Origin of the sequence: Alteromonas portus, assembly GCF_005117025.1 — a bacterium.
GTDB classification, from domain to species: Bacteria; Pseudomonadota; Gammaproteobacteria; order Enterobacterales; family Alteromonadaceae; genus Alteromonas; species Alteromonas portus.
Genome location: NZ_SWCO01000007.1, coordinates 288,358 through 346,028 on the forward strand (window position 1 = coordinate 288,358; position 57,671 = coordinate 346,028).

Sequence of the window (57,671 nt, forward strand, 5' to 3'; positions counted from 1 at the left end):
GCAGAAACAGCAGCAGGCAGTATCTTATCGAGCACGGCAGACAGCACGGCTTCAGGCGCCGCTGAAAATGCGGTAAACAGCGGTGTAGCCAATACAGTAGTAAGCTCAGTAGCAGCTTCTGTAACCGGGACGGTTGGCACCGCTGTGGAAGGGACTGTTACTGACATGGTAGCAAGCTCTGTTGAAGGTGCAGTGTCAGGTGCTGTCGAACAAACTGTATCTGCGACGGTGGCTAATACAGTAGAAAGTACGGTTGCAAATACGGTAGAGAACACGGTAAATAATACAGTGGCAAGTACCGTCGAGAGCACCGTTACCGGTACGGTTAACGACAGTGTAGCTTCAAGTATCTCAGGTGCACTTGGCCTTTAATTTAACGGCCTAAACCACTAGGTGGGATTGGAGCAATCTTGAGCTAGCGCTGTAAACAGCCACCTTAAAATCTGAGTTCGGCTTGTCTAACTAGAAGGCAAGCCGCTCATTAAGGCCTAGACTGAAAACGCGAACATATGACTTCGCTATTGTGCACTTTTGGAGTCTGTTGACCTTTAATGTACAAAAAGGTTGTCAGGCACCAATTAAAGCCAGCCGCTCAACTCAAAACTCACATCCCCCATGCTTATAAAGCATAAACGCCCTCGCTAAGTTTCACTTTCTCTGTGATAGGTATCGACAATGAAAACGCAAACAATCCAATATTCATCAGCAAAAACCAACGTTACTCTTGGCGGCCGCATACGCCTTTCACTTGCAGCAACTGCCGTCTTACTTGGTTGTAGTGCAGCCTATGCGGGCGCTGATAATCAGCCCCATGACGATAAAAGTGCGGATCATGCTGAAGCAAAGCATCAAACGATTTCATTTTCAGGCTCTGGGTATATAGGGTACCGTTCTGATAGCAACGTAAGTGTAAGCGAACTCGATACAAATTCAGATGCGGCAGACGGCGCTTTACAGGCAGAGGCGCAGCTAAAGGTATCGTTGATGCCTACAGCTAAGTGGGAAAACGTACTGTCGGTTAGTCAGGCGAATACCAACTATCAAACCTTAAGTGAGTTTGATCTAGGCCTTACCACATTGTCTGCAAGCACCAGCTATACGTTTGACGTTGCTAAGCTAGGTGCGCACTACTATCACGCTAGTGCCAAGCTCGACGGGCGAGACTTTTTAACCTACCAGCAGTATGGGCTATCTGCCGGAAAATTATTGGGGCAGCACATTTATTTGCGCCTTAGTAGCGACATTATCGATAAACAATTCGAGAACACGCCAGAGGGGGCATCTATTCGAGATAGTGAAGCAGTTGCCGTGCGTAGTGACCTTTTTTACTTCTTCGAAGGGGAAGACTTTTTCCAAATCGCACTTAAGTATCAAAATGAAGATGCTCAAGATAATGTGTTCGATTACATAGGTAAGGGGGTGGATCTTGCCTACACCTATCCTATTGCGATGTTTAATAAACCGCTTAAGCTGAAAGTTGGCTACCAGCTAGACTTGAGAGACTACGCCTCAGAGCAAGATGGAGGTATAGGCAGGGAAGACGACAGGCATGTTGTTGAAATGAGTGCAGACTATGCCATTCACAACAATGTCGATATAAAACTGTCTACCCAATATGGCGACTATGCCTCGAGTGTCGATGGCGCAAATTATAAAGAAACCATCGCCGAGTTAGGTGTTAACGTTCATTTCTAGTGAACGTTAATGCAAACCTTACAATTAACGATGTTTTTGAATTTAAGGCAGCACGCCAAAGCCAAATACGCTGTCTCGCCCGGGAGTTCCCGCATCTAAAGCTAGTTTCTGCAGTTTCAGTAAAGCAGCGTTTCTTTCTCGCTCTGCACGTAAGAAGCATGCATACAAGGCGGTAGCGCGCGGTGAAGCCATAGAGGTGCCCGTTTGCCTCACCGTTTTTCCATTGGGGTGTGCAGCATCTACCGACACGCCAAACGCAGCAAAATCAACGTAATCTCCTTGATTCGCCCATCGGTAAATGACATTAGATTTATCAACGGCAGTAATACCTAATGTTTCTGGATAAGCGGCGGGGTACAAAGGTAAAGAGGCCGGCCCCTCGTTGCCCACCGCAGCTATTATTTGAATACCGTTATTATCCAATTGTTCTATTACCCGCGCTAAAATAGGGTTGTCGGGGCCTGCAAGGCTCATATTGATGGCATCTACCTGTTGTGATGCGAGATAGTTGAGGCCCTCAATTAGCGACATTAACGTAGCCCCTTGGCTAACGCTGTTTCGAGAATAAAAAACGCCAGCATTAAAAACTTGGCTTGATTCTGGTAGCGATAATGCTAATAAACTCGCTACAGCCGTGCCATGATCATAAGAAATGGGTACGTCTCCCACTCGACCATTCACCAGGCTTTTTTTTGTTTTTGTGTCTGTTGGATTTGTAGCTGTGTTGGTGTTTTGGCCAACAATAAAAGAGGCTTGCGTAAGGTTTATGTGTGACAGCATGGGGTGAGTAGGCACAACATGCGTATCAACCATTCCAATACGCAGCGGTGTGGCACATGCTTCAAACTTTTGTAATGGTGATACTTTTTTGGAGTCAGCTTCTGGTTTGTTTTCAGTCTTTGTTGCGTTGTTTTGCGATAAGTAAATATGGTTTCGACCAATTTGAGACTGAAGCTTTTTCGGTAAACTGTTGCGAATAGACGACACCTCATCTTTATCACCTGTGACTTTTACTTTAAAAAGCCACTGAGAGAGAGCGGGTAAAAATTGGGCCTTTTTTATTTCAATGTTGTTATTTTGAAAATGTATGCTGTCTGCTTCTTCCCCTAAAAAAAGCCATTCATTTTCGACAGCAAGAAAACCATTTTCAACCATAACTTCATTGACAATTACTTGACCTGATGAAGATAGAATAGTGGCTGTTTCAGGGGCGACAAATTGAGGTGAAGGAATACTGTTCACTACGCCCGAAACCAACGTCGTTGCGCTGTCTACTCCCTCAATAGATGATTGCACCCGTCGTTTTGCTTCTTCGCGAATGGCTTTTAAATCTGAAGGTGTTCTATCAATTATCGGGCGCACTGGAGACACAACTTGATTCAAAGTTCCAGCGAGTTGGGCCTGGGAGATTGATGCCATTAACAAGCTTGCTACCCCCACAATAAGTGCGTACTTCATTTTGCTACCTTTCCATTAACCTTGGTGCAGTTCGGCGCTAATAGAAGGAATGGCATAAATTGTGCCATGGTCCTTACTATGTATTACCACTGCCTTATATTGTAGTGACGAATAGATAGAAAAAAAATTCCAATGAAAAACGCTAGGTGCTCCACGTTAACGAAAAAAAGATGTAATACCGTGGAATAAAAATACTAGTGGCTCGTTAACAGAGCATAGATAACGGAAATCTTCACGAAGGTACATGAAAATGAAAGATGAGTTAACAGAACTCGTCCCGTCATTGCGAAAATTCGCATATTCATTGACGGGAAGCATACATGATGCTGATGATTTACTTCAAAACACGCTTGAGCGTTTACTAAGTAAACCTATCCCTGAGCAAGTGACGCTAATGGCATGGGCATTTAGAGTGTGTCGTAATTGCTGGATTGATGAATACAGAGCAAAGAAAGTACGGGCTAATGCCAGCGATGCCCTTGCTTACGAAGCGCAGTCAGCAAGTCAACTAAATATGGATGAGGCAGTGACACAATCGATAACCTTAAAACAGGTTTCAAGTGCAATGGACGAACTACCATATGAGCAAAGAGAAACCCTTTCGTTAATAGCAGTTCAAGGTATGAGTTACGCCGACGCCTCTGAAGTATTACAAGTACCTGCGGGCACCATAATGAGTCGCCTGGCCAGAGCAAGGACGAAGATTTCAAACTTATTAAATGGGCAAAAAGAGGTGCTATCGTGAGCTTAACTGATGAAAAACTCTCTGCGTTTTTAGATGGAGAGTTAGACAATGCAGAGATGGACAGCGTGCGTGAGGCGATAGCACAAGACGTAACCATTTCTGACCGACTCGCCGCACTTGCAGAGGTTGATAGAGTGGTAAAAGTGGCTGCTGAGAAAGCGACAGCAGTGGCGCTGCCTAAAGAAATTGTGGCCCTTTTGAGTAATGAACAACAGCTGAGTCAAGAAAGCGAAGTACAGGCCTCTGGGGTGAGCTTAGATAGCGAAAGCTCGTCAAAACAGAGTTTTGCGGAAAATGTTAAGCCGTTTCCAAAGAATGTAGACGTGACTAATCGTGGGCAAAGTGGACAAACAAATTGGAAAGGGCCTTTCGCAATAGCCGCAAGTGTAGCGGTACTCGCGGGGCTGGTATTCTTTAACCAACAAGGTACTGAAACAGTGCAGCCATCCCACTGGGCTAACGTGTCATCTGTACTCGACAAAAACCTTGCGGGAGAGGCTACCTCATTTGTATCCGGCATTACGGTGACTCCCCAGTTGTCCTTTTTGAACACTGACTTTAACTATTGCAGACAGGCTGAAGTAGCCTCTCAAGATGAACTAAACGTAATGATCGCTTGTAAAGATAAACAAGGCGCATGGCAGCTTGCCGCTAGCAAACTGGATGAGTTAGGTGAAAAGGCAGGTAACTATCAAACCGCCACTAGCGCTAAATTACTGGAAGATGAACTTGATAAAATGATGGCATCGGCGCCATTAAATCGAGAGCAAGAGAAAAACGCAATTGAAGCAACTTGGCTATCTGACATGGCCGAAGGAGTAAATGATGAAAACTAAAATTTTGTTAGCACTTGCGGTAATTATTATGGCGGGTTGTGCGAGTCAACCTGACTACAGACAAGCTCAAAAGGGCGGCTTTGGCTATACTGAAAGCAAGTTGAGTGACACACAGTATCGCGTGCATTTTAAAGCAAAAGGGACGGATAAAGCTAAGGCAATGGATTACGCGATGCTGCGTGCGGCCGAGCTTACGCTCTTAGAAGGTTATGATTGGTTTGTCGTGACTGACCGCGAAACATTAGTAGATAAAGAGACGGTTCAGACCACACCTACCGCTGGATTTAGTCAGCGTTATGCAAGGGTTACCGATTGTGGCGTTCTTACTTGCCGTACTTCTTATCACCCTACCACTCAATTTGAGACTGGTGTATTTGTTGGCGGCTCTCAAAAAAGTGAGATTGAGAGTATTTTAAATATTGAATTGGGTAAAGGAACTCGCCCTACATCTGCAACCAGTTTTGATGCAAGAGAAGTTCGCGAAAACCTACAGCCGAACGTAGAAGAGTAATATTTTTCTCGCTGATTTCCTCGAATACTAGGTATTGTGAGGTGAATTTAGCCTTCAATGGCAACAGCGTTAAATATTAGCATGCTATACAAACAAGAAGGGCCGCAACGGAAAGTTGCGGCCCTTCTTACTTCGGTATTAGCTAAAATTTACGCTAACTGGAAAAGCGCATTGCATCAGCGCTCTTAGGACAACCTAAAATACTAATTGAAGTACTCATTCACTTCTTTTTCAGCTTCGTCACGGGTTTTACCGTACTCTTGCTGAATTTTGCCCACTAATTCTTCGCGGCGACCGTCAATTACATCTAGGTCGTCGTCGGTAAGTTTGCCCCACTTCTGCTGCACCTTACCTTTCATTTCTTTCCAATTACCTTCAATACGATCACTGTTCATAACTTGCTCTCCTTATCCAAACAATTGGTTGAGAAAACTGGCAACAATGTTCACCAGTTACAATATGTGAAGCAAGCGATATTCCATGACCTATGCTGTTGATAACTATAGAGTTTTATCAAATTAAAGTATTGGTAAAGTTATGTTTTTCATGCAGTTTTTACAAATTGTTGAAAACACTACAGGCTATTTGTCATCCCTTAAAGTTAAAGCTTTGGCAAAGGCTTCACTGTCTTGTCTCTTTTCTATTTTGTGTTGATCTTCGCTGCGACCTTTCTTCCAATAGCTGCTAATGTAAATATTTTCATGTGCCACGGCTTTTTCATCTTTTAACCATGTTCTAATGGTCCGCATATCTGAAAATTCGCAGGCCACCCAGACAGCAGGTGTGCCCGTTAACCAGTCAAGCTGAGCAAGACGATAGGGTAAAGAGGATTCGTACTCCCATATCACTTTCATGCCCTTAGGTTTTTTTAGTGAGACCGCGTCTTTTTCGTCTTCAATTCGAATTACTGCAAAACCTTTGGCATGGGAAGGAAGTGCCGCAAGATGATTTCGAATTGTGGGAAGGGCGGTCATATCGCCTGCTAACAATACCCAATCATAATGTTCATTTAATCCTTTGCTAGAACCTGGGCCCGCGAGCGTGATGACGTCACCGGGCTTAGCACTTGTCGCCCAGGCCGAAGCTGGCCCTGTTTTTCCATTACTAGAGTGAATAACCATATCTAGCACTATCTCTGGTTTATTTGCGTCGAAATGGGCCACGGTATATGTGCGCATAGCGATCTGGCTCATTTCAGTGGGTTTGGAAAGCGGATTTCCGTTTTTATCGAACATAAGCTTCACGTAAGCGCCTGCGGTCACAGCGGGAAAAGTGCGAAGCTCTTCACCACCTAAATAAACGCGCTGCATAGTCGGAGTTATTTGAACAGACTGCTTAACAACAGCTCGACGGGACTGAGATTTAGTCATTGGCTTCTCCTAGGTAATTCAAGGAGTATTTTATTTGATAATGATTATCATTTCCATTTTTTAAGGTGAAACGACAGGCTTTGTTTAATTCTATTTTTTAGATTAAATGGGAACGGAATAGAGAGCAGCAATGAGTACAGAAAACGCTATAGGGAGTGATGAGAGTTGAGTGGCGCGTTAAGCAAAAAAATAGCACACAAAAGAAAAGGGGCTAATAAGCCCCTTAAAAAACCACAACATAACTTGGAAAACACATTTACACACCACAAAGACGCACACTCAACGACTTCATGTACTATTTAAGATACCCGAATTCTAAAAAGGTTCCGCTTGTTTAAAAATAAAAGGTAAAAAAATTAATACCATTTAAAAAGCGGTGTTAAAACCTAAGGTCAATTACTTAAGGTTTCGTCTTAAACTTATTTTGGTGACGATGAGTTTTCTGCAGAGTTATGTAGACAATACAGGTAGTAATAGCAATTAATGCTGACGCTACAGCAAATGGTAGCGCGATGTCTAATTGATAAATAAGGGCGGCAAGAGGCGGGCCTAATACGTATCCCATGGCCGTTGTGGCGGTAATTAATCCTGTGATAGTTGCTTGCTGAGACGGAGCGCAATAAGTGGTCGCCGCTGCTGCTAACGATGGGTAAGCCATTCCCATACCTAAACCCATAAGCGCCATCGCCACATATAGCAGATATAAAGCATGTTGAAGAAAGAGTAACAAGTACGCTACCCCCAAAAGAGGAAGTGCAAGCATGATCATTGTCTCTTTACTTATGCGCCCCTTTTGCACCCAGCCAAATTGGGCAGTAAGAGATGCAGCGGCGCTGACCATCATAGCGACCCCCACTTGCCTAGCGGCCTCTATAGGTGAATAGTGGTAAAAATCGATGAAAAAGAACCCCAATGATTGCTGCATCATTGCCATTGCGCAAAATACACAAATACATGCAGCGACGAAGACATAAGGGACTTTGCTAGGCGCTTGGTCATTGTCGCTAGTCTGCTGAGCGCTTTTTTGCTGAGACAAAGGTGGAAGAACAGGTAGCTTGAAATACACCAATGTTAGCGCCAGCAAGGTTAGTAAAACGATGCTGTACAATGGTGCTAATAGGCCAAAACCGACTAAAAGCCCTGCATAGGCGGGTCCAACAATTTGTCCTACATTGCTTGCTGAAGTTACTTTGCTAATAGCGCTAACCCTAGCTTGCGGCGAACTTATAGCTACAGCGTAACCTACGGCAGAGGGAGGTGTTGCAGACATAATCGTTGATTGCAAACTGCGACTTATTAATAACGCCAGAAACAAATTAGTGCCGCTAATAAAGCCTGAGAATCCTGCCATCCAAGCGCTGGCAAAGGCAAACGTTCCCAAACTATATCCAGTTAATCCGACCATCAGAATTCGTTTAAACCCAGCGCGCTTAGCAACTTTGCTCCAAACATTGGTACCAAATGCGAAAATGAGCGCAGAACTAGACATGATTGTTGCTATGTGAAACTCAGACAAATTTGCTTCACGGCCCATAGAGGGGAGCGTGGTCAGCATAACGCTTTGGCCAATAGACGTAGCAAGCAAAGCACAAAAAAGAACTTTAAAAACAACAGTAGATGCAGAAGGCGATATCACGCGGGTAGCTCGTTATATAAGCGGCGAAAGTCTTAGTGATGTTACCATAGTTGAGTGTAAAAAAATGCCCGCCAAAGGCGGGCCAAAATCAGAGGTATGTAAAGGCCGGGATGGGCCTTTGAGGGGAGAGGGTAGTCGTCGGATGACAACTCACTAATAACATCGACGACATTACCAGTGTCCTCACTATGGTCTCGCTGAAGCAACACACACGTACGTTCAACGAATCCAAATTGGGTCAACAGTCCCTTGCTGCACGAGACATCACTGTCAGTGCTTGCGATGTAGGTACTCAGAGCTTGTTTGCATTCCTTATGAAACAAGAGCCGTGCGTCCTGCGAGTTTATTTAGGTTTTCTATTACCTAACCTCATCATCGACCAGCAGTTTAACGAATCTTCTACAGTCGTCCCTTAATGCCAAATACTGTCTCGTCCATTTGTCCTTGGCGACCACTCCATTTACTTCCTATGTCGTCACCTTCAGTATTTATCATCTACGCAGTTTGGCCTCTCCGTCGCTAAAGCTTTCCTAGCTACAAAATGCGCTCTGTGCTTATCCGTTAGTCTAATGTATGCGTGATCTGTGCCAAGCTTTAAAAACCTTCCATAGAAGTTGTAAGTATATGATTTTATAAGGTTAATTTGGTTTCATTCTTGTCTGGTATTTTAAGGTGTGAAGAGATGGTCCTAAAGCTATGTAGAATTTTCTCAGTAGTGTGTAGCGTTTTACAAACACTTCTATAGACGTTTAAGTAACATTTAGAAAAGATAAACGTTTATCGCAATACCGCACCTTGTGATATGTTATAACGTGTTTGTTTAATAGTTTATTGGGCCATCTTTGTGAAATTTTCTGTCACGCTTTCTAGCGTTAAATTCGGTTTAATTGCGGCACTATTGGTTTTATTTAGCGCGTTAAACCCAACCCTAGCCGCTAATTACGAAGAAATTGACTGGGTAGCCCTAATGCCCGAAGACGATTTAAGCGCACTTCTAAATAGACCTGAGTTTTTAAACGATATTGCTGATGGGTCTGCTGCAGACTCTATCGACGACTTTGCCTCGAAGCAGTTAGAAGATGAGCAAGCACAGCGATATCAGCAAGCGTTAGTGTCGACGCGAGTAATAGAAGCGTTTGACGGGAAGGCGATCCGTATTCCGGGTTTTATTGTGCCTTTAGAGCAAAACGAAGAGCAAAAAGCGACGGCTTTTTTTGTTGTTCCATATTTCGGTGCTTGCTTACACATGCCGCCGCCACCACCAAATCAAATTTTGTATGTTGAATACAAAGAAGGCATTGCAGTTGAAAACTTATACGACCCTTATTGGTTTGAAGGCACAGTGAAAATAGACAATCACGAAAGCGCACTAGGTACATCTGCTTATTCATTAGAGCTAGATGGCTTTGCGCTTTATGAGGAGTAACTGAGATGAAAAATACAGTAGTCACAGCCATAGTTTTATCAAGTGTGGTTGCATTTCACAGCACTGCATGCGAGCTACACGCTGGAATGGGAAACATGCAGTTTGGCTTTCAGCACCCTATGATGCAACAGCATTTAGCGGCAGCTAAAGAGCCACTCATTTCGCTTAATATTGATAGACAACGGGAAGTGACTAAGCTTGAAGCGTCCGCGGTCCCGCTGCGATTTACCATTCCTGCGAACTACAAAGAAGTGAGCGTAGACGTGATGGCAAGTGATGGGGTAACGCTACTCTCGCCGCAGCGTTTTTCTTTGCCTTCTGCAAGGGGCGAGCAAGCTATTAGTTTTCAGGCACAAGAAGAAGGCACCCATGAACTCGTGCTAAAAGTCTACGCGCTTAAAAAGAACGTGCCGGTGACCTATACCCGTAAAGTTAAAATTTTAGCGAGTTAAGTGCCGGGAGCAATTATGAAGCGCGTCACGTATGGTTTACTCGCTTCTCTTATTGGTTTCACTGTATTGGGCGCGCTGGTGGGGCTGGGGCTGAGCGGTAAACTGAATAGTGTTATTGAGCGTTTATTTGAGAATGATTCTGCGATTTATCAAGACAGCGCCAGATTACACACGGTTCAACAGGTCATAACCCTATCTTGGGACGCACTGTTGCCCGACGCCGAAAAAGCACTGTTGGGCACGGCCCAATCTGCTCAAAATCCTCTGCAGAATTTACCCCTTCATGAGCAAGTATTTCAGTCTATTCAACGCACGTTCGACGATGAATACCAGCAAGCGCTTATTTCAGTGAATACGGTTGATAAATTTAACGGAGAGTACGTCAAGCTTAGCGGGTTTATTGTGCCTGTTGAGGCCAATGCGCAGAGAGAAATAACAGCGTTCTTTATTGTGCCTTACTTCGGCGCGTGCATTCATTATCCACCACCGCCACCAAATCAAATTGTGTTTGTTTCGCTGAACAATGCCCATGAAAAAGGTGGTATTAGCGGAATAGATATCCAGCAGGCTTATACGTTCTCAGGTGAGTTTACTACCGGGCTGTATGAAGACCCTCAGGGCACATCCGCTTATTTACTGGATGTGGTAGAAATAAAACCCTATTCAGGGCTGGGAAATGGCATTAACAATGACAAAGCTGATTTGACGAACGGGGCGTTTCATATAGAAAGCGCCGTTCGTTAATTCTACTTTATGGATGCTCTACCAAGAACCGTACATGGGGTTTGGCAGAATAAAAATCTCTGTGCCCACTCGCGGCATAAGTAACTCAACGTTGGCAGATTCTTGGGTCACGCCACCAACATCTTCGATGTTGTCGCCAATTTGCATGATAATTGCGTGAGGTACGGCCCAGGTTGATGCTGTGTCGTTAGATGTATTTGAACATGCGATTTTACCTTGGGTAAGCTGCATTCTTCGCAAGTCTTTGTCATTAATCATACCTTCTTGGCCTACCGCTTCTTTGTCTTTAGACGTGCGGCCAACAACGCAGGTATTGCTGGTGTTAAGCGGTAAACCTTGTGCCAAAAGGTTATTCCAGGTGTGCTTATCAAGTGTTTTATCGCGATTGGTAATAAGCGCCACCTTGCCATTTCGCTTAACAACCTCGTCGATAAAATCAGCGACGCCAGGCACTAATGTGGCTTCTTCGCGTTTTACCCAATCAGCCCAGCTTTGTGAAGAATACCCCAAGCCAACACTTTCACGTTCTTTTTGATAGGTGCTATTGTCTAGCACGGTTTCATCAACGTCCATCACCACAACATCGCCATTAGCAAAACGTGCAGGTAACGCCGCAATAGCTTGGTTATACACAAAGCTAGAAAGAACAGGGTACTCTTTGCTGCTGGTTTGATATATAACGGCATTTGAAAGAGTGTGCGATTTTACACCAGCAAGTGGGGTTGATGGCGTAGATGAGCACGCCGCTATGCCTGATATGGCAGCGCTAATGCATACAACTTTGCTGATATCAGCGAGTTTGTTAAAAGATAACAATGTTATTTTCCTTTTATCATTTCTTTTGTCTACCCGTTGCAACACCCAAATGATGCCTGAATTTATCGGTGAATGGAGCCTGATATTTCAGCTATGGCGTCGTGTGCATGTAGACTTTCTTGATGTTCTACTTTTACACGAAAATAGGTTGCTTGGTAATACTTACTCAACGCGGCATGTAGACGTCTTACCGAATCTTCAACGAACATTAGGTTTTCGGCATTGCGTTTGGCAAACGCCTGCTCATCTTCTCGTTTCACGGCGGTTTGAAGTGGCGTGCCTAGCGCGGTTTCAACTAAGTCGATAATGCCTACGAAGTCGGGAATATCGTTATTAGCCAAATCCAAGGTTATATCGGCAAAAGAGCGCTGGGCATGCGCTGTGGCTATGCTGGCTTGTTTGGAAGCGAGCCAAGCGCCCATGTCTTCTACGGACAAATCTTTTCCTTCGAATTGCTGCACAAACACTTCTGATAACGCCTTGCGAGAGAGTGAGGCTGAACAAGGGCAGGTACTAGAATACGGTACTCTTAACTTGAGCTGTGCCACATAACGTTCAGGTGAACGCTTAATGCAAAGTGTAGCGGGGTACGATTGATACCCTGACATCCTACTTATGAGTGCCGGACGTGACACCGTTAGATCAAAATGTAAATTAAGCTGGGCGCTCTTACTCAGCCCATCTTGCGACTCGATAAGCGAGTTCATTAACGACAAGAGCGCTGACTTATGCAAGTCTTTGTTGCTCAAATACTGCTGTAGAAGATTGTACAAACGAGACATGTGAATGCCTTTGGCGTTGGGATGATCTAAACTTACTGTTACATCCACCTTTGCCTGACTGGCTAAACGCTCTCCGCGTTTACCTAATACGTGTAGCGGTATTGCAATACCCTGCATACCAACATTATCAATAACAGGAACTTGAGCAGAAGATTGCTCAGTAGTGACATCGGGTAGTACCGTGTCGCGATGATTGAAACTAGACAAAATTACCTCTGAATAAAATCTTAAAAAACGGCTACATCGCAAAATTTGAAAGCGTCGCTCAAAAGAACACGCGCATTTGAGTAAGTGATGAAACTAATAGGTGTGCGATTGTGCTCTCTCTCGCCCTTCGCAAGGCAAATCCTGAGTAGTTTCTCTAAGGCGGAAATTGGCAATATGAGCACTAACAATAATAAGTGAAGCGATTACAGTGATAACCACTTCCCCATATTCGCCAAGCACCTCATGCCCTAAACCTACCCATTCAACCAGCAGTGGGCTGCCTAGTAACGTAAGACCAGTAGCGCCTGCTAGTACCACCCATTTATTTCTGTGATGCAGATAGCCTACTGAGAGCGCAAAGGCGCCAATAGGCAGCACAAAGAACAGCAGTATTTGATGAAAGGTTTCATCATTGAGAATCGATACGCTTGCGAGTGCGGGTATGGAAATCAATAGAATAGGCGTTAATAAACAATGGATGACGCAAAGCGATGAAAGGATCATAGCGATTCTGTCTGAAATGAGCTGCACTTTTGGCATTGCGCTGCTTCCTTGAGTTATAGAATTCATAGTATTTCCGAATATTGCTATGGCGCATGCGTCTTTAATGCAACTTGCGCCTAAGAATATAAAAATAATTAGTTATTAATGGATAACGTTGGCTGACTTGGCGTTATTTCCATAGCGCCTTGCCCTTCGTTTGTTACCCAAATGGCATTGACATGCTGCAGGCTGGGCCAATGGCTAAAGCCCGTCATTTCAATACGCGTTAAGGGGCTTTTGCAACTAAGTAAATATGCGACACGAAAATCAGAATGGGTGTTGCGATGGTCGTGATCTTCGTGTTTGCTTTCATGCTCGTCATGCTCGTCATGCTCGTCATGCTCGTCATGCTCGTCATGCTCGTCATGCTCGTCATGCTCGTCATGCTCGTCATGCTCGTCATGCTCGTCGGCGATCTCCCATGGGCTTTCAAGTGTGGTATCGAGTAATTCACACGTATTGCTTAGGGTAAAAATGTCTTCAAAACGCAGAAAAACCTTTTGCGTTTCTTCATAACGCTTTTTCTCGCTAGCCGTGGATGGCGCGTATTCAAACCCCAGAACATCAGCAGCAGGCAGCTGCAGCACAAACTGCCACTCACTTCCCGCTTGTAGGATTTGTAGTTTGCCTTCGCCGTGAGTATGAGGCGCAGCATGAACAGCGTTGATACCCATCCCAGCCAAGTTCAATCCGACAAAAGTACCTACCTTAAGAAAAGTTGAAGAGGCGCGTAGCGCTTTTTGTGAATTCTTCCACGTAATAGAAATGGTTTTCATTTTTACCTCTTGCGTAAACGTTACAATATAACATACCATAAAAATAAATATGATACATTATCACATTACACAAATTCAGAGGTTCGAATAATGAAACTGTCTCGATTGGCGTTAGGCTTATCGCTTTTAGCGCCCGCGTCACTTTTGGCGTCTCCGTCAGTGCTAGCACAAACACTTTCAGGCACGGTAACGAATGCAGCAGGGAAGCCCCTCGCCAACGCAACTGTTGAAATTGAGGCGTTAAAGCGTGTTACCAGCACCAACGAGTTGGGTGAGTTTACTTTCTCTGACGTTAAGGAAGGCGAATACACGCTGCATATATTCGCTTCTGGCTTTGCTCATTTGCATCAAGATGCAACCGTTCAATCGAATACTTCGGGTAGCACTAACTTTGTCTTAGCGCGAAGTGCTATTGAAGTGATTGATGTGCACGCCACGCCTATGCATTTGTCTGTCATGGAGTCGGCTACGCCGGTGAGCGTGTTATCAGGTGATACCTTACGACGTCAGCAAGCGGCCACGTTGGGCGATACGCTAGAGAAACTGCCAGGCGTACAATCTAACTTTCATGGCAACGTGGCAAGCACGCCAATAATTCGAGGCCTCAGCGGTCCACGGGTACTTATAACGCAAAACGGTTTGGATGTGAGCGATGTTTCTCGGGTTGGCCCAGACCATGCGGTAGCGAGTGAAGCCTCAACCGCTAACCAAATTGAAGTGCTGCGAGGGCCTGCCACCCTGTTCTTTGGAAGCGGTGCAATAGGCGGTGTGGTTAACGTAGTTGACCAACGCGTGCCGACCTCCACTGAAACACGCGGGGAATTTTTACTAGAAACCCAAACCGTTAACGACCAGAAGCTTGCATCGTTTAACGTGACCACTGGCGTTGACAACATGGCCTTCTATGCTGACGGCTTTTACCGCGACTCAAATGACTATGAAACCCCAATGGCGCCAGATATTGATGATCCGGATGGCGAGCATGTGGTTGAGAACAGTAATGAAGAGTCCCACGGGTTTACGTTAGGTACCAGTTACTTATTTGACCAAGGTTATGTTGGTGTGGCGGTAGAAAGGTTCGAACGAGAGTACGGCGTGCCTGGGCATAGCCATGGTGATGACTCATCAGTATTTGCTGATCTTGAGCAGACTAAGTACCAACTTCTTGGCGAATACAACTTTACTAATGACTTTTTGCAAAGTGTTCACTTTAGAGCGGGCTATACCGATTACGAACACGCTGAAGTAGAAAGTGGTTTAGTCGGTACTACGTTCAGCAATGAAACAGAAGAACTTCGCGTAGAGTTATTGCATAAGCCCATGGCCGGCTGGCGTGGCGGTGTAAGTCTTCACTACAAAGGCGCGGACGTTTCGGCGCAAGGTGAAGAAGCCTTCACACCTCCTTCAGAGATGGAGATGTTTGCTATAGCTTTGATGGAAGAACGCCATTTTGGTGACTTCTTAGTTCAGTTAGGGGCCCGTGCAGAAAGAGTAACACTGGACGCTTCGAGTGTGTTGCTGCCCGAGCTAGATGCTCACGACCATGATGAAGAGCACGAAGAAGACGAGCATGATCATGAGGAACACGACCATGACGACGGTGAGCTAGTTCGCCAGTTCGCGGTAGACCAAGAGTTTACCCCTATATCACTGTCGGCAGGTGTGGTTTACACCATTAATGAAAGCTATAACGTAGGCGTTTCACTTTCCCGTTCAGAGCGGGCGCCTTCAGCGTCTGAGCTCCTTTCGTTTGGCCCGCATATTGGCACCCGTACCTATGAGATAGGCGCCTTGTTTAATTTGTCAGAAGAAGGCGAGTTTGTGCTTTCTCAAACGCCTATCGATCTTGAAACAGCCAACAATATCGACCTAACGTTCAGAAAAACACAGGGCGATGTTGGCTTTGTGTTTAATGCTTTTTACAACCAGGTAGATAACTACTACTTCCAAGAAGAAACCGGCTTATTCGCTGAAAGTGGCCATGACCATGATCATGGAGAAGAGGAGCACAGCGAAGACGAACACAGCGATGAATTGCCTGTTTACTTGTTTGGTTCTGCTGATGCCATTCTTCATGGTTTTGAGCTACAAGTTGCGTGGCAAACCACAGATAATTTAAAACTCGATTTCTTTGCCGACTACGTTAAAGCCCGACTTAAAGATGGTGGCGCACTGCCGCGTACTTCGCCTATGCGCGTGGGGACACATGTTGCTTACACACTTGATAACATCCGCGCCGACTTAGACATTACCCATTTTGCCAAACAAGACGACATCTCAACCTTCGAGACTGAAACAGACGGTTACACCCTTGTTGATGCATCAATTACCTATGACATTCCAATGGGGGATATTGATTTATCGGTTTACCTGAGCGGTGAAAACCTCACCGACGAAGAAGCGCGTGTTCACACCTCATTTTTGAAAGATATTGCACCACGTCCTGGTAGAAACTTTGCTTTCGGCGTACGCGGTTATTTCTAAAATCAGCTTATAAAAAAGAATTATTGATAGGGATACACACATGAAAAATAGACTAGTACTAAGCGCCATAGCCAGCGCTCTTCTGCTTGCAGGCTGTGGTGATGCAGAAACCAATATTGTAGAGCTGGATCCTATTGAGATGCCAGAGGATGATCACGACCACGACGATCACGACTCAGACTATGAAATAGAAAGTGAAGGCCGATTGGTTGTTGCCGATGCTGCATCAAATACGCTCACTGTCTTTGATCTAGATGATAATTCAGTACTTGATACGTTTTCTGCAACCTTTGATGGAAGCAGTGTAAGCGCCTCCGCAGACTATCGCTTTGCAGTAATCAACAGCCGAGCAAACGGATTAACTGAGTTTCTTGATGGTGGATTATGGCGAGAAGATCACGTAGAGCACCTGCACGACTATGAAGAGGCCCCAAGTTTGTCTGGTTTCACACTAGAAGGTAGCCAACCTACTCACGTAGTCACACATGATGGTCAGCTTGCTGTGTTTTACGATGGAGACGCCGATACCAGCATGCCAGCTGCGGTAAAAGTGGTAACTGACACCCAAATTGCCAGTGAAATTACCGAAGTTCCTACTTTGGAGTTTACCGTAAACATGCACGGTGTCGCAGAACCTCGTGGTGACATGCTGATTAGTACCGTACGTCGTGATGATGCAGAGTCTCTTTCAGCCAACCCAATCTTGCCAGACAGCGTTGCAGTATTTCACTGGCATGATGGTGAGTACGAAGAAGAGCAACGTTTTGATGGCGAATGTGCTGACTTACATGGCGCTGCTCAAAACGAAGTAGCTGTGGCATTTGGCTGTAGCGACGGCGTATTAATATTAAACGAAAATGATGAAGTATTTACCAGCGCGTTTATCGACAACATTGATGGTCTTGGCGATCTGCGCATTGGCACAATGTATGGACATGAACACGCAGAAGCGTTTATTGGTATTGCTTCACAACATGGTGGCGGTAGCGCCATTCTGGCTAATGTATCGCCTGTAAGTAGCACCATGAGCGTAATTGACTGGCAGCCAGAGGCTGATGCTCATGCAGTATCTTACGGCTTTTCTATGGGCGGCGAATTCTTTGTTATTTTAGATGACAAAGGTTTTGTAACACTGCTGGAAGCACATGAGGAAGACGGTGACACTCACTGGGAATTTGCGCACAAGATTGATGTGGCAAGTGCCAGCGCGGCAAACCTAACAGATGACCAGTCATTTAGCATGGCGGCATCACAGCATGAAGAAACTTTATTTGTGGTTGACCCTGTTGCGCAAGCTATCCTTGCTGTTGATTTGGAAACCGAGACCACGGAAACCTTGCTTGAACTAGATTTTGAGCCTTCAGGTGCGGTTTGGTTAGGTATTGCTGAAGAATACGAGCACGACGATCACGACCACTAATACACAGTGGCATTTCACTAACGAAAGAGCAGGCTATAAACCTGCTCTTTTTAGTTTTAGCTACCCTTAGCAAGGCATTATTTAGGCAGCGGAATAAACTCGCGGTCGTCACCCGGAATAGTTGGGAATAACCCGTTTGCCCAACGAGCCTCAGCGTCTTCTATTTTCTCTTGAGAGTACGCCAAAAAGTTCCATCGTAAAATGGGCTGCTTGTCCATTTTCTTGCCACCTAAAAGGAAGTAGCGACTATTCTCAATGGTTTCAATTTCACTTTCATCGTCTAAAAGAACGAACTCGCCAGCGCTGAAAACTTCATCTCCTAGTTTTACTTTACCGGAAATAACGTAACAGGCCGTTTGAGAATTGCCACATGGACGCTCAATAACCGCTCCTGCTTCTGTTATCACATCTAAATAAAACATGGGTGAGTAAGTCTTAACCGGTGACGTATAGCCGTACGCTTCCCCTGCAATTAGTCGCATCAGTACTTTTTCACGATGTATATACGGCAGTTTAGCTTTGTTAACGTGTATAAAGCTGGGCTCCATATCTGCCTTTTCTTCGGGCAATGCAACCCAGCACTGTAGACCGTTTAGCACATGGTCACTGCCTCGGGTTTCAATGGTCTCTCGCTCAGAGTGAACAATGCCTTTACCCGCTGTCATCCAGTTTACGTCGCCAGGCTGTATTTCCTGAATAGAGCCTAAGCTGTCCCTATGCAGCATACTACCTTCCATTAAATAACTAATGGTGGCCAGTCCTATATGCGGGTGGGGCCTAACGTTAATGCCGCTGCCTGCTGGGAAATGTGCAGGTCCCATGTGGTCAACAAAAACAAATGGGCCAATGCTCTTTGCGTCAACGTGGGGAATAATGCGACTTACTGAGAAGCCACCTAAATCTTTTTTGTGAGATGAAATTCTTTTTGCCATGATCTTTCTCAATTAACGTTGTTGGGAGAAGTTAACCGGTGACCACGCGGGCTCGGCTGTTTCTATTGGTGTTGCGAGTTCTGGGTACTGCTGTCTATCGGCAAAAACGACGTTGCCGTCTACGACAGTTAACTGTGCTTGTGTGTTTAGCAATGCCTTTTCACTTACTGTTAAGATATCGTGGTTAAGAATAGCAAAGTCAGCGTAAAAGCCAGGTTGTAATCTACCCTTATCGTTTTCTTCTCCAGATAGTGCAGCGCTGCCTTGAGTAAATAGCTTAAGGGCTGTCAGTCTGTCTACATGTTCTGTACCTAAATCAAAACCACCCACGGTTTTTCCGCTCACTGCCCAGTAATAGGTTGCCCATGGATTAAAACTTGAAACGCGGGTACCGTCTGTGCCTAAGCCCACTGTGATACCAGCACTAAGCATTTGCTTTATAGGGGGCGTGCGCTTGGCTTGCTCGGCGCCATATCGCTCAACGAAATCCTCACCAGCAAAGGCCATACGACCTTGTACCGCAATCGAGCCACCTAACGCTTTAATACGCGAGAGATTTTCATCAGACGCCGTCTCAGCGTGGTCGATAATCCAGCGCACGCTATCAACGGGCTGTGTTGAGTGAATATGTTCAAGTACGTTTAAAATACGTGTTATAGATTGGTCATAAGTGGCATGGAGTCTAAAGGGCCACTGCTGTAGAAGGTGCAGACGAATAACCTCTTCCAGAGCATCTTCGGCTTCACCTGGAAGTTCAGGGCGTGGCGCACGAAAGTTCTCATAATCTGACGCTTTATAAGTAAGCAGCTCGCCGCCCCCTTCAATCACATAACCATTGTCTAAATGAATATGCTGGTTTTGATTTGCTTCGTACTTGCTCATCCATGTGGCAAAACTCACCATTTCTTTATTGGGAACTTGCGGAAACAAGTAATTGGAAACCCGTATCGGTAGCTCGCCGAGCTTGGCAAGGGTTTCACTGGCTGTATAGTCTTCAGGAAAAGTATGGCCACCGCCCCCTGCGTCTACTACACTGGTTACGCCTAAGCTAAGTAGTTTGCGATAAAACTGTCGACTGGAATTTAACTGTTCATTTGCGCTTAGTTGAGGCAGCGCGGCAATGGTCTTATATAAAATCATTGGGTTGGGTTGAGCAAGCAAAACACCTGTAGGGTTGCCGTTAGCATCTCGCTCTATCACGCTTCCCTTTGGTGCTTGGGTGTCTTTGTCTATTCCCAGTGCTTCAAGGCCTTTTTTATTGAGCACACCACCTGAGTAAAGATGAAGCACAAATACCGGTGTGTTTGGCGCGATGTCGGTAAGCTCTTGTGGTGTAGGTAAGCGCTTCTCTTCAAATTGATAAGGGCTGAAACCTCCAATGACTCTTACCCATTGACCCTTGGGCGTGCGTTTGGCTTGTGCTTCTAGCATGGCTAAGCCTTCTTTCAAGCTTGTAATACCTTCCCAGCGAGTTTCTAAATTATAAAAACGTCCTCCACGTGTTACGTGCATATGCGAGTCATTAATACCTGGAATGAGCCGCTGTCCTTTTGCATCGATTACTTGAGTGGCACTATCTGCGTCTGCTAGCAGCTGTTGGGCATCTTGCGAAAAAGCGCTAAATTTACCGTTTTCTACGCTAAGAGCCGTATAGGTTTGGCCGCTCGAATTTGTGATTTTTGCATTTACAACGACCAGATCGGGGGCAGCCATTGCCTGGCTAGCGCCAAACAATAGAGCAGCAATTGAAAAACGTGACAATAATGAATTCATGGGATAGCTCCTAGTTATTGCTGCTTTGGCTAGTGGTTTGTTTACCTGACTGGGCTGCAAAATAAGTGGCTAGGGCGTCAATATCGTCATCGCTAAGCCCTGATGCATTGGGGCGCATGATGCTGGCCATACCGCCTTTCCTGATGCCGTCGCGATAAGCTTTAAGTGCATAAACTAGGTACGGTTTGTTCTGACCTGCCAAATTAGGGTTACTTTCAATGCTGGCAATGCCTGTTTCACCGTGACACCCCATACAGTATTGTGAAAGTGTTTGGCCTTTTTCGTATTGCGCACTATCGGTATTAGCGCTAACGCCGAAAGAAAGTGTTGCGATATAAAGCGCAGTCAATAGTGCTACAAGTGGGTGCAAAGCTCTCATGTTAAACTCCTCGTGCAGTAACGATACAAGTGCGACAGGTCACGGTGACCTGTCGCATTGAAGGCTACTGGCCTTCTTTGGCGTTAAACATTTCGGTTGCGTAAATAAGGCCTAAACCGTATCCCCCAGCATGTTCTTTTGCGATGTTTGTCACGTCCACATAGCTTTCAGTGCGAGCCCAATCACGTTGAAGTTCTAGAAGGTACTGCAACCAAGTAATGGGTTGGGCACCTGCCTGAATCATACGCTGAACTGCCATGTCGTGAGCTTCTTTAGATACACCGCCAGACGCATCGGTTACAAAATACACGTCATAGCCTTCTTCAATGGCAGACAGCACTGGCCCTACACCACAAACTTCTGTCCAAAGCGCAGCAATAACAATTTTGTTCTTTTTAAATTTCTTAACCTTGTCGGTCACTCGCTTGTCTTCCCAGGTGTTCATCGTAGTGCGGTCGATAGGTGTTTGGTCGGGAAATACAGCTTTTAATTCCGGGAAAAGCGGGCCGCTAAATGACTTTTCAGCAACGGTTGTTAGGATAGTAGGTACGTTGAATGCTTTTGCAGATTTTGCCAGACCTGTAACGTTGTTGCGCACGTCTTCGATTGAATGTGAGCGTGTTGCAAACGCCATTTGAGGCTGGTGATCAATAAGAATAACCGTGTGGTTGTCGGGGGTCAGAAGGGTCTTGGCTGGCTCTCCCGCTTGCACAGAAGGAACAAGTAAAGTTAAGCCAGTAACAAGCGCTGCCATTGATTTTTTAATATTGAACATTGTGATTTCCTCTTGGATTAAGTTTGTTGTGAGTACTTCGTAAACTTCGAGATAAATCTTATGTTCGTTTTTATTTATTTTAAATGCGTAAAAATTCATCAAACTATTCTAATTTTTAGAATTAATGCGTGAGTTTGAGAGGATCACGCAAAATCTAACAAATCAGTACCGAAGAAGTTATCGATGACACAGCGCCATTCACCACTTACATCCCTTTGCAGAACATAGACGGCGCGCTTACCCTCGCAGGGTAGGGCGTTGGGTGTTGCTTTGGGCACAAGGTAAAGCTTGGCAATCACTAGTGCCACGTCACCGGCTTGTATAACCCGTTCATCTCCGGTGGTAACAAAATGATCGGGCATGAATTTTTTTTGAAACTTAAGCAGGGCGTCAACGCAGTCGCGCTGCGTAGCATGTTCATCGGCGGCTTGGTTTTGCGTTGAACTGGACATAGGGGTCGCGACCACTGTTGCATCGCTAGCATAACATTGGGATAAGGCGTCTTGATCGCCTCGGTTTACTGCGTCATGCAACTGTTGCAACACGTGAGATATTGGGTTATTCATGGCTGTCGTTCCGTTATTTTTGCCGCAAGACGAGCCAATAAAAAACCCGCCTTTGCGGCGGGTTTAGTGAATTCTATTTACGCACTAGCTAACCCGCCCATTCCTTAGAATAGCGAGAATAATAATCAGCGCAGACGCTGAGTAAGCAGTATATTTATTTGTGTTTTTAGGCATAGTATTTAAAAACAGTGTGCTGCTAGTGAGTATTTAATGACCTGAGTATCCTGTGCACGATGAAGAAAGTCAACGGGTTTTTTAGGTGAAGAAATTAGACCCCTGCTTACGTGTGGGCAAGCGGTGAACGCTAGGTGTAACGCTGCTCTAGGCTTCAAATATGGTAATGCGAATAATCGAGCCCTGCTTTAAACAATCATAAATATCTTTATCAGTGAACCCGCTATTTCGGAGAAGTTGCCTGGCAACAAGCTTGGCGCCTTTTGTGCTGTGCTTGTCGCATATTATTTGAAGTGCTTTGTCTAAATAACTGATAGAAGGCATGATAAAAAACCTAACGCGATGCGGGTAACTTTTGTATGATATTTAAACGATGCTGTATGGTGTTGTGATCACTAACGCTACGCAAACAGTTTCATTAAGTAAGGTGGAGTTTGACTCTTGGAGTTACTTTTTAGCTGGTTAACGGCCAATGATACATTGTCGATGTCATCTTCAGTGTTACTGATTATTACCTCGTTTTTCACGTCTATGATGACAGCAACTTTAGGCATAGGTGGCGGGGTGCTACTACTGGCGATAATGGCCGGTACTATGCCGGTTAGTGCGCTGATCCCGGTTCACGGCCTGGTACAGCTTGGTTCAAACGGCAACCGTGCCCTGATGACGGCAAAGCATATCGACTGGCGTATGCTGAAGTATTTTTCTTTAGGCGCAATCGTCGGCGCTTTTTTAGCCTCTTTTATTGTGGTTCAGCTGCCGCTGGTAATAATTCAATTTGCGGTTGCCGCATTTATTTTATTTTTAGTGTGGGGGAGTAAACCCAAAGCACAAGAAATGAAGCCCGCGGGTAGAGCGTTGGCGGGGTTGGTGACCACCTTGGTTTCAATGTTTGTAGGTGCCACAGGGCCTTTGGTGGCGGCGTTTGTACACCGAAACAATTACAGCAAAATGCAGATAACCGGCACATTTGCCAGCTGTATGACACTCCAGCACGGCCTTAAAGCTTTCGTGTTTACCTTTGTAGGGTTTTCTTTTGCACAGTGGGCGGGGCTTATCATTATTATGATTGCTAGCGGTGCGCTCGGCACGTTTTTCGGCTTGAAGGTATTAAGGCGTATTCCAGCGGAAAAATTTATGCTGGCGTTCAAAGTTGTGGTAACGCTGTTAGCCCTTCGCCTGCTATGGCAGGCCACAGAAAGTGTGATTTAATAAACATATGAGCTTAAGAAGTTAACTTCTTAAGCTCATAATGTTTTTAGGTTTGCTTTTTTCCTTTATTTTTTAGCTGCTTAAAAGCGATAATTTAGTGAAAGATGCCACTCCCTTCCAGCACCAGGCACGCGCTCACCTACTTCCACATCGGCGTTCATTACACGGTTAATGCCCGCTGTATGAGCTGCGTACTGTTTGTCGAACAGGTTATGAATAGTTGCCGTAACCTGAAGGTTTGACTGAGCATTTTCAAAAATCGTTAAATACCCCGAGATATGAAATAAACCATATCCCGCTGTAGACGCTTCACTCTGCAGTGCAGAGGTATGGTTTTGGGCGCCCGTCAACTCGGATATTAGCTGCAGTTGAAGCGGCGCATCAAATACCTGAGTATTCCACTGAACGGTTGTGGTTAACTGCTCTGGCGCAATGCGGAACAAAGCATCATCAATGTCATCACGGTTACCATGCTGAATGCTTGCTACTGCTCGCAAGCTGAGGTTTTCACTAAGCTGACCTTGCACCGTCATATCCGCACCTTTAATAACAGCGTCGGTATTCGTCCACTGAAATGGGGTTGTACCAGCCATCATGGTAGATACCATGTTCGCCGCGGTATTCGTACTGGGTGAGCCGGTGATGTAATCCTCTATATCTTGATAGAAAAAGCGGGGCGAGAAAGTCCAATTTTTATAGGTGTAATCAACACCCATATCTAACTTGCGCGCGGTTTCATTGTCTAAATCAAGGTTGCCTATGTAGTTAAAGCCGTCAGCCATACCGCCCGAGATGCCAAGTGGTAGCCAGGTATAACGTTCGAAATAGTTAGGGGCGCGGTTTTTCTGAGAAATGCCAAGCACGATATCAAGGGAGTCGCTTGCATGGTATCGGGTGGTAGCGGCTATATCTAGCGTGTTGTAGTTTTTGTCGCGCTCAGCGGCGTTAAAATCACTGACCAACGTAGCAACTGCTGGGTTCATCATCACCATGTTAGAACCCGCTTCTCCGGCATCCATATTGATGCGGGTGTATCGCGCACCATAAGTAGACGAATAGGCTTCTGTATTTACTGTCCATTGGGCATAGACACTCGCGGTATCTCTTTTTACATTGGTAAAGTTATCTACAAAACACATACTGTTATTGGGGTTAGTAATAACAGAGTTATTTCGGCTGTGGTGCAGATAAGCGCCCAATTCAAGCTCGCCACTATCCAGCGGCGCAACGTACTTGGCATCCAAGCCCTGAGCGATAGCGTCAGCGTTATTCTCTCTTGCCATATCAGCAGACATTACCATGCGCTGAGAAAAGTTATCCATGGCATGTTGGTTACTGTTGCCAAACCACTTTATAGCAAAGTACTCTGCTTCGCCTGCGTTGTAGCGATAACCTAGCCGGTACCATGCTGCATCAATAAAACCTATATCCATGGCGAGCGCTGGTGTGCCGCTCTCATTGGTATTTAGCTGTTGATAGCTAGCATCAAATTGGTGTTTTCCCCACTCATAGCCAAGTCTAAATTTGCCGCCATTTCTTTGGTAGTGGCTATTAGGTATAACTGCGTTATCGCCCGATTCTCTCTCGTCACGCTGCTGATGCATGAAGGCGCCGCTAATGAAAGCTTGGTCCGTTTTGTAAAGCACATTGCCTTGGTATTGTTGTCCGCTACCCGGGCCCATTAAACTGGCATTTACACTGCCAGTAATACCGCTTCCTAAAGCAAAAAGGGATGCCGCATCAGCATTAATATGCAGTTTACCACCTAGTGTTTGTACTCCAGCACTCACCGGCACGATACCGCGATACAAAGTGGCGGTAAGCCCTGGTTCTGGCAGTACGTGGGATAATGGCGAGTCCATAGAGTTAGGCCCTGCACCTGCTATATCTACACCGTCTATAGATACGCCAACCCTATCACCGAAAAGCCCTCGGTATTGAATAAGACCTGTAACCGGGCCGTTTCGGGAAACCGATACGCCAGGTAATTGCGCTAACTGATCGCCAAAATCCGCATCTATATTAGTTGCGGCGGTCACCGTTTCTCGCTCAATTTCTACTGTATTATCATTAAGCGAAGAACCAATAACGGTAATCACTTCTGTTGAAGCGCTGTCAATTAACTCGGATGTGTTTGCATAAACGTGTGCAGATGTGCAGGCAGCTGAAACAGCGAATGCCAGTAAAGAATACTTCATAACAATTCCATTAAATAAACGAACTATATGCACGGTTAAACCATGCGCGTTAAGTGTGTTTTTAGGTTTTGTTATGCAATTGGTGGCGCGCGGCCTAGCGGGGCGGCAAACGCAAATGATGTGTAGGGCGCTGCTGCAAGGCGAGATACTAAGGCGCGATAGCGCACAAGGGATAGTATCGCCATTGAATCTACTGGTACATTATCGATAGGTGGAAGGTCTGCGAGTGTACCGTTGGTGCAGTCTACGTGCTCGACAGGTGCTTTTAGTAGCTCTGGGCTAATAAAAACAAATTCACCCTCAAGCTCTGTAGCACTAAGCGATATGTATCGCATTGAGTTGCCAGTACAGATAAGTTCAATATCGTCGCCCACCATTTTACGCGCATGCTGCATAGTATGCGAAGCAAGGCCAAGTGCTAATGCATTTTGCAAAAGCATACATAGGCAAAGCGTTAGTGCTATCAGGCGTTTAATCGGCATATATCATCTTTTTTCTGGGCGCACTTCTAGCATAGCCTGCAAAGGCGGGGCATTACCACTTTTAAATGGTGTTCGCTTAAACCGTCTTCTGATTTATTGCCATTGAGAGACTATTGACTACTTCATCGCGTGCTGTTCAAAGTCTTTTGTAATGTCCTCTAAGCTTCTTCCCTTCGTTTCAGGAAAGAGCTTAGCAACCAGAACTAGGCTAATTAATGCAAACCCACCGTAAATGGCAAATGTTGCGGCTGCGCCTAAATTAGCTAATTCCCATGGAAAGATAATTTGAACTAGAAAGCTGGTTAAGGAGTTAATCACGCCCACCAAAGAGATAGCCAAACCACGAGTTTGATTAGGAAAAATTTCGGCTAGCATCGCCCACATCACAGGGCCTAAAGACATAGCGAAAGAGGCTACAAACGCGATAATGCCAAATAGCACTAAGGGCGCGTTCATTGTGATACTGCTGGTTAGCAATGGTTGTTGGTAAGTATCAAAGTCTTTACTTGATAAAACAGTTTTGAGCGCGCGTTTAAACTCCACGTCCGAATAATAGACTTGGTTGGTTAAAGGCTCTAATTTGCTTGCTGCGTTGGGAGCCTCTTGTTGAATAGTGCTAATCGCAGTTTGTTGAACTTGGTAAGTGGCTTGTTTGAAACCATAGGTGCAGATAGCCATGCTAAGTACAACTCCGGTCAAACCCACAATGAGTAGTGGCTTTCTACCCCACTTATCAATAGTCATCATTGCCACAACAGTAAAGGCGACATTCACTACACCAATCCATACTGCCTGCATAAAGGCGGCGTTGGTACCCACGCCGCTTTGTTCAAAAATAGTAGGTGCATAGAAAAAGATAACGTTGATGCCGGTAATTTGCTGCGCAATGGCAATAATAATTCCTACCATCACAGGAAAGCGCATGGCTTTTGCTTTTAAAAAACCAAGGCGTTCGCGTAATGTCCAAGTCTTCTCATCAAGCGAAGACGCAATATCCTTAACAAGTGCATGGGCTTGTGCGTTATCGAAAAGGCGGTTTATCACCTGCTCTGCTTCTTCTTGCCTACCTTTTAGTACTAACCATCGAGGACTACGTGGAATAGTAAATAGTAGGCCAAACCACAATGCGGCTGGAATGACTTCAAGCCCTAGCATGTAGCGCCATAGGTGAGTGTCTAAACCCCAATCAGCAACCCAAGCTGCTCCACTGCCGCTAAGTTGTAGCAAGTAGTAGTTAGTGAAATAGGACAAGGCGAAACCAAACACAATGTTGAGTTGATTTACCGATACCATTTTTCCACGGTTTTCTGGTGAGCTAATCTCTGAAATATACAGTGGGGCAATGATGAGTGAGCAAAATGCTATGCCGCCAATAAAGCGAGCCAGCACTAGCAGTTCGAAACTAGGGGCAAGGGCAGAGCCTATGGAGGAAAGCAAATACAAGAAAGCTACAAGGATCAGGGCTTTTCGTCTTCCGATAGCATCGCTTATGCCACCTGCAAAGAGCATGGCAATAAGTGCGCCCAACGTGGGAGAGCTGACTACAAAACCTTGCTGCCAATCACTTAGATTAAACTCGGCGTCAATAAAGCCATTCGCTCCGGCTATTACGCTGGCATCAAAGCCAAATATGAACCCACCAAGGGAAACTATAAGCGTGTAGTATAGCGACGGAGACAGGGCTTTATTCATTTTATAGTGTGCCTAATGTGTCCCTATCTACCACTTCTGGAACAAATAAGTGCTCAATTGGAACAGGGCTTTTAATGTCATAAACGTGTTCAAGTACCCAATGAGCAGCCATTTCTCCCATTGCGTGGATAGGGTTATTAATTGTTGTAAGCTTAGGATAAAGATAGCGTGAAAATAGCACGTTATCGAAACCAACAATGGAAAGCTTGCTTGGGATATCAAACCCGGCTTCTCTTGCCGCCGTCATTGCGCCAGAGGCCATTTCATCATTTGCGCACACCAGTGCTGTAAAATCCGGAAAGGTCGCTTGAAGATGCTGCATTCCTTCTTGCCCTGAAGACTCATGGAAGTCACCTTCAAATGTGCTGTTGCTGTCAAATGTAAGCCCTGCTTCTTCGAGGGCTTTTTTGTGACCAGCAAGACGGTCGCTCGCATCTTTTTTGAATAATGGGCCGCTAATGTAAGCGATGTTTTTATGACCCGCGTCAATGGCTGCTTTTGTTGCCAAGTAACCGCCTTTTACGTTGTCTACAACAAAGCAGTTTTGCTCGAGCTCGTCTACTTTTCGGTTTATCACAACAACCGGGACTTTACTGTTGACTAGCTTCTTTAAATAATCATCAGATACGGCTTCAGCGTGCAAGATAAGCGCATCACAACGGCGGCTTTTTAAAAACTCTATAGCTTCGTGTTCACGCTTCTCATCTACGTGTCCCGCTGTAATGATCACATGCTTACCGTTTCTTTTTAGCACGTTTTCAACCGTACTCATCAGGTCACCGAAGTAAGAACCATGTAGCTCTGACACCAACAAACCTACGCTATTCGTGCGGTTTGATGCCAGAGATTGCGCAATAGCATTGGGTTGGTAACCCAATGAAGCCATAGCGCTTTCTACTTTTTTGCGGGTGCGTTCACTTACTTTCGCATTGCCATTCATCACGCGAGAAACGGTTGCCAGCGAGACCCCTGCTGCTTCTGATACTTGGTAAATTGTTGCCATACGGTTTTTAGTTCTTGTCCTTATTTTATTCCGCTAATGTACCCATTTATCCGACTCTTCACCAGTTTTGAATATGCTAGAGCGCTTTGCTTTAAGGTGCGCTTCTGGGTTTCGTAGTCAACATATACAATGCCAAAACGCTTGGAATAACCCAGCGCCCATTCAAAGTTGTCCATCAAACTCCAGGCGAAATATCCACGAATGTCTACGCCTTTTTCTATTGCCTCGTTAACCGCATTTAAGTGAGTGTGAAAATAAGCAGTACGCTCGTCATCTATAACTTCATCGTTACAAAGCACGTCATCCATTGCAGCGCCGTTTTCCGTAATATAAATTGGCGGTAAGTTGTAGCGCTTGTGCAAGTCAACAAGCAATTCGGAAAACGCGTCTGGCGTAATTTCCCAGCCCATTGCTGTTAACTTGTTGGTAGAAGGTGGCACAATTTCAAACCAACCGTTCCCGTCACTTTGATACAAAGTGCGGGTATAGTAGTTAATGCCCAAATAATCGATAGATTGAGAGATGATATCCATATCACCATCCAGTATTTCTGGTTGGCTATCAGCGTCGAGCATGTCGATAACGTCAGGGTAACGTCCTTCAATAATCGGCTTCAAATACCACTGGTTGTGGTAATCGTCAGCCAACTTCGCGGCGTGTTTATCTTCTTCGGAACTCGTCGTGGTATGGCAATTACTAAAGTTAAGTACAATACCATTTTGGCTTTTAGGGCTAAGGCGGTTAAGTACCTTAAGTGCTAACCCGTGAGCAAGCAGTAGATGGTGTGCGGCCTTTCGTCCGTTTGCCATACCTGTTTTTCCAGGCGCATGAATACCGGCTTCATAGCCCAGATAAGCTGAGCAAAATGGTTCGTTTAAGGTAGCGTAAGAGTAAACTTTATCGCCTAAAGCAATGGCTACAGCTTCTGCATATTTTTCAAAGGCGTAGGCAGTATCGCGATTTAGCCAGCCCCCGTTATCTTCTAGATGCTGCGGTAAATCCCAGTGATAAAGCGTTACAAACACTTTCATGCCATGTTTAACGATGTCATTAACTAAGTTAACGTAAAATTGCATACCTACTTCATTGACGGTGCCATCTTCCATCATCACTCGGGGCCAAGAGATTGATAATCTATAAGCATCCACACCTAGGTCATCAATAAGCGCTACATCTTCCTTCCAAAGCGCTACGTGGTCGCACGCTACATCACCGTTAGTTGCATCTGAGATAGCTCCGCTTTTTTCACAGAATGTGTCCCAAATACAGTCTAACCTTCCTTTTCTGTCACCTTCTATTTGAAAGCTTGATGTTGCTACACCAAACAGAAAGTCTTTAGAAAGCATCATGGAATTGGATGGAAGGTTAATGTCTTTCATCTTAGAAATGTCCTAGCAATAACAATTTTGTCATATTTGCTTTGCTAATTGCTAAGCAAATAACATCATATTTACATTGAATTCGATAACGCTTCATGTAATTATCTACTCAATGTAAGCGCTTACAAAATATCGCAGAGTGATATGTAAGCGCTTTCAAATGTAAATTTATCATTAATTAGAAAAATAGCAACAGAGGTTACTTGTGGACACACCAGTGCAGCCGAATATTTCACCCGCCCAAGATCAAGCGGCAAACGGTGGCTACCGTTTTGCGCTAATTTCACTTACCACGTTGTTTTTCATGTGGGGTTTTATTACCTGTCTGAATGACATCCTAATTCCTTACTTGAAAGGGTCATTTAACCTAAGCTTTACGCAAGCAATGCTGATCCAATTTTGTTTCTTTAGCGCTTACTTTATTGTATCGCTACCAGCTGGAATGATTGTGTCGCGTATTGGCTATCAAAAAGGCATAGTGCTTGGCTTAGGTATAGCCTGTGTAGGGTGCTTGCTATTTTTCCCCGCTGCGTCCAGTCAAATATATGGTGTGTTCTTATTAGCGCTTTTTGTGTTGGCTTCTGGTATTACCATTCTTCAAGTGTCAGCCAACCCTTATGTAACCGCGCTTGGTGACCCTAACACAGCGTCTTCACGACTTACCATGACCCAGGCGTTTAACGCTTTTGGTACTACTGTGGCACCATTTTTCGGCTCTTACCTTATTTACGGTGCAACCGGCGAGCATGGTGGTGGCACTCCAAGTGCATCAGATGTGCAGGTTCCTTATTTAATTCTAGCGGCGTCGTTACTGCTTCTAGCGCTTATATTCATGTACCTGAAATTGCCTAAGCTTAATCACACAGGCGCAAGTACAGGTATATTCAAAGGCGGCGCATGGCACCACAAGCACCTTGTTTTAGGTGCGGTTGGTATCTTTATGTATGTTGGTGCAGAAGTGGCTATTGGCAGTATGCTTGTTAATTATTTAGCCAGTCCTGCGGTTGGTGGGCTAACCGAAGCAAGTGCCGCAAAACTGTTAGCGTATTACTGGGGCGGAGCCATGGTGGGACGATTTATCGGCGCTATAGTGATGCAAAAAATCTCTGGCGGCTACGTACTAGCCTTTAATGCCTGTGTGGCAATTGGTCTCATTTTACTATCCCTTTCAAGCACTGGTGCTTTAGCACTGTGGAGTATTCTGGGAGTAGGTTTATTTAATTCAATTATGTTCCCCACTATTTTCAGTCTTGCATTACACAAGCTTGGTCAAGACACACCTCAGGGCTCAGGCATTCTGTGTTTAGCTATAGTGGGCGGAGCTATTGTTCCATTGCTTCAAGGCATGTTGGCAGACTCTATTGGCGTAACACTGTCATTCTTGCTACCCGCTTCTTGCTATCTCTACATTGCTTATTATGGTCTTGTAGGGTGTCGCGTATCTCAAATTAACACCACTGGAAAGTAACGAGGATTAATAATGCGAAAAACTATAATCGCGAAGGTTGTTACAGGTGCATTGGTTGGCGTTTTAGTTAGTGCATGCTCAACGGAAAAAAACGTTTCTTCGGTCGAAAGCGCTGAAGCGCAGTCGAGCCAAGCAAGCGCAATTTGGCCCAAGCTTGATATTGAGGTCAAAAAAGATTCAGCTGTTGAAAAAAAGGTAGAGGACATTCTTTCTACCATGACGGTTGAGCAAAAAATTGCGCAAATGATTCAGCCTGAAATTCGCAATATCACGGTAGAGGATATGCGCAAATATGGTTTTGGTTCTTACCTCAACGGTGGTGGAGCATTTCCCGATAATAACAAGCACGCTACACCAGAAGATTGGGTAGCGCTTGCTGAAAAGCTGTATCAAGCTTCAGTGGATGACAGCCTAGATAACTCGACTATTCCAACAATGTGGGGAACCGATGCGGTTCACGGACATAACAATGTTATAGGCGCAACCTTATTTCCGCACAACATAGGCTTAGGCGCAGCTAATAACCCAGAGTTAGTAGAGAAAATTGCTCATATCACAGCAAAAGAAGTGATGGCGACGGGTATAGATTGGGTGTTTGCGCCGACTGTTGCTGTGGTACGGGACGATCGCTGGGGCAGAACCTATGAGAGCTACTCTGAAGATCCTGCCATTGTAAGAGAGTATGCGGCTTCGGTTGTTAAAGGCCTTCAAGGTGCTGCTGACAAAGATTTCTTAAGCGACCAGCGTGTTATTAGTACAGTAAAACACTTTGTAGGTGACGGCGGTACTGTAGGCGGAGACGACCAAGGTGACAACGTAGCGAGTGAACAAGAGTTGTTCGATATTCACGCTCAGGGTTATGTGGGCGGATTAACTGCTGGCGCGCAGTCTGTTATGGCGTCGTTTAATAGCTGGAACGGCGATAAGCTTCACGGTCATAAATACTTATTGACCGATGTACTTAAAGAGCAAATGGGCTTCGATGGGTTTGTAGTCGGTGATTGGAACGGTCATGGGCAGGTCAAAGGGTGCAACAATGAAGATTGTGCGCAGGCCATCAACGCGGGTCTGGATATTTTCATGGTACCTAACGACTGGAAGGCACTGTATGACAATACCTTGGCTCAAGTAAACGACGGTACTATCCCTATGTCGCGTATTGATGATGCAGTACGGCGCATTCTTCGAGTGAAAGTACGTGCTGGTCTTTTCGAAAAGCCTAGCCCAGCAAACCGCCCACTATCTGGCGACCGTTCGCTCATAGGTAAAGCAGAGCATAGAGAAGTTGCGGCGCAAGCGGTGCGCGAGTCACTGGTACTGCTGAAAAACAAGAACCAAACACTGCCTCTTTCTGCAAATAAAAACATATTAGTAGCGGGCGATGGTGCCGACAATATTGGCAAGCAATCTGGTGGATGGAGCATCACGTGGCAAGGCACGAATAATACTAACGATGACTTCCCAGGTGGAAGCTCTATATACGACGGTATCAAAGAGCATGTTGAAAGTGCAGGTGGTAACGTTGAGCTTTCTGTTGAGGGCGATTTTGAAACAAAGCCTGACGTGGCAATAGTCGTATTCGGTGAAGAGCCTTATGCAGAAGGCCACGGTGATAGAGAAACGCTAATTTATCAATACGGTAGCAAGAAAGATTTAGCACTGCTTGAAGCGCTTAAGTCACAAGGCATCCCAGTGGTTTCTGTATTTATTAGCGGCCGTCCGATGTGGGTAAATGCTGAGCTAAATGCGTCTGATGCATTTGTTGCTGCTTGGTTACCAGGTTCTGAAGGTGATGCGGTTGCAGATGTATTGTTTGGCGAACAAGACTTTAAAGGTAAGTTATCTTTCTCTTGGCCGTCACAGCCACAGCAGATAGTGAACAAGGGCGATGAAACCTACGAACCGCTTCTACCATATGGTTTTGGTTTAACTTTCAGCGATGACAATGTATTAAGCGACACATTAAGTACTGAAATCGCAGTAAGCACCGACAGTAATAAACCGATGGAAATATTAAACGGTGCTGTGCAGTCACCTTGGGTATTGTGGCTGCACTCAGGCGAAGACATGCTGCCTGTGAACGCAAGTACTCATACCCTTGGCGCGCTGACTTACCGCACTGTAGACAAAGTAGTTCAAGAAGATGCACGTAAAGCTACCTTCGATGGTTCTGAATTTGCCGCAATGCGTTTTGCGAGCAAAAGCTTCTTCCGCGAAGACTTAAGTGCGAAGCTGCTTACCGATGGAGCGTTGAGCTTCAACATTAGTCGTCACTCGGACATTAGTGCACCTGTTACTGTAGGTATGAACTGTGAAGGCGAGGGTGATGCGGCGGGCAGCTGCTCAGCGCAGATTGACATTAGCGAACAGCTAAAAGCAATGCCTACTGATACGTGGACGAATGTGAGCATTGACCTTCAGTGCTTTGTTGATGAAGGGATTGATTTCACCAGCCTTGTCGTGCCGTTTGAACTAGGCACTGCAGGTAAGGCAAGCTTGAGTGTGGCGGATATTCAGTTTACGCCAAGTGCAGCAGAATCAGCGAGTATAAGCTGCCAAGAATAGGTTGTAGCTTTATTTCTAGCGCTTAAATAACGTCGCCAGCTTCTTATCTGGCGACGTTTTTGTTTGTAGAGAGAATTAACCCGCGGCGCTTTTCGCGTTATCGATCTTTTCCCCATGTAACCCCGTAGCTATGTTTATTAAACCTTCAAATCAGTAGCTGGATTAAAACTGATTCAAGCAAGGTATTTTGCTAAGTCCTCGTTCACTTCACATGTTTATTTACAGGGTAGTAATATGACAAATGAAAAAACGCCTGCACCCCATCTTTATCTCGCTTTAACACCAGTTATCTTAACCCTTTTGATATTGGGTATGCAGATCTTCTACTTCGGCGTGTTTGAGCCTCATATACCGCTTGCTATTGGCATAGCATTGACCAGTTTTGTGGGGACTTATCTTGGCCTGACATGGGAAGAAGTACGGGCAGGTATTTTTAAGGTCATCCACGTGGCCTTACCGTCGGTAAGCGTTCTTATTGTTGTCGGAATGATCATAGGAATTTGGATAGCCAGCGGCACTGTACCTACTATTATTTACTATGGACTAAAGACTCTTTCTCCCCAAATCTTTCTGGCTGCCGGTATGGTTATCTGCGCAGTGGTTTCCGTTTCGCTAGGTACAAGTTGGGGGAGCGTAGGCACTGTTGGTTTAGCATTAATGGGCATTGGCGAGGGCTTCGATATACCCATGTACTGGACTGCAGGAGCGGTGGTTTCTGGTGCTTTCTTTGGTGATAAAGTTTCACCACTGTCAGATACCACAAACCTTGCCCCAGCAGTAACCGGTACGGATGTGTTTTCACATATAAAAAATATGATGGCAACAACCATCCCCGCCATGGTAATAGCATTTTTAATTTATCTGGGTGTAGGCTTCTTTGTCATCGATGCTCAAAGCGTTTCATTCGCAAAGATTGCAGGCATAACCACAGCGCTGGAAGATAATTTTACGATTTCGGGCTGGGCACTACTGCCTGCGTTAGTGGTTATGGGGTTAGCCTTAAAGAAAATTCCGCCACTTCCTGCACTGTTTGCCGGTGCTGTAATTGGAGGTGTATTTGCCATGTTTATGCAGGGGCAAAGCCTGCAGGCCGTATTCGATTATGCAAATAACGGCTACTCCATTAATACCAATATTGTTGAAATAGATAGCTTGCTCAATCGTGGTGGTGTTCAGTCTATGATGTGGACCATCTCCTTGGTGCTTATTGCCCTCGGTTTCGGTGGAGCGTTAGAAACAACGGGCTGTTTACGAAGCATTATTAACGCAATTAAAAGCAAAGCAAAAACCTTTGCCGGTACACAGGTTGCGGCAGTTGGCACTGCCTTTTCTACTAACTTAGTGGCAGGCGACCCATATCTATCGGTTGCTTTACCTGGCAGGATGTATTCTCCTGTTTATCGTGGCATGGGCTATTCCACCCTTAATCTGTCGCGCGGTATTGAAGAGGGAGGAACGCTTATGTCTCCGCTTATTCCTTGGAATGCCGGAGGCGCGTTTGTGATATCGGCTCTTGGTCTTGGTATTTCTGGCGCTAACTTGCAAAACTTGCTGTATATCCCTCTTGCTTTTGCCTGTTGGACGGCGCCCTTGATAGGGATATTCTACGCCTATGTTGGCTGGTTCTCGCCAAAAGCTACAGACGCCGAACGTGAACACTGGAAAGCGTCTGGCGCTGCAATTGCGAAGTTTAATAAAGACGGTACACCCGCTACCGAGTAACAATGGCCTAGAGAAAACAGTAGCGTGGAAAGCAACAGTAGTCATAGTTAAAGCGAGACGCTTACCAAAGTGTTAGGGTTAATTAACCCTGACACTGAAGTCTGTTCGTCTTGCTTAGCTTTTAATTATTAGGCTTTTGTCAGTCATCATGACTAAAAATACAAACTCTATTTCTACCGAATCTTTTAGCTACATAAAGTGCATCGTCACACTGCTTGATGAGTTTCGACGTTTCAATACCTTTTTGATACTGCGCAATGCCCGCAGAAAAGGTTTGTGCACCAATATCTGGAGAAATACGCACTTTCCTATAGCTATTAAGGATTGAATTTACGACCTTTTTAGCCTCGGACGCTGACGTTTTAGGTAGGCAAAGAATGAACTCCTCCCCACCATAGCGTCCAAAAGTATCTGTTTTTCTAATAGACTTAGAAACATGTTCACAAAAGGCTTTGAGTAAATTGTCCCCACATTCATGGCCGTAGTTGTCGTTAATTGCCTTGAAGTTATCCAAATCGATTAACACCAATGACAAGTCATTTTGATACGCCTTTGCCTCGTTGAACTCTAACTGTATAACACCGAGTAAACTTCTTCTATTACGAACCCCTGTGAGGGTATCTACAGTCGCTAGTGTTTCTTGTTCTCTTTTTAATCTTCGCTGGACAGCATATAGATAGCTAATGAGGACTAGAAGTCCTAATAAAGTCAGCGCACCAGCAGTGAGAATTAAATTCACTCTGTTGCTGTTTGCAAGTTCCAATTGAGATAATTCGTGCTGTTGTTCTAAAAGCTGTAATTTTCGCTCAGCTAACGCACTTTCATAATAGTCGCTAAACAGCTCTTTTCTGTCGTCCGTCTGGTAGTAAAGGGTTTGATAAAAGTTCTTACTGTCTCGCAATGCTGATATGGCAGCATCTTTGTTCCCCAACTGCTCGAAAAGAGAAGACTGAATAGATTTGAATTGCGCCCAATGTAAATCAGGTGAGCTGTAATCGTCACTTAAGTTATCAGCAATTATGGCAGACAATGCGTTAGCTCTTTCAACATCTCCTTGTTCTACTAGCGCTTTAAATCGAGAAATTTGATAGGTGTTAGTATCGTAAGAGGTCGGTAGTGAGGATATAAAACTCTCAGTTTTTTCAATTAATTTATGCGCCTCTTTTACTTTGTCCAGAGCATACAAATACTCAACTTTCAAAACTAGCCCATAGGTATAGGTATCCCAGTCTTCAATGGATGTAGCGTATTCAATGTACCTTTCAAGCGTATCGAAAGCCTTATCGGGTTGATTTAAGTTCTCAAGGCTTCTTCGTTGGCAATCGAGGGCAATTTGGTAATAACGGTGTGGGCTAGCCAACGGCCTAGTAATAAAGAAAGTCTCTACGCGAGAACACAGCTCCAAAGCCCGTTTGTTCTCCCCTAGGTAAGACATATTGAGCCCTATCACAAGCTCCATGTTTTCTATTGCACCGTCTCCAAAGAAACGTTTTTCGGTTAATGAAGGCAATTCGCCCAAGATTTTTGCGCTGGAGTTCAAAGATGCTCTTATTAGTCCCATTCTCGCCAAGAAAATGGATTTAGTCGCAATGGCGTCAAAGTAAAGCTCAGTATCATTTCCATTGGCAAACGCGATTATTTCGTCAATTTTGCTATGGGCCAAACGCCAATTTTCTTGAATGGCAAAGTTATAAGCTAACAGAATGTTGTGTCTAAAAAATAAAGACGGATGTGAACGCTTTACATCTTGTACGTGGTCTTTCGGCGCAAGTTTGTATTCTTCGAATCCCGTAGGATGATTAACCGTAGATTGCAGCAAAGCAATGTAAACAGATGCAAGGGATGACGATTCAGATAGGACGTCAGAGTCAGAGACTAATGCCATTAACTCTTTTTCACCGTCGGGTTTACTGCTTATAATTTGGGAATACGCTTGGAAATATTCATCATCGTCAAATGCCAAGACAGTGTTTATTCCAAACAAAAATAGCACTAGTACGCTAATACACTTCTTATACTTCACTCGCTTTCTTCTTTTATTACTCGTACCTGAGCTTGTTTAGTGAGAGTATCAAAAATTGGCAGAAATGTTTGATATTTCTAGAGTATTAAAACAAAAAAAGGGCCTAAAAAGGCCCTTGTTGTCATTGCTTGATAAGCTTAGAAAGTATATCTAGCACCTAGCGTGTAGCGAGGTCCGTATTGGCGAGCAAACAAGAATTGCTCTTCAAAGCGGCCGTAGCCACGCTCGGTTTCGTCGTTGATGTTTACACCTTCTAGGAAGACCGTTAGATGCTCGTTTACATCGTAGTTAATGCTGGCATCAACCTGCCCAAACGTGTCGAACTGAGTTGCTGGGTTATCCGCCGAGCCCTGCGCTTGGCCAATACCAATAACATAGTCTGAACGCCATGCGTACGTCACTTTTACCGACAGGCCTTCTTTTTCGTAGAACACTTGGAAGTTAGCTGAGTCACTGATACCTACTAGCGGATTTTGCTGTTCAAGGTTATATGGGTCGTATTCTACGTCACCGTCAACTAGCGTGGCGTTAGCACCAAAACCAAAACCTGTTTCACCAAACGTATGCTGAACAGCAAGCTCGATACCTTCAACGGTTTTAGAATCGTTTAAGTTACGAGGCTTCACTACGTTCCACTCAATAAGCGGGTCGTCAGAGTTCGGCTCAACTACGCCTTCAGCGTTGGCATAACCCGCCGACAAGAAGTAATCGTAAATGTTGCTGTCAGTAGCTTGGATTCCGTCTGCTTCAAGTGCAGATACCGCTTCTTGCCATCTTGGGCCCTGATAAATATCGTAAAGGCCGTCAAAGGTTTCAAGTGCACCTTGCGTATCGATGTAGTTTTTCACTGACTTTCTGAAGAGGCCGACTGACGCATAGCTTGCTTCGTCGTAGTACCACTCGAAAGATAGATCTAAGTTAGTTGACTCATAAGGTTTCAGATCGGTACTACCTTCAGAAACCGTGCGTGAACCAATTTTAGGGCTTCCGCTAAATGAACGTCCGCCTTGTAAGAAACCGATAGGTGCGCGGGTAATTGATTTACCCCAAGAAAAACGGGCTACAATATCGTCTGTCACATCGACTTTTACGTCGAACATTGGAAGAAGAACATCGTACTTACCGGTAAAGTCTTGCTCTTCAACGCCGTCTTGGAAAACAGTGATCCACTCACCAGCTGCAACCCAGTTCACTTGGATAGGAACACGAACTTCAGCTGTGCTAGGTACCTCAGTTTCTTCGTAGCGAAGACCAGCGTTAACCTGAACATAAAAGTCGCTAACTTCAAAATCCCATTCGGTCTGAACATAAATAGAGTCGGTTGTCTCTTCTACATTGCTTACCGAAGGATCGCCGCTGAAATATGGGTCAATTGAGTATGCATTGCTTTCACCCACAACGTCGGCAGTGATGAATTGAAGCTGACGCGCAATGGCTTCATCAAAGTCGAAGGTGTAGTAATAGCCAGGGTTCATGCTTGCGCCGCCACCATCAAAGGCGTCTAAGAAGCCTGAGGTATCGTTGCGAACAAACATACTGTCTGGGAAGATTTCCGTAAACGACGGGCTAAAGCCTGGTCCGCCACGGAGTCCGCTCCACGCAGTAAAGCCAGATAAAGACTGTTCTGTGCGAGCCACACCAAAATCAACTTTAACCAACGGGATGTCCCACGCTGAGTTGTACCAAGTACCGTCTAACTGCAGTTGTTCAATGTCAGAACGTCCTGGTGAATAGATGAACTGACTGAAGTTAGAGTCAATTTCACCCGGCATAATCTCATTTGTGCCGTTATTCCAGTTTACATAGACCTGAGGGATTTCACCTTCACGGTAATCATAAACTTTAGACTCTAACTGGTTTGAACCAAGAATGATTTGCCCAGCGCTACCTAGCCCTTCGTCATAACCATTGTCGGTTTTGTTGTAAGAATCATGGTAATCCAAACGTAAATGCCAATCGTCATTCACCATCCAGTCTAAGTTTACGCCAAGTGAACGCGCGTCAACACGTGTAGTATTGCGGCTTGCGGTAAATGAGCCGTCATCGCCACTGATATCTGCATAAACAGCCGTGCCGTTCTCATCTAGCTCGTAGGCATTGATATTAGCGCCAAAATTATTCCATATACCCCAGCCCACGGTGTTAGTGCCTGTTGTTGCACGAGACGCGGTGTAGTCGATGGTAGCAGTAAACGCATCAACAGGTCGGAACTGGAAAGTAACCTGACCATTAGAACGTTCACGCTGAACGTCATTAATGCTGTAGTTCATGTCTTTAGGAAAGAACGCGGCATCAGTAATGTTTGTGCGGTTGTCCACTACATTGCTAGGGTCTAGCTCTGGAAGATCGTCATTCTCTTGAAGTACCCAACCTTGGATGCTTGCAGCTTGCTGTTGAAAATCACGCTCTTGATGAGAGAACGAAACACCGAATCCAAACATGTCGTCAGCGAAGGTATTGGTATAAACCCCTGCAATTTCTGGCGTTACATCGTCACCTGCTTCATTAGACGTATCGTAAATACCTTTTACTGAAATAGTGGCGTTTTGCCCTGACTGGGCCAGCGGCTTCATGGTAATAATATTTACCGTAGCACCTAAGCCACCACTAGGGTTTTCAGCGCGAGCGGTTTTTTGAAGCTCTAACGTGCTTACGCCTTCAGATGAAAGGTTGGCAAGATCAAACGAACGGGTAAAACCGGTCCCCGGCATTTGGCGACCGTTTAGGGTTACCAGGTTGAATTCTGGACCGAAGCCACGAACGGTAATTTGGCTACCCTCACCGTTATTACGGCTAATGGTTACACCCGTAATACGCTGGAGTGCTTCAGCCAAGTTGGTATCAGGAAATTTACCTAGTTCTTCAGCTGATATGGCGTCTACCACGCCGCTTGAGCTGCGCTTTAAGTCCATAGAGCGGATCATACTGCCGCGAATACCGCTAACTTGAATAACTTCTACTTCGCCTTCTGCGGGCGTTGCCGTATCTGCTTCTTGAGCGTACGCGGGTAGCACAAGAGAAGAGCCCATCAACAAAGCCATTGATGTGGCAAGCTGGGTCTTTTTAAAAGGTGTGTTTTTCATAATTGCCCTACTAATTCTTATCAATTTTGTATGCCGCCTAAGCACAGCTTAGGCGACACATGCTTTGCTATTGCGCTGCAATTTCAACATTATCAATGCGGTATACTGCGCCCTCACCAGAGCCCCATGCAGGGAACATCATGATGACGTTGATTGCACTGATATCCAGACCTAAGTCATAAAGCGTTTGAAGAGGGAAAGTATAGGTTTGCCACTCGCCTTCAACAGGGTCTACACCTTCAAGGCTAGCTGAAATAGGAAGTTCTACGGCTGATGACACGTTGATAGATTCAATTTTGAACAACCAAGGCGCTGATGCATTATTAGGCATAGAGCTTACTTTCATTTCAAATCGCACAGCACCGTCAGTAAGTAGTGCTGACGCGTCGTAAGAGTGACCGTCATCAGCAATGATGCCCATTACCGTTGGCGTCGCGCCAATTCGGAACTCGGCTACAGTGCCGTGGTCCGCATCATCTACTTCTTCTGTTGGGGTTGAGCCACCGCAGCAGTCCCAGATACGCCACTGGTCTGCCGCAGTGTCTGCGAACAAGGTAATCCCAGACGCTGAAGGCGCGTCTTGACCACTGTCCGGGTGATATATTTTCACGTTGTCTAGGCGATACACGGCGCCTTCACCAGTACTCCAAGCAGGGAACACCATGATGACGTCAATCGCGCTCACGTCCAAGCCGCGAGCTTGTAGGTCAGAAATAGGGAAAGTGTAGGTTTGCCACTCACCTTCAACAGGCGCTTGGCCTTCAACGCTATCCGCTAAAGGAAGCTCGACTGCGGTTGATGCACCGTTTGACTCAACTTTAAATAGCCATGTTGAATCTGGGTTGTTTGGAGTGCTTAACACACGCATTTCAAACTGTAGTAAACCACCATCAGTTAGGGCTGTGGCATCAAATGGAGTATCACCACCACCGGCAGCAGAGCGAGTAATAAAGCCCATTACGGTAGGTTCTGCGCCAATGCGGAATTCTGCCGTTAAGCCGTGCTCTTCGTCATCCATTTCTTCAGTTGGGGTAGAGCCACCACAGCAATCCCACATAGGCCAATCAGGGTTTTGACCATCTTCGAAGATAGTTAGTTCTGGATATACAACCGCACCGTCCTGCGAAATTTCTACATTAGTAATTTGGTAAACGGCACCTTCACCTGCGCCCCAATCAGGGAAAATCATGATGGTATCAATGGCGCTTGTGTCTAGCTCAGCTTCAGCAAACATACTGATAGGAAATTGATAGCTTTCCCATACGCCTACTTGCGGTGTAGCAGGTGCAGTATCTGAAGGTCCAACGTAGCCGCTCATCAATGAAAAAGAAGCGTCTGTGGTTGCTTCAGTACTTTCTACTTTTAAGTTCCAGTTTGCTTCAGCGTTATTAGGTGCAGAAACAAGTTTTAAATCAAATTTTAAGCTACCAATACCTTCAAGTGGAGAGGCATCAAATGGAGAGGCTTCACCTTCTGGGTCAGTAAGAAACGCATCGCGGCTGATAAAACCGACTACGGTAGGTTCTGCACCAAAGGTAAATTCATAAACCTGACCTAGCTCAGTATCTTCAACAAGTTGAGGTGTAGAGCCACCACAGCAATCCCACGCTGCCCAATTTGGGTTAGGCGTGCCATCAAAAATGGTTAAGTCTTGTGGAATGCCGGTAGAAGGCGGAGAAGGGATGGGCGCAGCGCCTTCAACCAAAGCATCGTCTAAACTGTCGTAGCCAGGACGCACAGTTTCACAACCTTTACCAGTGTCAGGATCTGACGCACACTCATAAACGCGCACGTAGTCAATTTCGAACGTTTGACCGTCTACGAATGCATCTGCATCTATGCCTGTTTCGTTAACTGCTTCAGGCCAGCTTCCGCCCACAGCGAAGTTGAGGATCATGAAAAATTCTTGATCGTATGGAGCGTTATTCCACTGAGTCTCTAGTTCACCAGTAATTTGGTCGAAGTACTCAGTGTACCAACCGCGATGAGAAAGACCTGTGGCATCACCATTTGCGTTATAGCGCACTTCAGAGCGACGTTGAGTAGCGTACAGATAGCCGTCCATGTACCAACGAATTTCACCTTCCTGCCATTCTATTGCGTAGGTGTGGAAGTCATCAGCTGGGTTAGCGCCATCAGGAAGAGAATATGCTTGACCAGAGCTATCATTGTTCGGCCATTCTTGACCATAGTGAAGGGTGCCGTAGATGTGGTTTTCAGGGTTACCTTCTGCGTCTGCTGCTTTCAGGTTTACCGCTTCCATAATGTCGATTTCACCAGAGCGAGGCCAGCCGCCATATACAGAATCAGTAGGCATCATCCAAAACGCTGGCCAACTACCTTGCCCTTCCGGTAGTTTCGCGCGCATTTCAAAACGGCCATATTTAAAATCGGCTTTGTATTGAGTAATTAATCGGGCTGACGTGTAGGGCTTTGGTGCACCTTCTTCGGCAGGAAGCGCAACAATTTTTAGACTACCATCAGACACAAATGAATTGTCTTCACTGTCTGTGTAGCATTGGGCTTCATTGTTACCGCCACCGTCGCAGTTTACTTCATGGGTCCAGTTATCATCGTTAATACTGGTTCCATCGAACTCGTCGCTCCAAACAAGCTGCCAGTCAGTAACGGGAACCGTTGCGTCAACAACGTCGATATCCGTAGAGGTTGTTGCTCCACCTCCACAGCCAAATAGGGTTGTGACTGAGATCGCGGCTGCTATCCGCGAGAGTTGAGATGCTTTTTTCGTCATTGTTTTCAGCCCTGATCAAAAGAAATTGGGTTTTTATGTTGTGGCAAATGCCACGTAAAAAGCTTGTGTAAGCGCTTACAAAATGGGTCAAATAAAAATGGCTGTTTGAAAGCGCTTACATTACATTAAGCCACTGACACGTAAAGATCAATACTGTTCTCAAAAATTTAACATTTAGTAGAATGATTAATTAATATACGCAATTTTAAAAAATATTATAAAACAATTGGTTAGGTGTTTTGTTGTACTTTTGCGAGAACGACGAATTTCGAGTTTCACTCAGCGTTTACAAATCAAAACTCATGGTTGTTAATAAGGTGTGCTCAGTTTTTTGCCCGCATTACTTTGTGCTTCACTTTATGGAAAGGGTTAATAAACAATCCTATTTTGCTCATTGGATTTGCGCGCCTCATTCTCATAAACGTAGCTAAATATGTGGTGCAGGCCATGCTTTTTACTCTACAGGAAGCCTGAATTGGTTAGGGGGAAATGGATTATCTACAGCAATTTTAGGAAGGAGTGTTTGTGTATTAAAGTACAACAGATAGCTAACCTGATTTTTCCTACAGCAAAAAAAGAGGGGCGTATAAACGCCCCTTTCAACACACACGCTTTGAAGGTTTAGAATTGTGCCTTGAAGGCTACGCCGTAATAACGGTCAGCGTCGCGAGGGATTTGATAACGGAAGTTATCGCCGCTGTAAGTTGTTGCATAGCTTTCATCAAGTAAGTTTTTAGCAATCAAAGATACGCGGAATGCATCGTCTTTGAATGAGAAACTCACGCTTGCATTTAGCATGCTGTAGTCAGGTAACAATGAGTGAGGGTTAAATTCACCTGTGTTGCCCGGTAAGTCAGAGTACTGTTCGTCGGTGTAAATATACGACGCGTTGTAGTAAACATCGAAGCCGTGCTCGGTTTCCATGAAGTATTCAGCGGTTAGCGAGTATTTCATGTCTGGTGAAAAAGGAACATCAAGCCCTGAACGGTCGGTACAGGTCGCTTCTTCAGGACAGTTAAACTCATCGATTTCTGCTTTCGTGTATGCAGCACCACCGATTAACGTTAGGTTGTCGGTTGCGTTCCACATCATATCAAGCTCAATACCCTGTGTTGTCACATCACCGGCATTAGTAAGACGGGTAATACATGCACCGTCTGAACAGTCGAAGTTATTCGCTTGGAAGCCTTCAATGTCGGTGCTAAACAAAGCAACGTTCAACAATAGGTCACGGCTTGCGTACTTATAGCCAATCTCGAAAGCGTCAGATTCTTCAGCGCCGATAGGGCGACCGTCGTTGTCTGGATTAAAGTTGTAGTAAACGTTGAAACCCGGGCCTTTATAGCCTTGTGAGTAAGTAGCATAAACCATCTGATTTTGGTCAAGATCGTATTGAATACCAACACGGCCAGACAGATTGGTTTCATCTACTACCCCTTCTGCATCCGTGTTTTCGGTAGCTGGGCGAACACCAACACCACGGCGTCCATATTCATCGTTGCTAATACGGCGATGCTTATAAGACACTTCATCATCGGTATAGCGAAGGCCGAAGATAAGACGCATATCATCGCTTAAATCGTAAGTACCATCGCCGTATACCGCCCAGTTGTTAAACTCGGTGCTCATAAATGCAGTGGCAGAAACAATATCGTTTGCATTGCACGATACGCCTAATGAATCGGCATAGGCATCAAGGTCTGATAGCGCATTTGTTAAATCGTCTCCTGACAAATTATTTTGTGCGTAAAAAGTCAGTGCGTCATCAAGTTGACCTGCATTGTTCTGGCAGCTTGCATCCCGCGTAAAATTACGCTCAGAATCCATGTTCCAGTAAAACATACCTGCAAGAAAGTTAAATGGACCTGTTAGGTTTGAAGCAACACGGAATTCTTGAGAAAACTGACTCCATTCCTGCTCACCCACATCGTGTAGTTGGAACGGTACGCCGAATACTGGCTGGTCGCTGTCGCCAGCAATTGAGGTAAAGTCACCCTCGCGGAATTCTGTATTTTCCCACGAACGCTGAGCAGTGATTGAAGTGAAAGTATAATCACCTACGGTCTTATCAACTTGCACAGAGAAAGCTGAGTGGTCGTCGATAGTACGAGACTCAAAATCGTGGTCAATTTGACGCTGCTCCAAATCAATGCCGTCTGCAATAGTTGCACTGCTAGGCGCTGCCTCAGAGTCTGGATTACGACCGCTTGAAACGCCTTCTAAATCGGCACAGCAATCATCGTCAGCACTGTAAAACTCGCTAATAAATTTAACTTTTAAATCGTTAGTTGGTTCGTAAAGTACAACGGCGCGAGCACCTTCACGGTCATAGCCGTTTACCGTTTCGTTGTTGTAAACGTTGTCGATGTAACCGTCGAATTTACCTTGAAAAACGGTCAAACTCGCTGAAAGGTCGTCTGTTAAGCCGCCGCTCACCGTGCCTTTTAAGCGATATTCATTGTCTTGATAGAACTCGGTAGAAAGGCTACCGGTTAGCTCCTGCGACGGGTCTTTAGTGGTAATGTTTACTACGCCGGCTGATGCATTTTTACCAAAAAGGGTGCCTTGTGGGCCTCGCAGAACTTCAATACGGTCAACGTCGTAAAGGTCGGCAAAAGCCTGTCCAGAACGACCTAAAACCACACCATCTACAACAGTCGCTACACTCGGTTCAGCGGCGATACTAAAAGAAATCGTTCCAATGCCTCGAACCGTTAATGCAGAGTTTCGTGTTGTTGTACCTTTGCGGAAGCTAACTGAAGGAACGAGAGCCTGAAGGTTTTCAACATTGTTTGCGAAAGCCGACTCTATCTGGTCTCCGCGCAAAACCGATACCGCAACGGGGACATCGCTAATACTTTGCACACGTTTCTGTGAGGTAACGACAATTTGCTCGAATGATTTGTCGTCTTTAGCGGTTTCGGCCTGTTCGGTCTCTGCATCTTGCGCATAGGCATTTGCGTGAAGTAGCAAGCCAGATGTCATAGCAAGGGTTACCGCCTTACTAATGATCGATCTTTTTGTATTCATGTTGTTCTCCAGGGTATTTCGCTTATCTCGCTCTAACTAACAATGGCCAACATTTTTTGTATATATCAACCGTTGTACGTAGACGGTGTTTGGTTTTTTATTTTTAGTTGCGCAGGCTGTTGCATTCGAGATGCAGCGCTGCACGATTTATCATTACCAGTCTTTATAAAAGATATCTTTCGTCTGATGTCTTATATAAGAGTGATTAAGTTAAACAATTGTTAAGTCGTTTGCAAACGTTATGTTAATTTTTTTGTGTTTTTTCTATACAAAAGTAACAGGGAGAAATTACGCATGCTGGGAAGCAAGGCGTCTCAAGCCTTGCTCGTATTTCACTCGCCACCATTTAAGGCTAACACCAATGGCGGCGAAACAGCTCGCCCACAAACTAATTAGAGCTGGGACAAACGCGTTGCTTAGCCCGCCAACAAATCCTATTGGAGAAAACATTAGGTAAAGCGTTGCGATAAGGCCAACTAGCACAATGGCGCAGGGAATAGCATAGCGCCATGGGGTCATGCTAACTTCGGCTTTTGGGGTAAAGTGCCATGGTGTAGCCATTGGATAGAGCTTGCCTATGGTTAACATAATGGCCAGTTCAATAGCGAATAATATGGCATAAATGTGAATGAAATTGATATCCACTTCCCATACGAACTTTAGCAACCCGTAAGCGATTACGTGGAAGATAATAGCTACTTTCGCAGCCAGCGCGGGCACCCTCTTGGTGAACAAACCAACCAGTACAATGGTGATAACAGGGATGTTGTAGAACCCAGTGAATATACGAATGATTTGCCACAAGCCTTCAGGGGCAAACATAAGTAGCGGTGCAGTAATAAAAGAAAGCACAGCAATGACAATACTGGTGATCTTCGCGACGCGGATTAGCTTTTCATCGCTCACTTTGTCTTTTTTGAAAGGTTTATAAACGTCTAAGCAAAACAGGGTCGCGGCACTGTTGAGCAGTGAATTAAAAGAGCTAAATACTGCACCAAGCAGCACAGCTAGGAAGAAACCCGATAGATACTGTGGTAGTACATCTTTGACTAAATGCGGGTAGGCTAGATCGATAGTTTGGAGATTTTCGTCTTGATACAGGTGATAGGCAATTACGCCAGGTAGCATCATCATGAAAGGTACGAGTACTTTAAAATACCCAGAGAACAACACACCTTTTTGACCTTCAACCAGGTTCTTTGCCCCAAGGGTTCGCTGAATAACGTATTGGTTAGTACCCCAGTAAAAAAGATTGGCCAATATCATACCAGTAAAAATAGTGCCAAAGGGTACGGGGTCGTTGGGCCCACCTATAGCGTTGAGCTTTTCGGTTTCTGTGGTAGCAATGGTAGAAAGTCCGTCACTAAAGCTTCCGTCACCTAAAGCAATTAAGCCAAGAATAGGGACTAACAAGCCCACAATTAAAAGACCAACGCCGTTAATAGTATCTGATACTGCAACGGCTTTTAAGCCACCGAAAATGGCGTAAAGCGCGCCTATGGTGCCAACGACCACAATGGTCATTACTAAGCCTACTTCGTAACTTACGTTAAAAAGACCGGGTACATCAAACAGCCTTAAAACGGCAATTGAACCTGAATAAAGCACCGATGGTATAGTCACTAACGAGTAGCCCACCATAAACAGTACTACCGTCATTCTGCGTACACTGTCGTCAAAACGGTCGCGTAAAAACTCAGGTAAGGTGGAGAAGGCACCCGCTAAGTAACGAGGCAAGAAAATAAGCGCCATAATAATGGTAGAGATACCTGCGGTAACTTCCCACGCCATAGCGCTTAAGTTATACCCAAAGGCAGAGCCGTTTAAGCCAATAAGCTGCTCTGCGGAGAGGTTGGTAAGGATCATGGAACCAGCAATAAAAGTGCCTGTCAGCCCTCTTCCTGCAAGGAAGTAACCATCTTGCGTGTTTACTTCCCCTTTCGTTTTCATGTAAGAAATAACGGCAACCAGTGCCATAAATGCCATGCATGACAATAGGGTAAGGGTGATATCCATGAACTGCTCCTATGCGCTACGCTGGCCAATGTGTGGTGTTCGACATATCCATATCGGTATGTTGAACATCTGGGCCCATTACTATGCGACTGCCTTTTTGGATGAACACCGCCACTTCATTTAGCGCAAGTATTTCTTCTCTGTATTGTTCACCCTGCACAACTTCATCGGTACCAAAACGTATCCATTCACCTTTTGGTAAGTAGTACTTAATTTTTCCACCCGGCACGACACAAGGCACTACAAGTAGGTCATCGCCACACATAAACTGCTGCTCAAAGCCATGAGAAAGGGGCTGGTCAGGGAAGGCCAACGCCATGGCGCGCTGTACTGGAAGCCCTGTTTGTGATGCTTTTTCTGCGGTTTCTTTGAGGTATGGAATAAGTTTGTATCTTAGTTTCAGCGCCTCGAATACAGCATTAGAGGCGGCATCGCCATAAGACCAGGGTTCACGAGGGCCAATACCATGCAGTCGCATGTGGGCGCTAAATACTGACGCTTGTGCCCATCTTACATAAAGCTCTGCGTCTCGAGTGTCTTTGTAAAAACCGCCTATATCGGTGGCGAAAAAGGGCCCGCCTGACATCCCCCACGACAAACTGCCACGAATGCTTGCTGCAAGGCCGTGCCAATCTGCTTGCGGATCGCCGCCCCACTGCGATGGGTAACGCTGACTTCCCGTCCAAGCTGAGCGACTGAATAAGAATGGACCTGTTTTACAGTAAGCTTCTGCGGCTTCGTAAACACAACGGTTGTAGAGCATACTGTACACGTTATGTAGGCGATTGCCTGAATCACCGCTATACGACAGCATGTTGTCGTCTTCAAGTTGTTCACCAAAATCGGCTTTTATCATGTCCACGCCAAGGTCAAATAAAGGCTTGTGCGAGGTTTTCCAAAATTCGTAAGCGTCTGGGTGGGTAAAGTCTAGAATACCCGAGTCTGGTAGTGGCGTAAGCACTTCGCCAAATGGGCTTAAATCCCATTCATACCGGTAAGCTTCTCCTGTTCGTTTGTCTTTTATCAGCCAGCCTTTATCAGCGGCTTTTTTGTATAGCGGGTTTTTCACTGAAATCATGGGGTATTCCCACACACAGATTTTAAAACCTAACGCTTTAAGTTCATCGATAACTGGCTGTGGGTCGGCGTAGCGCTTAGGGTCCCACTCAAAAGCAAAGCGGGTATCTGTGTCTTGCCATGCGCGACCATCAAGGGTAATAACATCGCAAGGCATATTCTTTTCGCGCACTTCGCGGGCAACGGCGAGTAGTTCGTCGGCGTCTTTATAATACGCTTTAGAAAGAATAACGCCTAAGCTCCAGGTCGGCGGTGTAGGGGCAAAGCCGGTGAGCTCGCTGTAGGCTTTAAGACTTTGCGCCGGTGAGTCTTGGTGGAACAAAAACAGGTCGAGTAGATTATCTTCTACTAAGCACACGTATGCTCGCTGTGACCAGAGCGCATATCCCACGCCATGAGTAACGGGAGCGGGGGTATGTACAAAAAGATTCCAGCCTTCTGGGCTCCATGCGTATGGTGTATTTTTGTAAGACTTCTCGGCGTTTACGCCTAATGCATCGTGGTTGTATGAACGAATTAACTGGCCGCGTTTATCAAGCTTTCCCCATTTCTCACCAAGACCATAAACGGCCTCGTCGTAGCTAAGCTCTAAACTTACTAACCAACCTTTGTCGGTTTTAGCGAATGGCGGTAAGCGATGTTGACGTACAAAGTGGCCGTCGGTGGCGCTTTGCTGAACTAAAACGTCATTTTTGTATAGCTTAAAATGAAGAGGAGAAGCAAAGATTTCCAGACGATAGTCGCCTGCTGCTACAGTACTGTGTGACTTATCGCCAGATAACACCAATATTTGTTTATCGGGAGCTTGGACAAGCATGCCAAAGTTATCAGCTGCGTTTACGTCGTTTTGAATACGCAAACCAAATTGGCTGATACTTAAGCTTAATTCACCATATTGCGTGGGGACGATGAGTGTTTTATCGTCTGACAGAAAGGGCTGCTCGGTGATGTCAGCAGCTTCAATATCATTCCAGTCTGGTTCAGTTACACAAAATGCGTTACTCATTCTTACATTACCTTTCATGTCTTGTATAAGACATAAGTTAATGAAATGTAACTTTGGTGTCAATCAACAATGAGGAATTTATGAAAAATTAGATCAGGTTAAGGTACTAGGTGGCGCTGTAGTGTTGTCACTAGTACGCCAACAGTGCCATTATCTTGAGTGAAGGTCGAATTCGTTCTAAAAATTAATGTTTTTAACAATAAGCGTTACGCCACTCAATGCGAGCATGGTTAAGGCTAACAGCCTCACTGACGAGGCGGGCACACGTGCCGCTAGTATGCGCCCTAATCGGGTAAAAACAAGGATTACAGGAATAGCAAGCACCGCAGAAATAAGAACGTCTTTAGAAGGAAGTGTGCCAAACGGGATGATAGCAAGACGTATAAGCGATGTAACGCTGAACACAGCCAGTAGCGTGAGCCTTATTTCATTAATCGGCCAAGTTTGTCTGTAGCATTGAAATACAACCGGAGGGCCGAATGTAGAGAACAGTCCGCCTAATAATCCACCCAAGGCGCCAGCTATAGTGAACCCATAGGCGCGACCTGATGGCTTCGCGTGTTTTCTTTTTACCAGTAAAAGCCCACAGCAACTTAGAATAGCGAATCCGAGTAATAGATTAAGCCATGTTGCCATCCCGACAGATAAGTACTCTAGTAGCGCATAGCCTATACCCATAAACGGTATGCCGCTAAGCAATAGGATTGTAAAGGCGCGCCTGTTTATTTGTTCGGTGTTTTTTATCACCAAACTAACTGAATTAAAAAGGCTTAAAAAACTGACGACGAATGTGGTAGCGGTAAGTGGTAAAATACCAAACAACGTAAAGCTCGACACTACCATAAGCCCAAAACCAAACCCACTTAGGGTTTGAAGAAGCGTCGCCAGCCCTAAAAGGGCGAACATGGGCAGCAGTGTTTCCAAAAGCATGTACGTTATTCCTATGGTGTATGTGATTTAAATCAAAAATGCGCTATAACTCTTGTGTATGATATAAAAACAATAATTAAGCGTTTAGGTTAGGGTTCATGTCTTCATCTCAATTCGATCACAAGCTCAGCGGTCCAAGTCTTGCCTTTCAGCCTCTATATCAACAGGTCGCTGAATACATTAAGCAACTTATTGTTGAGCGTCGATGGCAACCCGGTGAGATGCTGCCTAGTGAGTTTAAACTTGCTGACGAATTCAATGTGAGTCAAGGAACGGTTCGCAAGGCTTTAACACTGCTTACCGACACTAAAATTGTAACCCGCAGGCAAGGGGTCGGTACATTTGTTTCTGAACATACTGCTCAAGATGCGCTATTTCGTTTTTTCCCCCTGCAAGCTGACGGCAAGGGCGCCGATTTACCTAAAGCAGAGCTAATCAGCAAAGAGTTAGTAGAGCCGAATGAAACGGTTCAACATGCACTCGCGCTAGCCGTAAAAGATAAAACCGTAAAACTTAAACGCAGGCGTATATTAGAAAATGAGTTCTGTATGCTAGAAACTATTTTTCTGCCATCCAAAATGTTCTCTGACATCGAAAAGCGCGAAGATATTCCCCACACCCTGTATCATTTCTATCAAACCGACTATAACCAAACCGTGTTTAAAACCCGCGATAGTATTAAAGCTGTCCTAGCATCAAAAAGTGATGCAAAAAGTCTTGGTATTGAAAAGGGAACGCCATTACTTTTGGTCACTCGCGTCACAGAATCAATTGAAGGCAAGTTAATTGAATATCGCGAAAGCAAGTGCAGAACCGATCACTATCACTATCAAGTTGAACTTGATTAATTTTATGCCTTTTGGTTAGCCGTTAGGCTGGCTTATCAAAAACAAGGCTTTATGCCTTGTAGCCTTAATTACCCTCACGCAATGTCATTTCTGGACTACTTTCCCTGCTGATCTTTCTAAACGTTGGCCGCCTTCATATTGCATTGCTTTATCCCTTAGCGACTAACGCCCTATATAAAAATTAGCAGTCACAACCTGCTCAAGCGAATTGCTACTTGGGCTAATCTTTTTATTTAGTTTGTTAACACTTTGTTGACATCATAATGTCTGTGTAATAACTTATGTCTTATACAAGACTAAAGTTTGAAGCTGAAGTTATACAAGAGCATACTGTTAAAGTAAAACTAATTAGCTTAATGCAACAAATTCTAAGGTGAATGAAACGATGAATAAGATACCTGAGGTAGGTTTTGGCTTTTGGAAAGTAGATACTGCCATTTGTGCCGAAACCACATACCAAGCAATTAAGGCTGGCTATCGCCATTTAGATTGCGCAGCAGATTACGGTAACGAAAAAGAAGTGGGTGAAGGCATTAAACGCGCCATTGATGAAGGCCTATGTACCAGAGAAGAGTTGTGGGTAACCTCGAAGCTTTGGAATACGTTTCATGCCCCAGAGCATGTAGAGCTGGCGCTTGAAAAAACGCTATCTGATTTACAGCTAGACTACCTGGATTTATACCTTATTCATTTCCCTATCGCGCAAAAGTTCGTACCAATCGAAACGCGATATCCGCCTGAATGGTTTTATGAGCCCGATGCAGCCGAGCCTAAAATGGAGCTTGCTCCTGTACCGCTTCATAAAACATGGGAAGCCATGGAAGCGCTAGCGGATAGCGGCAAGGTTAAACAAATCGGTGTGTGTAACTACAACACCGGGTTGCTTAACGACCTAATGAGCTACGCGCGCATTAAGCCGGCAATGCTGCAAATTGAATCTCACCCTTACCTTACCCAAGAGCGTTTAATTCGCTTGGCAAAAGACTATGGCTTAAATGTTACCGCGTTCTCACCTTTAGGTGCGCTTTCTTACCTAGAACTTGAAATGGCTGACCAGACTGAATCAGTACTTAAGCAGGACGTAGTGAAAGCTGCTGCAAAAGCCCACGGTAAAACGCCAGCGCAAATTGTATTGCGTTGGGGTATTCAGCGCGGCAACGCAATTATTCCGAAAACGTCAAAAGTAGAACGCATGAAAGAGAACTTGGCGCTTTTCGATTTCTCATTAAGTGAAAGTGAAATGCAGGCTATATCTGCATTAAACATGAATCGTCGATTTAACGATCCGGGTCACTTCTGCGAAGCAGCCTTTAATCGTTTCCACCCCATTTACGACTAGGAGTAAACTATGAAAAACGTCAATGACAGCTCTGCGGTAGCGTATGCAAGCGTACCTACTCAGCACAACTACAACGGCGGCGTGTTCCCTGAAATAGTCGTGAACAATGAAAGCTGTTCCACTGTAGAAGAAACGGTTGCGTTTGTTAAAGCGAATCAGGCAGAACTTGAGGCAAAACTTGCTAAATCAGGTGCGCTGCTGTTTAGAGGGTTCCCTCTTGATTCAGCAGAGACCTTTGACGTTTTTTCAGCAGGCTTCGGCTATCCTAACTTTACTTATCAAGAGTCGCTGTCTAACGCGGTGCGTATTAACTACACCGAACGTGTATTTACCGCTAACGAAGCACCTAAAGATGTAGAGATTTTTCTTCATCACGAAATGGCTCAAACACCTATTTCTCCAAGTAAGCTTTTCTTCTTTTGTAAAACTGCAGCAGATGAGGGCGGTGCTACGCCGTTGTGTCGTTCAGACAAACTGTTTGAAGCATTGAAAGCGGAAAGCCCCGAACTGGCAAGGGACTTTAAAGAAAAAGGTCTGAAGTACACCACTACCATGCCTGCAGCAAATGACATCAATTCAGGTCAAGGGCGTAGCTGGAAAAGTACATTGAGTGTTGAAACCGTAGAAGAGGGTGAAGCTAAGCTTAAAGAACTAGGTTACAGCTGGGAGTGGATGGAAGATGGTAGCTTAAAAGCGATTACGCCTGTACTTCCAGCAGTCATTGAGTTAGCTGACGGTTCTGAAGTGTTCTACAACCAGCTTATTGCAGCTTACATGGGCTGGAAAGGCGTTCGCGAGAACCCATCTTCAGCCATTACGTTTGGTGACGGCAGCGCTATCCCGAAAGAAGGGCTAGAGCGTATTGCTGAGCTTTCTGAAGACTTCACGTTTGATTTAGAGTGGCAAGACGGGGACGTGGCAATTGTCGATAACTATCGTGCGATGCACGGCCGTCGTCCCTACTCTGGCGATCGCAAGCGTGTAGTGCTTGTGGCATTGGTTGCTTCAGAGCGTTAATGCAATGAATGACATAGCAGTAAAATGTAAAAACATTTGGCCTGGGCTGGGTATTGCTACCATCACAGGCATGGCGGCCTTGTTTTTAAGTGAGCACTACAATGCCCCTGCTATGTTGTTCGCTTTATTGTTAGGTATGGCGGTATCGTTTTTGTACCAAAACGATACGCCATGCGCTTGCGGTATCGATTTTACCGCGAGTACCTTGCTGCGCGCGGGTGTGGTTTTACTGGGCTTAAGAATAGCGCTAGGTGACTTGGCAGTGCTAGGATGGCAAACAGCGCTCATGCTTGCTGGTGCCATTTTTACGACCATTGTTTTGGGCGTGGGCTTGGCAAAAGCGTTGGGGCTTCAAAAGCGCTTTGGTGCACTTACTGGCGGCTCCGTCGCTATTTGCGGTGCTTCTGCTGCGTTAGCCATCTCTACCATACTGCCAAAAGGTGAAAACCACGAGCGAGATACCCTGCTTACCGTTATAGGCGTAACGGCCATGTCCACTATTGCGATGGTGCTTTATCCTATAATCGCGGGACAATTGGGTATGACAGACACGGAAGCTGGTATCTTTCTAGGCGGCACAATTCACGACGTGGCGCAGGTGGTAGGGGCTGGTTACTCGGTGTCAGAAAGTGCGGGTGATATGGCGACCCTTACCAAATTGGTGCGCGTAGCCATGCTGATGCCGGTAGTTCTGATCATGATGCTCTTTATCAAAAGATTCTATAAAGCCAGTACCCAAGCAGAGGGTGGTGAAGTACCTAAAATGCCTCTGTTTCTTATCGGTTTTATTGCACTCATGCTGCTCAATAGTTTTGTGGCGTTACCAGAATTTATTATCGAAATGGGGACGCAGGTTTCTCGTTTTTTTCTGGTTGTTTCCATTACTGCGATTGGCATGAAGTCAAACTTAGGAAAGCTTGCCGAAGTCGGCATGCTTCCCATAGTCATGATAGTGGTTGAAACTCTTTGGATTGCATTGCTTATTCTCGGTTTTCTTTACGCTATGTAAAAGCCGTTTATCATTTTGCAGCAGCATATTTTAAATACAAAATCGTTTGTACTGATAAGGTGGTCTAAGTGAAAAAACGCGGTCTTCACGAACTTTATGCCAAAGACCCTGTAAAAGCCGACGAACAGGTTTTTCAAAGAACCAGCAATACACTGACTCGCCGAGGTTTTATCAAAGGGTTAAAGTCACTGTCTTTGCTACTCGGTGCCGAAGTGGTGTACGGGCAATTTATGCCAGCGGGCCTCATTCCTGCAGCATTTGCGCAGGCCGACACGCCTTTCTCTATTAAAGGTAAAGACGGTTTAACCATACTCAATGACAGACCATTAAACGCAGAAACACCAGCACACCTATTGGATGATGTAGTCACACCTGCTTCGCGCTTTTTTGTAAGAAATAACGGTATTCCCCCGCAAGCGCCAGATGCAAGCAGCTGGACGCTTACTATTGAAGGGGAGTCTGCAGCACAGTCAAAAACCTTTACCCTTGAAGAACTAAAAGCTCAATTTAAGCATTACACCTATCAGCTAACACTTGAGTGTGGCGGAAATGGGCGGGCCGAGTTCTCACCGGCCGCTACCGGTAACCAGTGGACGACAGGAGCAGTAGGCTGCCCACGCTGGACAGGAGTGAGGCTAAAAGACGTGCTAAAAGCAGTGGGCGTAAAGGAAGACGCGGTTTACATTGGTTATTACGGTGATGATCAGCATTTAAGCCGAACACCGGGCAAAGCGGCTATTTCTCGTGGCGTGCCCATCGACAAAGCGATGGAGGACGAGTCGTTAATCGCGTGGGCAATGAATGATGAACCGCTTCCCTTGATGAACGGCTTCCCGCTGCGGCTGGTATTTGGTGGCTGGCCTGCATCAACGTCAGGTAAGTGGCTTAAGAAAATTGTAATTCGAGACCGCGTGCACGACGGTGCAAAAATGTTGGGTAAAGCCTATAGAATGCCGTGTAAACCTGTAGCGCCTGGCGCGAAAGTTGCCGACGAAGACATGTGTATTATTGAAGCTATGCCAGTTAAGTCGCTTATTACCTTTCCAAAGTCTGGCAGCGACCACTCTCTTAAAGAAAAGCTAACCGTTCGGGGACATGCATGGAGTGGTGAGGGCAAAATTGCCAAGGTGTTTACCTCTATCGATTTTGGCCAAACCTGGCATCTTGCTCAGCTGAACGCACCGGCAAACAGACACGCATGGCAGCAGTTTAGTACTCAGATAAACTTCCCTCAGCAGGGCTATTACGAGGTATGGGCTAAAGCACAAGATGAGCATGGAAAGTCTCAGCCTATGGTGCTACCTGGATGGAATCCAAAAG

General features: G+C 45.3%; 45 protein-coding genes (2 of these 45 only partly in view). 19 read left to right on the plus strand and 26 right to left on the minus strand.

Annotated features, from left to right (window positions below; all coding sequences use genetic code 11):
- Both E5672_RS12970 and E5672_RS12975 read left to right on the plus strand, forming a co-directional pair.
- On the plus strand, nt 1-372 hold the final stretch of the coding sequence (locus E5672_RS12970) for a serine-rich family protein (protein ID WP_136782571.1). 537 nt of this gene lie to the left of the window's left edge; 372 of the gene's 909 nt are visible here — the last part of the coding sequence; its start codon lies off the left edge, out of view; the stop codon is at nt 370-372.
- Nucleotides 373-675: 303 nt separating this feature from the next.
- Nucleotides 676-1,695 carry an outer membrane beta-barrel protein gene (locus E5672_RS12975; protein ID WP_136782572.1) on the plus strand — a complete coding sequence of 340 codons (1,020 nt, stop codon included), beginning with the start codon at nt 676-678 and terminating at the stop codon, nt 1,693-1,695.
- Nucleotides 1,696-1,737: 42 nt separating this feature from the next.
- Here E5672_RS12975 and E5672_RS12980 read toward each other — a convergent pair whose 3' ends face one another.
- Nucleotides 1,738-3,153, minus strand: coding sequence for a S8 family serine peptidase (locus tag E5672_RS12980; protein WP_136782573.1), 1,416 nt, complete (start codon nt 3,151-3,153; stop codon nt 1,738-1,740).
- Nucleotides 3,154-3,403: 250 nt separating this feature from the next.
- Between E5672_RS12980 and E5672_RS12985 the strand changes: the two genes are divergently transcribed.
- The 3 genes from E5672_RS12985 to E5672_RS12995 are packed head-to-tail and all read left to right on the plus strand — an operon-like array spanning nt 3,404 to nt 5,245.
- Nucleotides 3,404-3,898: an RNA polymerase sigma factor gene (locus E5672_RS12985; protein WP_136782574.1), complete on the plus strand. Its 495-nt coding sequence runs from the start codon at nt 3,404-3,406 to the stop codon at nt 3,896-3,898.
- The gene (locus E5672_RS12990; protein WP_136782575.1) at nt 3,895-4,734 is read left to right on the plus strand and encodes an anti-sigma factor; all 840 of its coding nucleotides are present in this window, start codon (nt 3,895-3,897) and stop codon (nt 4,732-4,734) included. The genes E5672_RS12985 and E5672_RS12990 overlap by 4 nt, the downstream gene beginning before the upstream one ends.
- On the plus strand, nt 4,724-5,245 hold the full coding sequence (locus E5672_RS12995) for a CC0125/CC1285 family lipoprotein (protein WP_136782576.1): 522 nt from the start codon (nt 4,724-4,726) through the stop codon (nt 5,243-5,245). Before E5672_RS12990 ends, E5672_RS12995 begins: the two co-directional genes overlap by 11 nt.
- 203 nt (nt 5,246-5,448) lie before the next feature.
- Here E5672_RS12995 and E5672_RS13000 read toward each other — a convergent pair whose 3' ends face one another.
- The 3 genes from E5672_RS13000 to E5672_RS13010 all read right to left on the minus strand — a co-directional run bounded on the left by E5672_RS13000 (nt 5,449) and on the right by E5672_RS13010 (nt 8,200).
- The gene (locus tag E5672_RS13000; RefSeq protein ID WP_136782577.1) at nt 5,449-5,640 is read right to left on the minus strand and encodes a CsbD family protein; all 192 of its coding nucleotides are present in this window, start codon (nt 5,638-5,640) and stop codon (nt 5,449-5,451) included.
- 186 nt (nt 5,641-5,826) lie between these two features.
- Nucleotides 5,827-6,615 carry a siderophore-interacting protein gene (locus E5672_RS13005; protein ID WP_136782578.1) on the minus strand — a complete coding sequence of 263 codons (789 nt, stop codon included), beginning with the start codon at nt 6,613-6,615 and terminating at the stop codon, nt 5,827-5,829.
- A 400-nt stretch (nt 6,616-7,015) separates the two neighbouring features.
- Entirely contained in the window at nt 7,016-8,200 is a 1,185-nt protein-coding gene (locus E5672_RS13010) for an MFS transporter (protein ID WP_338081725.1), read from the minus strand.
- An 895-nt stretch (nt 8,201-9,095) separates the two neighbouring features.
- Here E5672_RS13010 and E5672_RS13015 point away from each other — a divergent pair.
- Genes E5672_RS13015 through E5672_RS13025 form a run of 3 tightly spaced genes read left to right on the plus strand, consistent with a single transcriptional unit; the run spans nt 9,096 to nt 10,873 of the window.
- Nucleotides 9,096-9,677: a DUF3299 domain-containing protein gene (locus E5672_RS13015; protein WP_136782580.1), complete on the plus strand. Its 582-nt coding sequence runs from the start codon at nt 9,096-9,098 to the stop codon at nt 9,675-9,677.
- A gap of 5 nt (nt 9,678-9,682) precedes the next feature.
- Nucleotides 9,683-10,129: a hypothetical protein gene (locus tag E5672_RS13020; RefSeq protein ID WP_136782581.1), complete on the plus strand. Its 447-nt coding sequence runs from the start codon at nt 9,683-9,685 to the stop codon at nt 10,127-10,129.
- A gap of 15 nt (nt 10,130-10,144) precedes the next feature.
- Nucleotides 10,145-10,873 carry a DUF3299 domain-containing protein gene (locus E5672_RS13025; protein WP_136782582.1) on the plus strand — a complete coding sequence of 243 codons (729 nt, stop codon included), beginning with the start codon at nt 10,145-10,147 and terminating at the stop codon, nt 10,871-10,873.
- 18 nt (nt 10,874-10,891) lie between these two features.
- On the opposite strand, the gene E5672_RS13030 is transcribed toward E5672_RS13025, so the two are convergent.
- From E5672_RS13030 to E5672_RS13045, 4 genes are all read right to left on the minus strand, one after another.
- A complete protein-coding gene (locus E5672_RS13030) occupies nt 10,892-11,689 on the minus strand; it encodes a 5'-nucleotidase, lipoprotein e(P4) family (RefSeq protein WP_136782583.1) in 798 nt (265 codons plus the stop codon).
- Nucleotides 11,690-11,751: 62 nt separating this feature from the next.
- On the minus strand, nt 11,752-12,678 hold the full coding sequence (gene folE2 / locus E5672_RS13035) for a GTP cyclohydrolase FolE2 (RefSeq protein WP_136782584.1): 927 nt from the start codon (nt 12,676-12,678) through the stop codon (nt 11,752-11,754).
- Between the two features lie 93 nt (nt 12,679-12,771).
- Nucleotides 12,772-13,248 carry a MerC domain-containing protein gene (locus E5672_RS13040; RefSeq protein ID WP_240692234.1) on the minus strand — a complete coding sequence of 159 codons (477 nt, stop codon included), beginning with the start codon at nt 13,246-13,248 and terminating at the stop codon, nt 12,772-12,774.
- A 68-nt stretch (nt 13,249-13,316) separates the two neighbouring features.
- Complete coding sequence (locus tag E5672_RS13045; protein ID WP_240692235.1) at nt 13,317-13,997, minus strand: ZrgA family zinc uptake protein; 681 nt, start codon at nt 13,995-13,997, stop codon at nt 13,317-13,319.
- 87 nt (nt 13,998-14,084) lie between these two features.
- On the opposite strand from E5672_RS13045, the gene E5672_RS13050 reads away from it, so the two are divergent.
- Together E5672_RS13050 and E5672_RS13055 are read left to right on the plus strand one after the other, a co-directional pair.
- Nucleotides 14,085-16,481, plus strand: coding sequence for a TonB-dependent receptor (locus E5672_RS13050; protein WP_136782692.1), 2,397 nt, complete (start codon nt 14,085-14,087; stop codon nt 16,479-16,481).
- 40 nt (nt 16,482-16,521) lie between these two features.
- Nucleotides 16,522-17,901, plus strand: coding sequence for a 5-methyltetrahydrofolate--homocysteine methyltransferase (locus E5672_RS13055; protein WP_136782586.1), 1,380 nt, complete (start codon nt 16,522-16,524; stop codon nt 17,899-17,901).
- A 77-nt stretch (nt 17,902-17,978) separates the two neighbouring features.
- On the opposite strand, the gene E5672_RS13060 is transcribed toward E5672_RS13055, so the two are convergent.
- From E5672_RS13060 to E5672_RS19880, 6 genes are all read right to left on the minus strand, one after another.
- The gene (locus E5672_RS13060) at nt 17,979-18,833 is read right to left on the minus strand and encodes a pirin family protein (protein ID WP_136782587.1); all 855 of its coding nucleotides are present in this window, start codon (nt 18,831-18,833) and stop codon (nt 17,979-17,981) included.
- Between the two features lie 12 nt (nt 18,834-18,845).
- Nucleotides 18,846-20,606 (minus strand): amidohydrolase, encoded by a 1,761-nt coding sequence (locus tag E5672_RS13065; protein ID WP_136782588.1) that lies wholly within the window; start codon nt 20,604-20,606, stop codon nt 18,846-18,848.
- A 10-nt stretch (nt 20,607-20,616) separates the two neighbouring features.
- Complete coding sequence (locus E5672_RS13070; RefSeq protein WP_136782589.1) at nt 20,617-20,985, minus strand: c-type cytochrome; 369 nt, start codon at nt 20,983-20,985, stop codon at nt 20,617-20,619.
- Between the two features lie 64 nt (nt 20,986-21,049).
- The gene (locus tag E5672_RS13075; RefSeq protein ID WP_136782590.1) at nt 21,050-21,760 is read right to left on the minus strand and encodes a hydrolase; all 711 of its coding nucleotides are present in this window, start codon (nt 21,758-21,760) and stop codon (nt 21,050-21,052) included.
- Between the two features lie 143 nt (nt 21,761-21,903).
- Entirely contained in the window at nt 21,904-22,326 is a 423-nt protein-coding gene (locus E5672_RS13080) for a YybH family protein (RefSeq protein WP_136782591.1), read from the minus strand.
- A 321-nt stretch (nt 22,327-22,647) separates the two neighbouring features.
- Nucleotides 22,648-22,824, minus strand: coding sequence for a hypothetical protein (locus E5672_RS19880; protein WP_167483144.1), 177 nt, complete (start codon nt 22,822-22,824; stop codon nt 22,648-22,650).
- Nucleotides 22,825-22,941: 117 nt separating this feature from the next.
- Here E5672_RS19880 and E5672_RS13085 point away from each other — a divergent pair, with 117 nt between their 5' ends.
- On the plus strand, nt 22,942-23,712 hold the full coding sequence (locus E5672_RS13085; protein ID WP_136782592.1) for a sulfite exporter TauE/SafE family protein: 771 nt from the start codon (nt 22,942-22,944) through the stop codon (nt 23,710-23,712).
- An 80-nt stretch (nt 23,713-23,792) separates the two neighbouring features.
- Here the strand turns inward: E5672_RS13085 and E5672_RS13090 are convergent, their stop codons facing one another.
- The 5 genes from E5672_RS13090 to E5672_RS13110 form a co-directional block, all read right to left on the minus strand.
- Nucleotides 23,793-25,910 (minus strand): TonB-dependent receptor plug domain-containing protein, encoded by a 2,118-nt coding sequence (locus E5672_RS13090; protein ID WP_136782593.1) that lies wholly within the window; start codon nt 25,908-25,910, stop codon nt 23,793-23,795.
- Nucleotides 25,911-25,981: 71 nt separating this feature from the next.
- Nucleotides 25,982-26,392, minus strand: a complete 411-nt coding sequence (locus tag E5672_RS13095) for a hypothetical protein (RefSeq protein ID WP_136782594.1) — start codon at nt 26,390-26,392, stop codon at nt 25,982-25,984.
- A 117-nt stretch (nt 26,393-26,509) separates the two neighbouring features.
- Entirely contained in the window at nt 26,510-28,084 is a 1,575-nt protein-coding gene (locus E5672_RS13100; RefSeq protein WP_136782595.1) for a sugar porter family MFS transporter, read from the minus strand.
- Between the two features lies 1 nt (nt 28,085).
- On the minus strand, nt 28,086-29,087 hold the full coding sequence (locus E5672_RS13105) for a LacI family DNA-binding transcriptional regulator (protein WP_136782596.1): 1,002 nt from the start codon (nt 29,085-29,087) through the stop codon (nt 28,086-28,088).
- A gap of 20 nt (nt 29,088-29,107) precedes the next feature.
- Nucleotides 29,108-30,466 (minus strand): GH1 family beta-glucosidase, encoded by a 1,359-nt coding sequence (locus E5672_RS13110; RefSeq protein WP_136782597.1) that lies wholly within the window; start codon nt 30,464-30,466, stop codon nt 29,108-29,110.
- 205 nt (nt 30,467-30,671) lie between these two features.
- On the opposite strand from E5672_RS13110, the gene E5672_RS13115 reads away from it, so the two are divergent.
- From E5672_RS13115 to nhaC, 3 genes are all read left to right on the plus strand, one after another.
- Complete coding sequence (locus E5672_RS13115) at nt 30,672-31,934, plus strand: sugar MFS transporter (RefSeq protein ID WP_136782598.1); 1,263 nt, start codon at nt 30,672-30,674, stop codon at nt 31,932-31,934.
- A gap of 12 nt (nt 31,935-31,946) precedes the next feature.
- On the plus strand, nt 31,947-34,499 hold the full coding sequence (locus E5672_RS13120) for a glycoside hydrolase family 3 protein (RefSeq protein WP_136782599.1): 2,553 nt from the start codon (nt 31,947-31,949) through the stop codon (nt 34,497-34,499).
- Nucleotides 34,500-34,733: 234 nt separating this feature from the next.
- On the plus strand, nt 34,734-36,221 hold the full coding sequence (nhaC, locus tag E5672_RS13125; RefSeq protein ID WP_136782600.1) for a Na+/H+ antiporter NhaC: 1,488 nt from the start codon (nt 34,734-34,736) through the stop codon (nt 36,219-36,221).
- A 139-nt stretch (nt 36,222-36,360) separates the two neighbouring features.
- On the opposite strand, the gene E5672_RS13130 is transcribed toward nhaC, so the two are convergent.
- The 7 genes from E5672_RS13130 to E5672_RS13160 form a co-directional block, all read right to left on the minus strand.
- A complete protein-coding gene (locus E5672_RS13130) occupies nt 36,361-38,244 on the minus strand; it encodes a GGDEF domain-containing protein (protein ID WP_136782601.1) in 1,884 nt (627 codons plus the stop codon).
- 137 nt (nt 38,245-38,381) lie between these two features.
- Entirely contained in the window at nt 38,382-41,327 is a 2,946-nt protein-coding gene (locus E5672_RS13135; protein WP_136782602.1) for a TonB-dependent receptor, read from the minus strand.
- Between the two features lie 67 nt (nt 41,328-41,394).
- Entirely contained in the window at nt 41,395-44,079 is a 2,685-nt protein-coding gene (locus tag E5672_RS13140) for a glycoside hydrolase family 16 protein (protein WP_136782603.1), read from the minus strand.
- A gap of 621 nt (nt 44,080-44,700) precedes the next feature.
- On the minus strand, nt 44,701-47,109 hold the full coding sequence (locus E5672_RS13145) for a TonB-dependent receptor (protein ID WP_136782604.1): 2,409 nt from the start codon (nt 47,107-47,109) through the stop codon (nt 44,701-44,703).
- A gap of 288 nt (nt 47,110-47,397) precedes the next feature.
- Nucleotides 47,398-49,125 (minus strand): solute:sodium symporter family transporter, encoded by a 1,728-nt coding sequence (locus tag E5672_RS13150; RefSeq protein ID WP_136782605.1) that lies wholly within the window; start codon nt 49,123-49,125, stop codon nt 47,398-47,400.
- Between the two features lie 16 nt (nt 49,126-49,141).
- Nucleotides 49,142-51,208 carry a glycoside hydrolase family 31 protein gene (locus E5672_RS13155; protein ID WP_136782606.1) on the minus strand — a complete coding sequence of 689 codons (2,067 nt, stop codon included), beginning with the start codon at nt 51,206-51,208 and terminating at the stop codon, nt 49,142-49,144.
- Between the two features lie 177 nt (nt 51,209-51,385).
- Nucleotides 51,386-52,138, minus strand: a complete 753-nt coding sequence (locus E5672_RS13160) for a TSUP family transporter (protein WP_136782607.1) — start codon at nt 52,136-52,138, stop codon at nt 51,386-51,388.
- Nucleotides 52,139-52,236: 98 nt separating this feature from the next.
- Between E5672_RS13160 and E5672_RS13165 the strand changes: the two genes are divergently transcribed.
- The 5 genes from E5672_RS13165 to E5672_RS13185 all read left to right on the plus strand — a co-directional run.
- Nucleotides 52,237-52,986, plus strand: coding sequence for a GntR family transcriptional regulator (locus E5672_RS13165; RefSeq protein ID WP_136782608.1), 750 nt, complete (start codon nt 52,237-52,239; stop codon nt 52,984-52,986).
- 385 nt (nt 52,987-53,371) lie between these two features.
- Nucleotides 53,372-54,325 carry an aldo/keto reductase gene (locus E5672_RS13170; protein WP_136782609.1) on the plus strand — a complete coding sequence of 318 codons (954 nt, stop codon included), beginning with the start codon at nt 53,372-53,374 and terminating at the stop codon, nt 54,323-54,325.
- Nucleotides 54,326-54,334: 9 nt separating this feature from the next.
- Complete coding sequence (locus tag E5672_RS13175; protein ID WP_205676496.1) at nt 54,335-55,342, plus strand: TauD/TfdA family dioxygenase; 1,008 nt, start codon at nt 54,335-54,337, stop codon at nt 55,340-55,342.
- A 4-nt stretch (nt 55,343-55,346) separates the two neighbouring features.
- Nucleotides 55,347-56,351 carry a YeiH family protein gene (locus tag E5672_RS13180; protein WP_136782610.1) on the plus strand — a complete coding sequence of 335 codons (1,005 nt, stop codon included), beginning with the start codon at nt 55,347-55,349 and terminating at the stop codon, nt 56,349-56,351.
- A 68-nt stretch (nt 56,352-56,419) separates the two neighbouring features.
- A protein-coding gene (locus tag E5672_RS13185; protein ID WP_136782611.1) for a sulfite oxidase crosses the window boundary here: on the plus strand, nt 56,420-57,671 show its 5' portion. 47 nt of this gene lie beyond the right edge of the window; only the first 1,252 of its 1,299 coding nucleotides appear in the window; it begins with the start codon at nt 56,420-56,422; the stop codon falls past the right edge of the window.

Bases quoted from the DNA above. Each gene is read 5' to 3' on its own strand.
- E5672_RS12975 (WP_136782572.1), top strand. From the start codon at position 676: ATGAAAACGCAAACAATCCAATATTCATCAGCAAAAACCAACGTTACT.
- E5672_RS12980 (WP_136782573.1), bottom strand. From the start codon at position 3,153: ATGAAGTACGCACTTATTGTGGGGGTAGCAAGCTTGTTAATGGCATCA.
- E5672_RS12985 (WP_136782574.1), top strand. From the start codon at position 3,404: ATGAAAGATGAGTTAACAGAACTCGTCCCGTCATTGCGAAAATTCGCA.
- E5672_RS12995 (WP_136782576.1), top strand. From the start codon at position 4,724: ATGAAAACTAAAATTTTGTTAGCACTTGCGGTAATTATTATGGCGGGT.
- E5672_RS13000 (WP_136782577.1), bottom strand. From the start codon at position 5,640: ATGAACAGTGATCGTATTGAAGGTAATTGGAAAGAAATGAAAGGTAAG.
- E5672_RS13005 (WP_136782578.1), bottom strand. From the start codon at position 6,615: ATGACTAAATCTCAGTCCCGTCGAGCTGTTGTTAAGCAGTCTGTTCAA.
- E5672_RS13020 (WP_136782581.1), top strand. From the start codon at position 9,683: ATGAAAAATACAGTAGTCACAGCCATAGTTTTATCAAGTGTGGTTGCA.
- E5672_RS13025 (WP_136782582.1), top strand. From the start codon at position 10,145: ATGAAGCGCGTCACGTATGGTTTACTCGCTTCTCTTATTGGTTTCACT.
- E5672_RS13040 (WP_240692234.1), bottom strand. From the start codon at position 13,248: ATGAATTCTATAACTCAAGGAAGCAGCGCAATGCCAAAAGTGCAGCTC.
- E5672_RS13045 (WP_240692235.1), bottom strand. From the start codon at position 13,997: ATGAAAACCATTTCTATTACGTGGAAGAATTCACAAAAAGCGCTACGC.
- E5672_RS13055 (WP_136782586.1), top strand. From the start codon at position 16,522: ATGAAAAATAGACTAGTACTAAGCGCCATAGCCAGCGCTCTTCTGCTT.
- E5672_RS13060 (WP_136782587.1), bottom strand. From the start codon at position 18,833: ATGGCAAAAAGAATTTCATCTCACAAAAAAGATTTAGGTGGCTTCTCA.
- E5672_RS13065 (WP_136782588.1), bottom strand. From the start codon at position 20,606: ATGAATTCATTATTGTCACGTTTTTCAATTGCTGCTCTATTGTTTGGC.
- E5672_RS13070 (WP_136782589.1), bottom strand. From the start codon at position 20,985: ATGAGAGCTTTGCACCCACTTGTAGCACTATTGACTGCGCTTTATATC.
- E5672_RS13075 (WP_136782590.1), bottom strand. From the start codon at position 21,760: ATGTTCAATATTAAAAAATCAATGGCAGCGCTTGTTACTGGCTTAACT.
- E5672_RS13080 (WP_136782591.1), bottom strand. From the start codon at position 22,326: ATGAATAACCCAATATCTCACGTGTTGCAACAGTTGCATGACGCAGTA.
- E5672_RS19880 (WP_167483144.1), bottom strand. From the start codon at position 22,824: ATGCCTTCTATCAGTTATTTAGACAAAGCACTTCAAATAATATGCGAC.
- E5672_RS13090 (WP_136782593.1), bottom strand. From the start codon at position 25,910: ATGAAGTATTCTTTACTGGCATTCGCTGTTTCAGCTGCCTGCACATCT.
- E5672_RS13095 (WP_136782594.1), bottom strand. From the start codon at position 26,392: ATGCCGATTAAACGCCTGATAGCACTAACGCTTTGCCTATGTATGCTT.
- E5672_RS13100 (WP_136782595.1), bottom strand. From the start codon at position 28,084: ATGAATAAAGCCCTGTCTCCGTCGCTATACTACACGCTTATAGTTTCC.
- E5672_RS13105 (WP_136782596.1), bottom strand. From the start codon at position 29,087: ATGGCAACAATTTACCAAGTATCAGAAGCAGCAGGGGTCTCGCTGGCA.
- E5672_RS13110 (WP_136782597.1), bottom strand. From the start codon at position 30,466: ATGAAAGACATTAACCTTCCATCCAATTCCATGATGCTTTCTAAAGAC.
- E5672_RS13120 (WP_136782599.1), top strand. From the start codon at position 31,947: ATGCGAAAAACTATAATCGCGAAGGTTGTTACAGGTGCATTGGTTGGC.
- nhaC (WP_136782600.1), top strand. From the start codon at position 34,734: ATGACAAATGAAAAAACGCCTGCACCCCATCTTTATCTCGCTTTAACA.
- E5672_RS13135 (WP_136782602.1), bottom strand. From the start codon at position 41,327: ATGAAAAACACACCTTTTAAAAAGACCCAGCTTGCCACATCAATGGCT.
- E5672_RS13140 (WP_136782603.1), bottom strand. From the start codon at position 44,079: ATGACGAAAAAAGCATCTCAACTCTCGCGGATAGCAGCCGCGATCTCA.
- E5672_RS13145 (WP_136782604.1), bottom strand. From the start codon at position 47,109: ATGAATACAAAAAGATCGATCATTAGTAAGGCGGTAACCCTTGCTATG.
- E5672_RS13150 (WP_136782605.1), bottom strand. From the start codon at position 49,125: ATGGATATCACCCTTACCCTATTGTCATGCATGGCATTTATGGCACTG.
- E5672_RS13155 (WP_136782606.1), bottom strand. From the start codon at position 51,208: ATGAGTAACGCATTTTGTGTAACTGAACCAGACTGGAATGATATTGAA.
- E5672_RS13160 (WP_136782607.1), bottom strand. From the start codon at position 52,138: ATGCTTTTGGAAACACTGCTGCCCATGTTCGCCCTTTTAGGGCTGGCG.
- E5672_RS13165 (WP_136782608.1), top strand. From the start codon at position 52,237: ATGTCTTCATCTCAATTCGATCACAAGCTCAGCGGTCCAAGTCTTGCC.
- E5672_RS13170 (WP_136782609.1), top strand. From the start codon at position 53,372: ATGAATAAGATACCTGAGGTAGGTTTTGGCTTTTGGAAAGTAGATACT.
- E5672_RS13175 (WP_205676496.1), top strand. From the start codon at position 54,335: ATGAAAAACGTCAATGACAGCTCTGCGGTAGCGTATGCAAGCGTACCT.
- E5672_RS13180 (WP_136782610.1), top strand. From the start codon at position 55,347: ATGAATGACATAGCAGTAAAATGTAAAAACATTTGGCCTGGGCTGGGT.